At 70.0% G+C, this 54861-nt stretch carries 59 protein-coding genes (1 of these 59 only partly in view); 41 read left to right on the top strand and 18 right to left on the bottom strand.

Annotated elements, in window-relative coordinates; all coding sequences use genetic code 11:
* The 15 genes from AB0J58_RS17795 to AB0J58_RS17725 all read left to right on the top strand — a co-directional run.
* Positions 1-1602, top strand: partial view of a hypothetical protein gene (locus AB0J58_RS17795; protein ID WP_364216668.1) — the 3' portion only. 465 nt of this gene lie to the left of the window's left edge; 1602 of the gene's 2067 nt are visible here — the last part of the coding sequence; its start codon lies off the left edge, out of view; its stop codon occupies positions 1600-1602.
* A gap of 98 nt (positions 1603-1700) precedes the next feature.
* Positions 1701-2081 carry a hypothetical protein gene (locus tag AB0J58_RS17790; RefSeq protein ID WP_343975674.1) on the top strand — a complete coding sequence of 127 codons (381 nt, stop codon included), beginning with the start codon at positions 1701-1703 and terminating at the stop codon, positions 2079-2081.
* A 219-nt stretch (positions 2082-2300) separates the two neighbouring features.
* Complete coding sequence (glyA, locus tag AB0J58_RS17785) at positions 2301-3566, top strand: serine hydroxymethyltransferase (RefSeq protein ID WP_364216665.1); 1266 nt, start codon at positions 2301-2303, stop codon at positions 3564-3566.
* Between the two features lie 57 nt (positions 3567-3623).
* Positions 3624-5006, top strand: a complete 1383-nt coding sequence (locus AB0J58_RS17780; RefSeq protein ID WP_364216662.1) for an undecaprenyl/decaprenyl-phosphate alpha-N-acetylglucosaminyl 1-phosphate transferase — start codon at positions 3624-3626, stop codon at positions 5004-5006.
* Positions 5007-5158: 152 nt separating this feature from the next.
* Positions 5159-5584 carry a hypothetical protein gene (locus tag AB0J58_RS17775; RefSeq protein WP_364216659.1) on the top strand — a complete coding sequence of 142 codons (426 nt, stop codon included), beginning with the start codon at positions 5159-5161 and terminating at the stop codon, positions 5582-5584.
* Positions 5585-5655: 71 nt separating this feature from the next.
* The gene (locus AB0J58_RS17770; RefSeq protein ID WP_343975662.1) at positions 5656-5871 is read left to right on the top strand and encodes an AtpZ/AtpI family protein; all 216 of its coding nucleotides are present in this window, start codon (positions 5656-5658) and stop codon (positions 5869-5871) included.
* Between the two features lie 67 nt (positions 5872-5938).
* Positions 5939-6727, top strand: a complete 789-nt coding sequence (gene atpB, locus AB0J58_RS17765) for a F0F1 ATP synthase subunit A (RefSeq protein WP_343975659.1) — start codon at positions 5939-5941, stop codon at positions 6725-6727.
* 65 nt (positions 6728-6792) lie between these two features.
* Positions 6793-7014 carry an ATP synthase F0 subunit C gene (gene atpE / locus AB0J58_RS17760; protein ID WP_343975656.1) on the top strand — a complete coding sequence of 74 codons (222 nt, stop codon included), beginning with the start codon at positions 6793-6795 and terminating at the stop codon, positions 7012-7014.
* A gap of 30 nt (positions 7015-7044) precedes the next feature.
* On the top strand, positions 7045-7590 hold the full coding sequence (locus AB0J58_RS17755) for a F0F1 ATP synthase subunit B (protein ID WP_343975653.1): 546 nt from the start codon (positions 7045-7047) through the stop codon (positions 7588-7590).
* Positions 7590-8399 (top strand): F0F1 ATP synthase subunit delta, encoded by an 810-nt coding sequence (locus tag AB0J58_RS17750; protein ID WP_364216656.1) that lies wholly within the window; start codon positions 7590-7592, stop codon positions 8397-8399. The genes AB0J58_RS17755 and AB0J58_RS17750 overlap by 1 nt, the downstream gene beginning before the upstream one ends.
* 23 nt (positions 8400-8422) lie before the next feature.
* Complete coding sequence (atpA, locus tag AB0J58_RS17745; protein ID WP_364216653.1) at positions 8423-10072, top strand: F0F1 ATP synthase subunit alpha; 1650 nt, start codon at positions 8423-8425, stop codon at positions 10070-10072.
* A 3-nt stretch (positions 10073-10075) separates the two neighbouring features.
* Positions 10076-10978, top strand: a complete 903-nt coding sequence (locus tag AB0J58_RS17740; protein ID WP_364216650.1) for a F0F1 ATP synthase subunit gamma — start codon at positions 10076-10078, stop codon at positions 10976-10978.
* 1 nt (position 10979) lies between these two features.
* Positions 10980-12407 (top strand): F0F1 ATP synthase subunit beta, encoded by a 1428-nt coding sequence (atpD, locus tag AB0J58_RS17735; protein WP_364216647.1) that lies wholly within the window; start codon positions 10980-10982, stop codon positions 12405-12407.
* A 68-nt stretch (positions 12408-12475) separates the two neighbouring features.
* Positions 12476-12883: a F0F1 ATP synthase subunit epsilon gene (locus AB0J58_RS17730; protein ID WP_343975638.1), complete on the top strand. Its 408-nt coding sequence runs from the start codon at positions 12476-12478 to the stop codon at positions 12881-12883.
* A 44-nt stretch (positions 12884-12927) separates the two neighbouring features.
* Entirely contained in the window at positions 12928-13341 is a 414-nt protein-coding gene (locus tag AB0J58_RS17725) for a DUF2550 domain-containing protein (protein WP_343975635.1), read from the top strand.
* Between the two features lie 11 nt (positions 13342-13352).
* Here the strand turns inward: AB0J58_RS17725 and AB0J58_RS17720 are convergent, their stop codons facing one another.
* Positions 13353-13943 carry a cob(I)yrinic acid a,c-diamide adenosyltransferase gene (locus AB0J58_RS17720; protein ID WP_364216644.1) on the bottom strand — a complete coding sequence of 197 codons (591 nt, stop codon included), beginning with the start codon at positions 13941-13943 and terminating at the stop codon, positions 13353-13355.
* A gap of 67 nt (positions 13944-14010) precedes the next feature.
* On the opposite strand from AB0J58_RS17720, the gene AB0J58_RS17715 reads away from it, so the two are divergent.
* Both AB0J58_RS17715 and AB0J58_RS17710 read left to right on the top strand, forming a co-directional pair.
* A complete protein-coding gene (locus tag AB0J58_RS17715; RefSeq protein WP_364216641.1) occupies positions 14011-17163 on the top strand; it encodes a S41 family peptidase in 3153 nt (1050 codons plus the stop codon).
* Positions 17164-17420: 257 nt separating this feature from the next.
* Positions 17421-17738: an STAS domain-containing protein gene (locus AB0J58_RS17710; RefSeq protein WP_364216638.1), complete on the top strand. Its 318-nt coding sequence runs from the start codon at positions 17421-17423 to the stop codon at positions 17736-17738.
* A gap of 114 nt (positions 17739-17852) precedes the next feature.
* On the opposite strand, the gene AB0J58_RS17705 is transcribed toward AB0J58_RS17710, so the two are convergent.
* From AB0J58_RS17705 to AB0J58_RS17695, 3 genes are all read right to left on the bottom strand, one after another.
* Positions 17853-18458 (bottom strand): TetR/AcrR family transcriptional regulator, encoded by a 606-nt coding sequence (locus AB0J58_RS17705; RefSeq protein ID WP_364216635.1) that lies wholly within the window; start codon positions 18456-18458, stop codon positions 17853-17855.
* Between the two features lie 127 nt (positions 18459-18585).
* Entirely contained in the window at positions 18586-20067 is a 1482-nt protein-coding gene (locus tag AB0J58_RS17700; RefSeq protein WP_364216632.1) for an aldehyde dehydrogenase family protein, read from the bottom strand.
* 708 nt (positions 20068-20775) lie between these two features.
* Entirely contained in the window at positions 20776-21297 is a 522-nt protein-coding gene (locus AB0J58_RS17695) for a hypothetical protein (RefSeq protein WP_364216629.1), read from the bottom strand.
* A 212-nt stretch (positions 21298-21509) separates the two neighbouring features.
* Here AB0J58_RS17695 and AB0J58_RS17690 point away from each other — a divergent pair, with 212 nt between their 5' ends.
* Both AB0J58_RS17690 and AB0J58_RS17685 read left to right on the top strand, forming a co-directional pair.
* Positions 21510-22133: a TetR/AcrR family transcriptional regulator gene (locus AB0J58_RS17690; RefSeq protein WP_364216626.1), complete on the top strand. Its 624-nt coding sequence runs from the start codon at positions 21510-21512 to the stop codon at positions 22131-22133.
* A gap of 10 nt (positions 22134-22143) precedes the next feature.
* Complete coding sequence (locus AB0J58_RS17685; protein ID WP_364216624.1) at positions 22144-22365, top strand: hypothetical protein; 222 nt, start codon at positions 22144-22146, stop codon at positions 22363-22365.
* On the opposite strand, the gene nucS is transcribed toward AB0J58_RS17685, so the two are convergent.
* From nucS to AB0J58_RS17660, 5 genes are all read right to left on the bottom strand, one after another.
* A complete protein-coding gene (gene nucS / locus AB0J58_RS17680; RefSeq protein ID WP_343975596.1) occupies positions 22362-23021 on the bottom strand; it encodes an endonuclease NucS in 660 nt (219 codons plus the stop codon). The two genes, AB0J58_RS17685 and nucS, sit on opposite strands and share 4 nt — an antisense overlap.
* Before the next feature lie 174 nt (positions 23022-23195).
* Positions 23196-24350 carry an ABC transporter permease gene (locus AB0J58_RS17675; protein ID WP_364216621.1) on the bottom strand — a complete coding sequence of 385 codons (1155 nt, stop codon included), beginning with the start codon at positions 24348-24350 and terminating at the stop codon, positions 23196-23198.
* Positions 24347-25225, bottom strand: a complete 879-nt coding sequence (locus AB0J58_RS17670) for an ATP-binding cassette domain-containing protein (RefSeq protein ID WP_364216618.1) — start codon at positions 25223-25225, stop codon at positions 24347-24349. Before AB0J58_RS17670 ends, AB0J58_RS17675 begins: the two co-directional genes overlap by 4 nt.
* Entirely contained in the window at positions 25222-25545 is a 324-nt protein-coding gene (locus tag AB0J58_RS17665) for a transcriptional regulator (RefSeq protein ID WP_343975587.1), read from the bottom strand. Before AB0J58_RS17665 ends, AB0J58_RS17670 begins: the two co-directional genes overlap by 4 nt.
* The gene (locus AB0J58_RS17660; RefSeq protein WP_364216615.1) at positions 25542-26000 is read right to left on the bottom strand and encodes a hypothetical protein; all 459 of its coding nucleotides are present in this window, start codon (positions 25998-26000) and stop codon (positions 25542-25544) included. Before AB0J58_RS17660 ends, AB0J58_RS17665 begins: the two co-directional genes overlap by 4 nt.
* Before the next feature lie 168 nt (positions 26001-26168).
* Here AB0J58_RS17660 and AB0J58_RS17655 point away from each other — a divergent pair, with 168 nt between their 5' ends.
* The 4 genes from AB0J58_RS17655 to AB0J58_RS17640 all read left to right on the top strand — a co-directional run bounded on the left by AB0J58_RS17655 (position 26169) and on the right by AB0J58_RS17640 (position 29641).
* Entirely contained in the window at positions 26169-27635 is a 1467-nt protein-coding gene (locus AB0J58_RS17655; protein WP_364216612.1) for a 3-hydroxyacyl-CoA dehydrogenase NAD-binding domain-containing protein, read from the top strand.
* On the top strand, positions 27632-27952 hold the full coding sequence (locus AB0J58_RS17650; RefSeq protein ID WP_364216609.1) for an ATP/GTP-binding protein: 321 nt from the start codon (positions 27632-27634) through the stop codon (positions 27950-27952). Before AB0J58_RS17655 ends, AB0J58_RS17650 begins: the two co-directional genes overlap by 4 nt.
* A 34-nt stretch (positions 27953-27986) precedes the next feature.
* Positions 27987-28700 carry an alpha/beta hydrolase gene (locus AB0J58_RS17645; RefSeq protein ID WP_364216606.1) on the top strand — a complete coding sequence of 238 codons (714 nt, stop codon included), beginning with the start codon at positions 27987-27989 and terminating at the stop codon, positions 28698-28700.
* Between the two features lie 149 nt (positions 28701-28849).
* Complete coding sequence (locus AB0J58_RS17640) at positions 28850-29641, top strand: alpha/beta fold hydrolase (protein WP_364216604.1); 792 nt, start codon at positions 28850-28852, stop codon at positions 29639-29641.
* A gap of 142 nt (positions 29642-29783) precedes the next feature.
* Here AB0J58_RS17640 and AB0J58_RS17635 read toward each other — a convergent pair whose 3' ends face one another.
* Positions 29784-31064 carry a DivIVA domain-containing protein gene (locus AB0J58_RS17635; RefSeq protein ID WP_343975567.1) on the bottom strand — a complete coding sequence of 427 codons (1281 nt, stop codon included), beginning with the start codon at positions 31062-31064 and terminating at the stop codon, positions 29784-29786.
* A gap of 157 nt (positions 31065-31221) precedes the next feature.
* Positions 31222-31683 (bottom strand): methylmalonyl-CoA epimerase, encoded by a 462-nt coding sequence (gene mce / locus AB0J58_RS17630; RefSeq protein WP_364151959.1) that lies wholly within the window; start codon positions 31681-31683, stop codon positions 31222-31224.
* A gap of 85 nt (positions 31684-31768) precedes the next feature.
* On the opposite strand from mce, the gene AB0J58_RS17625 reads away from it, so the two are divergent.
* On the top strand, positions 31769-32956 hold the full coding sequence (locus tag AB0J58_RS17625; RefSeq protein WP_364216601.1) for an acetyl-CoA C-acetyltransferase: 1188 nt from the start codon (positions 31769-31771) through the stop codon (positions 32954-32956).
* The gene (gene meaB, locus AB0J58_RS17620) at positions 32953-33906 is read left to right on the top strand and encodes a methylmalonyl Co-A mutase-associated GTPase MeaB (RefSeq protein WP_364216598.1); all 954 of its coding nucleotides are present in this window, start codon (positions 32953-32955) and stop codon (positions 33904-33906) included. The genes AB0J58_RS17625 and meaB overlap by 4 nt, the downstream gene beginning before the upstream one ends.
* Positions 33907-34045: 139 nt before the next feature.
* On the opposite strand, the gene AB0J58_RS17615 is transcribed toward meaB, so the two are convergent.
* Positions 34046-34723 (bottom strand): DUF4230 domain-containing protein, encoded by a 678-nt coding sequence (locus AB0J58_RS17615; protein ID WP_364216595.1) that lies wholly within the window; start codon positions 34721-34723, stop codon positions 34046-34048.
* 55 nt (positions 34724-34778) lie between these two features.
* Positions 34779-36203 (bottom strand): hypothetical protein, encoded by a 1425-nt coding sequence (locus tag AB0J58_RS17610; protein WP_364216592.1) that lies wholly within the window; start codon positions 36201-36203, stop codon positions 34779-34781.
* 291 nt (positions 36204-36494) lie between these two features.
* Between AB0J58_RS17610 and AB0J58_RS17605 the strand changes: the two genes are divergently transcribed.
* The 5 genes from AB0J58_RS17605 (at position 36495) to AB0J58_RS17585 (ending at position 42080) form a co-directional block, all read left to right on the top strand.
* Positions 36495-37025 carry a MarR family transcriptional regulator gene (locus AB0J58_RS17605; RefSeq protein ID WP_364216589.1) on the top strand — a complete coding sequence of 177 codons (531 nt, stop codon included), beginning with the start codon at positions 36495-36497 and terminating at the stop codon, positions 37023-37025.
* Positions 37026-37084: 59 nt separating this feature from the next.
* Entirely contained in the window at positions 37085-38752 is a 1668-nt protein-coding gene (locus AB0J58_RS17600; RefSeq protein WP_364216586.1) for a methylmalonyl-CoA mutase family protein, read from the top strand.
* 46 nt (positions 38753-38798) lie between these two features.
* Positions 38799-39734 (top strand): tetratricopeptide repeat protein, encoded by a 936-nt coding sequence (locus AB0J58_RS17595; protein ID WP_364216583.1) that lies wholly within the window; start codon positions 38799-38801, stop codon positions 39732-39734.
* A 189-nt stretch (positions 39735-39923) separates the two neighbouring features.
* Complete coding sequence (locus AB0J58_RS17590) at positions 39924-41336, top strand: NAD-dependent malic enzyme (RefSeq protein ID WP_343975541.1); 1413 nt, start codon at positions 39924-39926, stop codon at positions 41334-41336.
* A 165-nt stretch (positions 41337-41501) separates the two neighbouring features.
* Positions 41502-42080 carry a YqgE/AlgH family protein gene (locus AB0J58_RS17585; protein WP_343975538.1) on the top strand — a complete coding sequence of 193 codons (579 nt, stop codon included), beginning with the start codon at positions 41502-41504 and terminating at the stop codon, positions 42078-42080.
* Here the strand turns inward: AB0J58_RS17585 and AB0J58_RS17580 are convergent.
* Positions 42077-42712: a TetR family transcriptional regulator gene (locus AB0J58_RS17580; protein ID WP_364216580.1), complete on the bottom strand. Its 636-nt coding sequence runs from the start codon at positions 42710-42712 to the stop codon at positions 42077-42079. The two genes, AB0J58_RS17585 and AB0J58_RS17580, sit on opposite strands and share 4 nt — an antisense overlap.
* 154 nt (positions 42713-42866) lie before the next feature.
* Between AB0J58_RS17580 and AB0J58_RS17575 the strand changes: the two genes are divergently transcribed.
* The gene (locus AB0J58_RS17575; RefSeq protein WP_364216577.1) at positions 42867-44456 is read left to right on the top strand and encodes an MFS transporter; all 1590 of its coding nucleotides are present in this window, start codon (positions 42867-42869) and stop codon (positions 44454-44456) included.
* 104 nt (positions 44457-44560) lie between these two features.
* Positions 44561-44812 carry a DUF3039 domain-containing protein gene (locus tag AB0J58_RS17570; protein WP_030906465.1) on the top strand — a complete coding sequence of 84 codons (252 nt, stop codon included), beginning with the start codon at positions 44561-44563 and terminating at the stop codon, positions 44810-44812.
* A gap of 200 nt (positions 44813-45012) precedes the next feature.
* On the opposite strand, the gene AB0J58_RS17565 is transcribed toward AB0J58_RS17570, so the two are convergent.
* Positions 45013-45159 (bottom strand): hypothetical protein, encoded by a 147-nt coding sequence (locus tag AB0J58_RS17565; protein ID WP_364216574.1) that lies wholly within the window; start codon positions 45157-45159, stop codon positions 45013-45015.
* Here AB0J58_RS17565 and AB0J58_RS17560 point away from each other — a divergent pair.
* The 4 genes from AB0J58_RS17560 to AB0J58_RS17545 all read left to right on the top strand — a co-directional run bounded on the left by AB0J58_RS17560 (position 45146) and on the right by AB0J58_RS17545 (position 50101).
* Entirely contained in the window at positions 45146-45853 is a 708-nt protein-coding gene (locus tag AB0J58_RS17560; protein ID WP_364216571.1) for a zinc metalloprotease, read from the top strand. The genes AB0J58_RS17565 and AB0J58_RS17560 overlap by 14 nt on opposite strands.
* A complete protein-coding gene (locus AB0J58_RS17555; protein ID WP_364216568.1) occupies positions 45831-47219 on the top strand; it encodes an MFS transporter in 1389 nt (462 codons plus the stop codon). Before AB0J58_RS17560 ends, AB0J58_RS17555 begins: the two co-directional genes overlap by 23 nt.
* 98 nt (positions 47220-47317) lie before the next feature.
* The gene (locus AB0J58_RS17550) at positions 47318-48190 is read left to right on the top strand and encodes a hypothetical protein (RefSeq protein WP_364216565.1); all 873 of its coding nucleotides are present in this window, start codon (positions 47318-47320) and stop codon (positions 48188-48190) included.
* 159 nt (positions 48191-48349) lie between these two features.
* Entirely contained in the window at positions 48350-50101 is a 1752-nt protein-coding gene (locus AB0J58_RS17545) for a DEAD/DEAH box helicase (protein ID WP_343975520.1), read from the top strand.
* 45 nt (positions 50102-50146) lie between these two features.
* Here the strand turns inward: AB0J58_RS17545 and AB0J58_RS17540 are convergent, their stop codons facing one another.
* From AB0J58_RS17540 to AB0J58_RS17530, 3 genes are all read right to left on the bottom strand, one after another.
* Entirely contained in the window at positions 50147-50767 is a 621-nt protein-coding gene (locus AB0J58_RS17540; RefSeq protein ID WP_364216562.1) for a hypothetical protein, read from the bottom strand.
* A gap of 187 nt (positions 50768-50954) precedes the next feature.
* Complete coding sequence (locus AB0J58_RS17535; RefSeq protein ID WP_343975514.1) at positions 50955-51530, bottom strand: nicotinamidase; 576 nt, start codon at positions 51528-51530, stop codon at positions 50955-50957.
* A gap of 4 nt (positions 51531-51534) precedes the next feature.
* Positions 51535-52824, bottom strand: coding sequence for a nicotinate phosphoribosyltransferase (locus tag AB0J58_RS17530; RefSeq protein WP_364216559.1), 1290 nt, complete (start codon positions 52822-52824; stop codon positions 51535-51537).
* Between the two features lie 40 nt (positions 52825-52864).
* On the opposite strand from AB0J58_RS17530, the gene clpS reads away from it, so the two are divergent.
* From clpS to AB0J58_RS17505, 5 genes are all read left to right on the top strand, one after another.
* Entirely contained in the window at positions 52865-53152 is a 288-nt protein-coding gene (clpS, locus tag AB0J58_RS17525; RefSeq protein ID WP_030906445.1) for an ATP-dependent Clp protease adapter ClpS, read from the top strand.
* Between the two features lie 100 nt (positions 53153-53252).
* On the top strand, positions 53253-53777 hold the full coding sequence (locus AB0J58_RS17520; RefSeq protein WP_343975509.1) for a DUF2017 domain-containing protein: 525 nt from the start codon (positions 53253-53255) through the stop codon (positions 53775-53777).
* A 9-nt stretch (positions 53778-53786) separates the two neighbouring features.
* Positions 53787-54203 (top strand): M67 family metallopeptidase, encoded by a 417-nt coding sequence (locus AB0J58_RS17515; RefSeq protein ID WP_343975506.1) that lies wholly within the window; start codon positions 53787-53789, stop codon positions 54201-54203.
* 37 nt (positions 54204-54240) lie between these two features.
* The gene (locus AB0J58_RS17510) at positions 54241-54396 is read left to right on the top strand and encodes a hypothetical protein (protein WP_343975503.1); all 156 of its coding nucleotides are present in this window, start codon (positions 54241-54243) and stop codon (positions 54394-54396) included.
* An 88-nt stretch (positions 54397-54484) separates the two neighbouring features.
* Positions 54485-54763: a MoaD/ThiS family protein gene (locus AB0J58_RS17505; protein WP_030906436.1), complete on the top strand. Its 279-nt coding sequence runs from the start codon at positions 54485-54487 to the stop codon at positions 54761-54763.
* Positions 54764-54861 lie beyond the last annotated feature (98 nt).

Genomic DNA, 54861 nt, shown 5'->3' with positions numbered 1-54861 from the left:
TCTCCCAAGCCGGAGACCCCGAAGGGGGACGAGGCCAAGCCCGAGACGGGCTCGAAGGGGGACGAGGCCAAGCCGGAGGCGGGCTCGAAGGGGGACGAGACCTCCCCGAGGGACGGTTCGAGGGAGACGCCGAAGCCGGAGGCGTCCGGGACCGATGACCGGAAGCCGGACACGGGTTCGAAGGGGGACGAGACCTCTCCGCGCGACGGAGACACCCCCAAGGAGAGCGTCAAGCCGGTTGACACCGCACCGCGTGAGGCTCCGAAGCCGGATCCCGTACCGGAGGCGCCCAGGGCCGAGGACACGCCGCGTGAGGCTCCGAAGCCGGATCCCGTACCGGAGGCGCCCAGGGCCGAGGACACGCGGCCGGAGACGCCGAAGGTCGAGGATCTGAAACCCGCGGTTCCAGGGCCCGGTGAGGGACCTCAGGACGGGGGGCGGCCGGTTGACGACGTGCCACGACAGACGCCCGTGCCCGAGGCCTCCGGCCCGGACGCCACACCCGTACCGGAGACGCCCAGAGTCGATGATGCACGGCCGGAGATCGTCAATGTGCACGACACGATGCCCGGCGGGGAGGATTCCGATGCCAAGGGTGACTCCGGTTCCAAGGGGGACGAGACGACGCCGCGTGGGGACGGCCCCGTAGATGGCGCGCCGGTGAACGATCCCGATGCCAAGGGCGATTCCGGCTCCAAGGGCGACGAGCGCTCGCCCAGGCAGGATGGCGGCACGTCCGGCGACAACATTCTCGACACTTCCCGGAAGGACCATCCAGACGACATCGACCAGAGCGGCGATCATCGGGCGAAGATCGTGGAGGTCGATGGTGTGAAGGTGCTCCAGATCCCGCTCGACTCGCCCACGGCGGCCGAGGTCGACGAGTTGCTGAAGAACATCGAGGACATCCCGCCACTGGAGATGCCCACGGTCGACAACATCTCCGCCACGGCGGGGCAGCCGGGCTGGGTCGAGCCGCACGGCCCGCTCGATTCGGCCAAACCCGACTATCCGCTCCTCGACACCGCGGGACCCACCACCGACCAGACCGTCCAGCCGCCGGGCACGGGGGGCGAGGCCACCCCCGGGCCCACCGGTACGACCTCAGCTGAGGCCGCTGTTCGGCCGCAGGCCACCACCTCCGCCGTACCCGCCGTCCAGACGGCGGGTACGGTCTCCGGCGAGGCGGCCGCGCAGCCCGCTGTGATGCCGCGAGGAGACGTCGGCGCGCCGTCCATCGGCGACGCGGTCTTCGGCGAGGCGCCAGGGGCGGAGGATGCCGCAGGGGGCGCGGGACAGCCGGCTGGGGCGGCTCCCGGGGGCCTGGCAGCCGCACCGGACGGTCCGGCCGCCCGGTGGGCCGGCGACGGCGACGTCGTCACCGCGGAGGCGGGCCCTCTCGACCTGGACGCTCTCAGGACGCTCGCCGACAACGCCCGGGAGATCGAGCCGCTGGAGATGCCCGGCGTCCGGGTACCGGAGGGGGAGACCTGGGGCGAGGGGGCCTGGGTGCCCATGGACGTCGGACCCGACGGGCCGGCGGGCGACGTGGAGCCGGGAGATCCGCTGCGGCCGATCCCGCCTCCGGGAGGCGGGCGGTGAGCGGGGGCGAACCCGGTTTCCGAGCCGGTCGGCACCACCACGGCGTCGGGCAGTGAACGGGAGGCAGGGACTGTGTCAGCGAGGGTGAGGAGCCTGTGATGTTCGTGGATCCACCCGCACCGCAGCCGCTGCAGCCGGGGGAGACCCCACCGGCCTCGGGCGGCGGTGGCCTGCCGTCCTCGGACGCCGCCACGGCGTGGGAGTTCAACCCCGAATACCAGCGGCTGGTCATGATGTGGCGGCAGGTGCTTCCCGAACTCGACACGCTGACCGCCAGCCTGGACAAGGCCTACCAGCTCGCCAGGAGCAGGGATGTCTGGGACGCCCCGGTCTCCGGCCGCTACGTCGAGGACATGACGGAGTGGCGTACCCGTCTCGGCCTCTACCGGCAGGCGATCCTGACCTCGATCAGCGACCAGGCGGCCGACACGCCGAGATGGGTGCCGGTGGGAGCCGGGGCCCCGCACGCCTTCTCCTGACGTCCTTCCCGGCCCGGCGGCGCCGGCCGGGTCCTTCGGCGCGAGGCCCGCGGGCCGGGCGGTTCTCGAAGCCTCCCGGGTGGACGCTGCCAGGGGCCTTTTGGGGCGTGCGTTTCCGCACGGAGACACGTCTTCCCGTGGCGACACCTCTCTGACCTGGGACAACCAGGGTGGCCGGGCTTACAGTGGGGGTGAGTTGTCATCTTCGGGATGTGAGCCATGGGCGCAGAGCCGTACTACGGGCCAGATTTCGACCTACTGCAGCGCGAGGATCCGGAGATCGCCTCCGTACTCCTCGACGAGCTCGACAGGCTCCGCGGCGGCGTCCAGCTGATCGCGAGTGAGAACTTCGCCTCGCCCGCCGTGCTCGCCGCGCTCGGCTCGACGCTCACCAACAAGTACGCGGAGGGCTACCCCGGCAGGCGCTACTACGCCGGATGCGAGGTCGTCGACCGGGCCGAGCGGCTCGCGATCGACCGGGCCAAGCGGCTGTTCGGTGCCGAGCACGTCAACGTGCAGCCCCACTCCGGCGCCTCGGCGAATCTGGCGGCCTACGCGGCACTGCTCCAGCCGGGCGACACGGTGCTGGCGATGGCGCTGTCGCACGGCGGCCACCTCACGCACGGCTCCAAGGTCAACTTCTCCGGCCGCTGGTTCGACGTCGTGGCCTACGGCGTGCGCAGGGACACCGAGCTGATCGACTATGACGAGGTCAGGGAGCTGGCGTTGCGGCACCAGCCCAAAATGATCATATGTGGGGCCACCGCCTATTCCCGAAAGATCGACTTCGCGGCCTTCCGGGGGATCGCCGACGAGGTGGGCGCCTGGCTGCTCGCCGACGTCGCGCACACCATCGGGCTGATGGCCGGGGACGCCCTGCCGTCCGCCGTGCCGTACGCGGACGTGGTGACCTTCACCACGCACAAGGCGCTGCGCGGCCCGAGGGGAGGCGGGATCATGTGCACCCGGGAGCTGGCCCCCAGGGTCGACCGCGCGGTCTTCCCCTTCGTACAGGGTGGCCCGCTCATGCACGCGGTGGCGGCCAAGGCCGTGGCGTTCGGCGAGGCGCTGCGCCCCGAGTTCGCACGGTACGCGCGGCAGGTGGTGGCCAACGCCCAGGTGCTGGCCGACGCCCTGGCCGCCGAGGGGATGCGGTCCGTCTCCGGGGGCACCGACAGCCATCTGGCACTGATCGACCTGCGTGACGTCGGGGTCTCCGGCGCGGTGGCCGAGCAGCGGTGTGGTGCGGCCGGGATCACGCTGAACCGCAACGCGATCCCCTACGACCCGGAGCCGCCCACGGTGACATCCGGGATCCGGGTGGGCACCCCCTGCGTCACGACCCAGGGGATGGGGGCCGAGGAGATGAAGGCGGTGGCCTCGATGGTGGCACAGGCCATCCGCAACCCCGACGCAGTGGGTGAAATACGGGAGCGCGTCGCGGCGCTGACGAGCCTCCACCAGATATATCCCAGCGAACTATGAGCTGTTCTGTGGCGTTTTCCGGTCACAGGTGGCCGGACTATCCGCGAAACTGGTTCCGTGCGCGAATACCTTCTCATGGCGCTCGTCGCGGCCGCGGTGACATACCTGCTGGTCCCACTGGTCCGCGTTTTCGCCATCCGTATCGGTGCCATGCCCGAGGTCCGCGACCGTGACGTGCACACCACGCCGACGCCCAGACTCGGCGGCCTGGCGATGTACGGCGGTCTCGTCGCCGGTCTGCTGATCGCCGGCGAGCTGCCCTACGCCGGGGGCAAGCTGGCGGCCGAGGGCCAGGGCAAGACGGTGATCGCGCTGATCGCCGCGGGAGGGCTGATCACGCTGACCGGCTTTCTGGACGACTGGCTGGGAATGGACGCCCTGGTCAAGCTCGCCGGGCAGATCGGCGCGGCGGGCGTGCTCGTCGCCTTCGGCGTCAGCCTGCCGTGGCTCCCGCTGCCCACGGCGCTGGGCGGGCAGACCATTCTCGACTCCACGCTGAGTCCGCTGATCACGATCCTGATCGTGGTCGTCATGATCAATGCCGTCAACTTCGTCGACGGGCTCGACGGGCTGGCCGCCGGAATCGTGGGCATCGCCGCGATGGCCACCTGGACGTACTCGGTGGCCCTGTCGAAGGACTACGGCAACACCAGCATCAACGTGACGGCGGTCATCGCCTCGGTGCTCATCGGGATCTGCCTGGGCTTCCTGCCGCACAACTTCCACCCGGCGAAGATCTTCATGGGGGACACCGGGGCGATGCTGATCGGCCTGGTGCTCGCCTCCACGATGATCCTGGTGACGCCGCTCGACTCCAGCAGCATCAACCGCTTCCCCGTCATCCTCCCCCTGCTCGTGCCGGTGGCGATCCTGGTGCTTCCGCTGCTCGATCTGATCATGGCGGTGGTCCGGCGCACGTCCAACGGCCTGTCGCCGTTCGCACCCGACCGAGGGCATCTCCACCACCGCCTGCTGGACATCGGACACTCCCACCGCCGCAGCGTCATGATCATGTACGCCTGGACCTTCCTGTTCGCCTTCGCGGTCGTGGCGCTGTCCATCGAGGGTGTCCCGCTCGTCCTGTTCCCGCTGACCGTGCTGCTCGCCATCGGCGTGCTGGTGATGATGGCGCTGCCCCGCTGGCGGGCCCGCCGCGACGTCGGCGGCTCCGGAGATCAGGGCCCGACCGGCACCGCCGGGCCCGCTGGGCCCGTGGCCCCCACCGGATTCAGCGGTCCCGCCGAGGGGCCGGGCCGGCAGGTGTGGCCGGCCGAGCCGCAGGCCCGGGTCCGGCCCCACCCCTATCCCTCGGAGACGCCGGGGCCCCGCCGGGCCGTCACCGGCGACGACGGCGACGGCACCGCCACGCGCTCGGCGCTGCCCGACCTGTCACTCACCGCTCCCCGCCAAGGCTTCTCAAACCCTGAGACGCGGCGTTGAGCGGTCCACCTCAGCTGATTGATCATTCACTTGAAACGGCAGGTAAAGGCGCTCTTCCATGAGCTTGTGATAGCTTTCACTAACGGATCCATGGTTCAGCTGGATCTGTGAGGTAGCAATCGCTCGCTTGATAACAGTCACTGGGAGTGCCGATGCAGGCCAATGACGTGCGCGTCCTCAAAGGGGCCGTGATACCCACCGCCGCCGCGGGTGCGGTCGTCATCCTCGCGACGGCCCTGCTCTCCGGTGCCAAGGGGGCCCTGGGGGCCGTGATCGGCCTGTCGGTGGTGGCGGTCTTCTTCACGATCAGCCTGGTCGCGGTCTCCTCCGCGAGCCGGGTCTCTCCCGTCGTGATGATGGTCACCGCGATCGCCACCTACGCGGTGAAGGTCCTGATCATCATGGCGCTCCTCAAGGTGTTCGAGAGCGCCACCGCGTTCGAGCCGCGCGCCTTCGGCTGGTCGGCGATCATCTGCACCGTCGTCTGGACGGCCGGCGAGATGCGGGGCTTCGTGAAAACGAAGATGCTCTACGTTGACCCGAGTGCCGCGGTTCCCGGACAGGGCGGCCCCCGATGAGGCGTATCATGACCGGGCGGCGGGACCCGATATGACTAGTCATCTCCCCGGCTGCTATTGTCATGCCCGCAATGAGCGAACAAGAACGCAGGCCCGAGAGCGATGGCCGCGACTTCGCCAACGCTGCCTGGTCGGTTCCCAGCTACATTCTCTCCGGGATCATCCTGTACGGCGGCGGCGGTTGGTTGCTGAGCCGTTGGACTGGCGTGGCCGTGTTCACACCGATCGGAGTGATCGTCGGTGTCGTTCTCGCCATCTACCTGGTCTACCGGAAATACGGTCGCTGACCTCGCGCGGCGGTCGCTTCGCTGAGGAAGCAGTCTTGATCCATTACCACGTTGAAGGGAACGCCGCGTGAAGGCGCTGACGGTCCTCGCCGCCGACGAGTTCAAGGCCCCGGGGCTTGAGCTGTTCGATCTCCCCCCGATCATTCCCGGCGTCACCTGGTTCACCAAGCCGGTGCTGCTCGCCCTGTTGAGCTCGATCGTGGTCATAGCCTTCTGCTGGTCGGCCTTCGCCAACCCGAAGCTGGTGCCCAGGGGCATCCAGAACATCGGTGAGTACGGCTACATGTTCGTCCGTGACCAGGTCGCCCGTCCCTTCCTGGGCAAGGACGCCGACCGCTGGATGGGCCTGCTGCTGAGCCTGTTCTTCCTGGTCTGGATCTGGAACCTGATGGGGGTCGTCCCCTTCCTGCAGTTCCCGATCGCCTCGCACATCGCCTTCCCGATCGTCCTGGCGGTAAGCGTCTACGTGCTGAAGATCTACCTGGGCATGAAGCACCAGGGGGGGCTCGGCTACTTCAAGAACATGATGTTCCCCCCCGGCCTGCCCAAGCCGATCTACGTGCTGCTCGCGCCGATCGAGTTCCTCTCCAACATGATCGTGGCGCCGTTCACCCACGCGGTGCGACTCTTCGCCAACATGTTCGCGGGCCACATCATCCTGGCCTTCTTCAGCGCCGTTGGTTTCTGGTTCCTCTTCGAGCAGCTCACGCCGCTCGGCGCTCCGGTCGGTGTCGTCGCCGTCATCATGACGATCGCGATGACCGCGTTCGAGATGTTCATCCAGTTCCTGCAGGCCTTCCTGTTCGCGCTGCTCGCCGCGATGTACATCGGCGGCTCGCTGCACGCCGAGCACTAAGACCCTTCTCCTCCAGTTCAGACCGGTGAGACCCGTTCACCGGCCATCTTGTAAAGGAAACAGCAATGAGCATCCTCGCTGAGGTCACCGGCAACATCGGCTCCATCGGTTACGGGCTCGCCACGCTCGGCCCCGGCATCGGTGTCGGTCTCATCTTCGGTAACGGTCTGCAGGCCATCGCCCGCCAGCCCGAGACCTACGGCCTGATCCGCCAGAACATGCTGCTGGGCTTCGTGCTCGTCGAGGCGCTGGCCCTGATCGGCCTTGTCGCGCCGTTCATCTACTGATCGAATACACCCTGACGGAAGGCTGCATCGATGACATCCGCAGCTACGCTCCTGGCGGCCGAGGGCTCCAGCCCGATCATGCCGCACCTCTACGAGCTGGTCGTCGGCGGTTTCGCGTTCTTCGTCGTCCTCTTCGTCGTCGGTAAGATCCTCACCCCGCGAATCCAGAAGACCCTGGCCGAGCGGACCGATGCGATCGAGGGCGGCATCAAGCGAGCCGAGGACGCCCAGGCCGAGGCCCAGGCGCTGCTCAAGCAGTACAAGGACCAGCTCGCCGAGGCTCGTCACGAGGCTTCCCGCCTGCGTGAGGAGGCTCGCGAGCAGGGTGCGCAGATCAAGGCCGAGCTCCGCGAGGAGGCGCAGGCCGAGGCCCGCCGTCTCGTCGAGGCCGCGCACCTGCAGATCGAGGCCGACCGTCAGCAGGCGTTCGCCCAGCTCCGCGCGGAGCTCGGCCGTCTGTCGATCGATCTGGCCGGCCGTATCGTCGGCGAGTCCCTTGAGGACGAGGCGCGCCAGCGCCGCACCGTGGACCGGTTCCTTGAGGAGCTCGAGTCGAGCAGCGCGGCGGTCCGCTGATGAGAGGTCTGAGCAGGGCTTCGCTGGCCGAGGTCGAAGAGCGCTTCAACGCCGTCGCGGGGAGCGCCGACCTCGGCACGCTGGCCGACGAGCTCTTCTCGGTCGCCGACCTGTTCGACCGTGAGCACGGGCTCCGCCGCAACCTCTCCGACCCCGCCCGGCCCGCGGCCCAGAAGGCGCAGGTCGTCCGGGTGCTGCTGGAGGGCAAGGTCAGTGATGCCGCGCTGGAGACGGTCGTCGCGGCCGTGTCCGCGCGGTGGGCCCGCTCCGGCGACCTGGCCGACGCGCTTGAGCGTCTCGGTGTCATCGCGGCCTCCGCGGAGGCCGAGGCGCAGGGCAGGCTCGACGACGTCGAGGACGAGCTGTTCAGGTTCGGGCGCATCGTCGCCTCGAACCTGGAACTGCACCGGACCCTGACCTCCACGGCGGCACCGGAGCAGGGCAGGCGGGAACTGCTGGGCTCCCTGCTCGCCGACAAGGTCGCCCCCACCACTCTCCGCCTGGTCACGCAGCTCGTGGTACACCCGCGAGGACGTAGCCTGGACAGTGGGCTTGAGGAGTTCGGAAAGCTGGTCGCCGCCCAGCGGCAGCGCCTCGTCGCGGTGGTGCGCAGCGCCATCGTGCTCTCAGAGGAGCAGAAGCAGCGTCTCGCCACGTGGCTGCGCACCTCGTACGGCCGCGACGTTCATCTGAACGTCGAGGTGGATCCGCGGGTGCTGGGAGGGTTCTCGGTGCACATCGGGGACGATCTCATCGACACCACCATCGCGGGACGAATCGAAGAAGTCCGCCGCCGGTTGGCCGGCTAGGCGAATAGGGAGACTGAAGAGAGATGGCGGAGCTTACGATCCGGCCGGACGAGATCCGGGACGCACTTGAGCGCTTCGTCCAGGCGTACGAGCCGGAAGGCGCCGCGCGTGAGGAGATCGGGACCGTCGTCGACTGCGGCGACGGTATCGCCCATGTCTCCGGCCTTCCCTCGGCGATGGCGAACGAGCTGCTTGAGTTCGAGGACGGCACGCGTGGCCTGGCACTGAACCTGGACGTCCGGGAGATCGGTGTCGTTGTTCTGGGCGACTTCAGCAAGATCGAGGAGGGCCAGTCGGTCCGCCGGACGGGCGAGGTCCTGTCCGTGCCGGTCGGCGACGGCTTCCTCGGCCGAGTGGTCGACCCGCTGGGCAATCCGCTGGACGGCAAGGGTGCCATCGAGTCCGAGGGTGTTCGTCCCCTCGAACTCCAGGCGCCTTCCGTCGTGCAGCGCCAGCCGGTGAAGGAGCCCCTCGCCACCGGCATCAAGGCGATCGACGCGATGACCGCGATCGGCCGCGGCCAGCGCCAGCTGATCATCGGTGACCGTGGCACCGGCAAGACCGCGATCGCCGTGGACACCATCCTCAACCAGCGGGAGAACTGGCTCTCCGGCGACCCGGACAAGCAGGTCCGCTGCGTCTACGTCGCGGTCGGCCAGAAGGGTTCCACGATCGCCCAGGTCAAGGCTCGCCTTGAGGAGGCGGGCGCGCTGGAGTACACCACCATCGTCGCCTCTCCGGCGTCCGACCCGGCCGGTTACAAGTACCTCGCCCCCTACACCGGTTCGGCCATCGGCCAGCACTGGATGTACCAGGGCAAGCACGTTCTCATCGTCTTCGACGACCTGACCAAGCAGGCCGACGCCTACCGCGCGGTCTCCCTGCTGCTCCGTCGTCCGCCGGGCCGTGAGGCCTACCCCGGCGACGTCTTCTACCTGCACTCCCGCCTGCTGGAGCGCTGCGCGAAGCTGTCGAAGGAGATGGGTTCCGGATCGATGACCGGTCTGCCGATCATCGAGACGAAGGGCAACGACGTCTCGGCGTTCATCCCGACCAACGTCATCTCCATCACCGACGGCCAGGTCTTCCTGGAGACGGACCTGTTCAACGCCGGTGTCCGTCCCGCCATCAACGTCGGTGTCTCGGTCTCCCGAGTCGGCGGCTCGGCCCAGACCAAGGCGATGAAGTCGGTCGCCGGCACGCTGCGCCTGTCGCTCTCCCAGTACCGGGACCTGGAGGCCTTCGCCTCCTTCGCCTCCGACCTGGACGCGGCCTCCAAGGCCCAGCTGGAGCGCGGTCAGCGCCTGGTCGAGCTGCTCAAGCAGCCGCAGTACAGCCCCTTCCCGGTCGAGCAGGAGGTCGTCTCCATCTGGGCCGGCACCACGGGTGAGCTCGACGAGGTCCCGGTCGAGGACATCCGCCGTTTCGAGGCGGACTTCCTGGACTACATCGGCCGGGAGAAGAAGGGCATCTTCGACAGCATCCGCGAGACCAAGGCCCTGTCCGAGGACACGGTCACCGCTCTCAAGGACGCCGTCACCGCGTTCAAGAGGACCTTCGAGACCTCCGCGGGCGAGCTGCTGGTCAACGAGGAGCCGGTCGAGGCGCTCGGCGCCGAAGAGGTCGGCCAGGAAAAGATCACCAAGCGCGTCCGTACGGCTGAGAAGAAGTAGCCGATGGGTGCCCAGCTAAGACTGCTGCGGCGGCGGATCAAGTCGGTCAAGTCAACGGCGAAGATCACGCGCGCCCAGGAGCTCATCGCTTCGTCGCGTATCGTGAAGGCGCAGTTGCGGATGCAGGCGGCGGTGCCGTACGAGCGCGAGATCACTCGCGCCGTGACGGGCGTCGTCAGCAACACCGCCAGCGTCGACCACCCGCTGACCGTGGAGAAGGAGCGGCCCGCCAGGGCCGCCGTGCTCATCGTCACCAGCGACAGCGGCTTCTGCGGCGGCTTCAACGCGAACGTGCTGCGTGAGGCCGAGGCCCTCGCCGGTCTGCTGAAGGACAAGGGCATCGAGCCCGTGCCCTTCGTGACCGGCCGCAAGGGTGTCGCCTGGCACAGCTTCCGTGGCCGCGAGATGAGCGGGCAGTGGACGGGGTTCTCCCGTAAGCCCGCCTACTCGGACGCCAAGGAGATCGCCGGAGTGCTGATCGACTCGTTCTCGGCCGAGGACGGGGTGGACGAGATCCACATCGTCTCGACCCAGTTCGTCTCGATGCTGACGCAGGAGGTCGTGATCAAGCGAATCCTGCCGCTGGAGGTCGAGGAGACCGTCGAGCCGGTGGACAGCACGCCGCTGCCGTACTTCGAGTTCGAGCCCAGCGCGGCCGATGTCCTCGACACGCTGCTGCCGCGCTATGTGGAGTCGCGTATCTTCAGCGCGCTGCTCCAGTCGGCGGCCTCGGAGGAGGCGTCACGTCGCCGGGCGATGAAGTCGGCGACCGACAACGCCAACGAGCTCATCCGAACGTTCACCCAGCAGATGAACCAAGCTCGCCAGGCCGAGATCACCCAGGAAATCAGCGAGATCGTCGGTGGCGCGAGCGCGCTGGCTGACGCCGCAGCGGGGAAAGAGTGAAATGACTGCACAGACTGTTGAGACCGGCGTGGGCCGCGTCGCGCGGGTCACCGGTCCCGTCGTCGACGTGGAGTTCCCCGTCGAGGCGATGCCCGAGATCTACAACGCGCTCACCACCGAGGTCACCCTCGGCGGGGAGACCAAGCTGCTGACCCTGGAGGTCGCCCAGCACCTGGGTGACAACCTGGTCCGGGCCGTCTCCATGCAGCCCACCGACGGTGTGACCCGTGGTGCGGCGGTGACCGACACCGGCGCGGCCATCTCCGTGCCGGTCGGCGACGTCGTCAAGGGCCACGTGTGGAACACGCTCGGCGAGGCGCTGGACGTGCCCACCGCGTCGCTCAAGATCGAGGAGCGCTGGGGCATCCACCGCCCCTCGCCCGCCTTCGACACCCTTGAGTCGCGCACCGAGATGCTGACCACCGGCATCAAGGTCATCGACCTGCTCACCCCGTACGTGCAGGGTGGCAAGATCGGCCTGTTCGGCGGCGCGGGCGTGGGCAAGACCGTGCTGATCCAGGAGATGATCCGCCGGGTCGCCCGCAACTTCGGTGGCACCTCGGTGTTCGCCGGCGTCGGCGAGCGCACCCGTGAGGGCAACGACCTCTGGCTGGAGATGGAGGAGGCGAACGTCCTCAAGGACACCGCCCTCGTCTTCGGCCAGATGGACGAGCCCCCGGGCACCCGTCTGCGCGTCGCGCTCTCCGCCCTGACCATGGCGGAGTACTTCCGTGACGTGCAGAAGCAGGACGTGCTGCTCTTCATCGACAACATCTTCCGGTTCACCCAGGCCGGTTCCGAGGTGTCCACCCTGCTCGGCCGCATGCCGTCCGCGGTGGGTTACCAGCCGACCCTGGCCGACGAGATGGGTGTTCTGCAGGAGCGCATCACCTCGACCCGCGGTCACTCGATCACCTCCATGCAGGCGATCTACGTCCCCGCGGACGACATCACCGACCCGGCCCCGCACAACGCGTTCGCGCACCTCGACGCGCAGACCGTGCTTTCGCGGCCGATCTCGGAGAAGGGCATCTACCCCGCGGTGGACCCGCTCGACTCCACCTCGCGGATCCTCGACCCGCTGATCGTGGGCGAGGAGCACTACCGGGTGGCTCAGGAGACCAAGCGGATCCTGCAGAAGTACAAGGAACTGCAGGACATCATCGCGATCCTCGGTATCGACGAGCTCTCCGAAGAGGACAAGGTCACCGTCAACCGGGCCCGTCGTATCGAGCGCTTCCTGTCCCACCCGATGTACGCCGCCGAGGCGTTCACCGGTCAGCCCGGAGAGAACGTGCCGCTGGACGAGACCATCGCCTCGTTCAAGGGCCTGTGCGCCGGCGACTACGACCACCTGCCCGAGCAGGCGTTCTTCATGGTCGGTGGCATCGACCAGGCCGTGGCCAAGGCCAAGGAACTCGCCCGCTAGTCGCCTTCGGTGCCGGTACGGTCACGCGGTCGTACCGGCACCTGGTTCGATAAGGAACTGGAGAGAAAGTGGCGAAGCTGCGAGTAGGCGTCGTCTCCCCGGAGCGGGAGATCTGGTCCGGCGAGGCCGACATGGTGATTGCCAAGACCGTCGACGGCGAGATCGGTATCATGCCTAAACACGCACCCGTGCTCGGCGTTCTCGTCGAGGGCGGGCTGCTGAAGATCAAGCGAGGTGACGGCGAAGCCGATCTCGTCGCCGCCGTCCACGGAGGGTTCCTCTCGGTGGCCGACGACGAGGTGTCGATCCTGGCCGAGATCGCCGAGCTTGGTTCCGAGATCGACATCGCCCGGGCCAGGAGCGCGCTGGAGCGGGCTCAGGCCTCGGTCGAGTCCGGCCAGGAAGACGCGGACGCGGCTGCCGAGGCCAAGCGTGCCAGGGCCCGGCTGCGCGCGGCCGGAGAAGAAGTCGGATAAATTCGGCTTCTCAGCGGTAAGGGCTTGTTGGGGGGCGGGCAGACATGGTGGTGCTGGACGTACTCATCGTGGTGGGGCTGCTCGTCGCCCTCCTGGCGCTCAGGGTGCTCATCCTGACCCGCTTCCGAGGATCGGTGCTGTGTTGCCTGCGCCCCATGTCGAGGGAGCGAGGGTGGCGGGTCGGAGTGGCCCGCTATGCCGACGGCCACCTCAACTGGATCCCGCTCATAGGTTTGCTGCCAAGGCCGCGCCACGTCATCGTGAGGCGCGGCCTTGTCGTTTCCGGCCGTCGTAAGGTCGGCCCCGGTGAGTTCTTCGGGTTCATCGAGGGGGTGACGGCGCTTGAGTGCCGCAACGGGCAGAGCGCCTTCGAACTCGCCATGGGATACCGTGCGCTGACCGGTTTCGTGGCCTGGCTGGAGTCCGCCCCGCCCAGCGCCCATCTCGACGTCGCCTGATCCTTTCCGCGTCAGCGGGTGCCGCCGGGCTTCCAGAGGATCTCGTCGCCGCCCGCGGCCACCCGGCAGAGGATGAACATCAGGTCGCTCAGCCGGTTGAGGTACTTCGCGGTCAGCGGGTTGACGTCGTCGTGGACCTCCAGCGCCGACCAGACGGTCCGCTCGGCCCGCCGGACCACGGTCCTGGCGACGTGCAGCCAGGACACGGCCGGGGTGCCGCCGGGCAGGATGAAGCTGCGCAGCGGCTTGAGGCGCTCGTTGAACTCATCACAGCGCGCCTCGAGCCATTCGATGTAGGAGGGCTCGACCCGCAGCGGCGGGAACTCGGGGTTCTCCGTGACCGGGGTGCAGAGGTCGGCTCCGACGTCGAACAGCTCGTTCTGGATCCGGGTGAGAACGGCGGCGACGTCCGCCTCCAGGGAACCCGTGGCCAGTGCCACACCGATCGCCGCGTTGGCCTCCTCGACGTCCGCGTAGGCGGCCAGGCGAGGGTCGGTCTTGCGGGTACGGCTCATGTCGCCGAGCGCGGTCGTGCCGTCGTCTCCGGTGCGGGTGTAGATCTTGGAGAGCACCACCGGGTTGTCTCTGTCAGCTCGCGTCATGCCGTCCAGCTTATCGGGGGCGAAAATTGCCCCCGATTCACCCGATAGTCGACAATATGATTTGTTAATGGTTTCTGGTTTCTACCTGCGATACCCACACCTCTCCCACGAGACACTGACCTTCGTCGCGGACGACGACGTCTGGGTGGCTCCGGCGGACGGCGGCCGGGCGTGGCGCCTCTCCGCCGACCGGGCTCCCGCGAGCCATCCCCGCCTCTCACCTGACGGCACCAAGGTCGCCTGGTCCAGCGTTCGCGACGGCGCCCCCGAGATCTACCTGGCGGATCTGGACTCCGGATCCGCCGAGCGGCTGACCTACTGGGGGAACGCGCGGACCCGCGCGCGCGGCTGGACACCGGAGGGAGAGGTCCTCGCGACCAGCGCGACCGGCCAGCCGTTCCTCTGGCAGACCTGGGCCTACACGCTCGGCGACGGAGTCGAGCGGCTGCCGTACGGTCCGGTCAACGACCTCTCGGTCACCGAAGACGCGGTGGCACTTCTCACCGCGGCGCTCTTCCGCGATCCGGCGACCTGGAAACGCTACCGGGGCGGTACGGCGGGCCGGCTGTGGGTGCGGCGGGGAGAGGGTGACTTCACCCGGATCCTGGCCGATCTGAACAGCCAGCTGGCCGATCCGATGCTCGTCGGGGGCCGGCTCGCCTTCCTCTCCGACCACGAGGGCATCGGTAACCTCTACTCCTGTGAGCTGGACGGCACCGGCCTGCGCCGCCATACCGACCACGAAGCCTTCTACGCCAGGAACGCCGCCACCGACGGGAGACGGATCGTCTACCAGAACGCCGGTGACCTCTACCTTCTGGACGATCTTGACGCCGAGGCCCGCAAGCTCGACGTCACGCTCGGCTCCCCGCTGCGGGGGCGGCAGCCCTACCAGGTCAACGCGGGCAGGCGGCTGCACGACCTGGCCGTGGACGCCACCGGGCGGGCCAGCGTGGTGGAGGTCCAGGGGACGGTGCACTGGGTGACCCATCGGGACGGCCCGGCGCGGCAGCTCAGCACCGGTCTGTCGGCCGGGCGGCCCCGCCTTCTCGGCGACGACCGGGTGGTGTGGGTCTTCGACGACGGCGAGACCCAGGGACTGGAGATCGTCCCCGCGGGGGGCGGGGAGAGCCGCAGGATCGCCGCGGGCAAGCTGGGCGAGGTCGGGGACCTGGCCGTCGCACCCGACGGGAACGCGATCGCGGTGAGCGCCAGGGACGGGCGGCTGCTCCTGGTGGACGTGGCCTCCGGCGAGGTGGTGGAGCTGACGAGGGCCCACGGTGAGATCCGGGGTCTCGCCTGGTCGCCGGATTCGGGCTGGCTGGCCTGGTCGCACCCGGACAGCGAGCATCTGCGCAGGATCAGGCTGGCCAGGGTGGCCGACCGGGTGGTGACCGATGTCACCGACGGCAGGTTCGCCGACATCTCGCCCGCGTTCGCCGGGGACCACCTGGCGTTCCTGTCGCGGCGCGGCTTCGACCCGATCTATGACGCGCACTCCTTCGACATGTCCTTCCCGCTCGGCTATCGGCCCTATCTGGTGCCGCTGGCCGCCTCCACGCCGTCCCCGTTCGCGCCCAGCTCCGCGGGGCGGCCGGTCGCCGACTCCGGTGACGACGACAAGCGGGACGAGGCCGCGATCACCGTGGACCTGGACGGCATCGCCGCCAGGGTCGTGCAGGTGCCGGTCCCCGAGGGGCGGTATTCGGACCTGCGGGCGGTCAAGGGCGGGTTCGTCTGGCTGCGCGAGCCGCTGGCCGGGGAACTCGGCGAGGACAGGGACGAGGTGGGGAGCGAGGCGCCCCGGGCGGCGCTGGACCGTTACGACCTGGACAAGCGCAAGTGGGAGGAGGTGGTCGACAAGCTCGACTGGTACCGGGTGAGCGGTGACGGCACGCAGCTCGTCGTCAGTGACAAGGGCACGCTCACGGTCCGCCCGGCCGCCGGCAAGCCGGGCACCAAGAACGGCGACGAGACGACCGTCGACCTGTCCAGGATCCGGATCACCGGAGATCCTCAGGCCCTGCGCCGGCACGCCTACGCCCAGGCGGGCCGCCGGATGCGCGCCGACTTCTGGGTCGAGGACATGGCCGACGTCGAATGGGAGGTCGTGCTGGAGGAGTACCGGCCGCTGGTGGACCGCGTCGCCACCGCCGACGACTTCGCCGACCTGCTCTGGGAGGTCGTGGGGGAACTGGGCAGCTCGCACGCCTATGTCGACGCGGCGGCCTGGGGCTACCCGGCCTCGGAGCCGGTCGGCCTGCTCGGTGCCGATCTCTCCCGGGGGGCCGACGGCCGCTGGCAGGTGGACACGGTGCTGCCCGCCGAGTCCTCCGACGTGCACGCCCGCTCGCCGCTGGCCGGGCCCGGGGCGGCGGTCATGGAGGGAGAGGCGCTGCTCGTGGTCGACGGCCGCCCGGTGCCACCGGAGGGTCCCGCCCGGCTGCTGGTCGGCGCCGCGGACAAGCCGGTCGAGCTGACCCTGGGCGGCGGCCGGAGGGTGGTCGTCACGCCGCTCGGCGACGACAGGCGCCTGCGTTACCAGCACTGGGTGGCCGGGCGCCGGGCACGGGTCAGGGAGCTCGGTGGCGGCCGCCTCGGCTACCTGCACATCCCGGACATGGTCGCCGAGGGCTGGGCGCAGTTCCACCGCGACCTGCGCAGGGAGATGACCTTCGAGGGGCTGGTGGTGGACGTACGGAACAATCGAGGCGGCCACACCTCCGAGCTGGTCATCGAGAGGCTGATCCGCCGGGTCATCGGCTGGGACCTGCCCAGGGGCATGAAGCCGATCACCTATCCCGAGGACGCGCCGCGCGGCCCGCTGGTCGCGATCACCAACCAGAACGCCGGATCCGACGGCGACATCGTCACCGCGGCCTTCAAGATCTACAAGCTCGGGCCGGTGGTGGGCACCCGCACCTGGGGTGGCGTCATCGGCATCGAGGGCAGCCACCGGCTGGTCGACGGGTCGCACATCACCGTGCCCAGGTACTCCTTCTGGTTCGAGGGGCTCGGCTGGGGCGTGGAGAACTACGGCGTCGAGCCGGACGTCGAGATCGACATCAGCCCCGACGACTGGGCGGCGGGCAGGGATCCGCAGATCGAGGAGGCGGTACGGCTCGTGCTGGCCGCGCTGGACGAGCGCCCGGCGGCGACCCCGCCCGACGCCTCCACTCGGCCGTCCCGCCGCCGCCCCGCGCTGCCGCCCCGCGCATAGGTGACAGGTGTGGCCAACCGGATCATCGCCATCCGGTTGGCCCAGCAAAAAGGTTGGCTTTGATCCGAGTTTTATCTGTTGATTCGGGCACGGGGTTCTCATGTGGGTAAGAAGAGTGAATTCGGAAGCGGGAGAGGTTCGCGGCTTCTTGCACGCTGTGCCATCATATGGATGCGGTGCGTGATCGACTGGCTGCGGTGACGCACCGCCGTTGTGCCTGGCCACGTCTCCTTCGTGGCCGGGTGTGAGGGGGAGGCATGCGCGTCTCTGGTAACTCCCGGGCCCAGGTGGTCGGCATCGGGACCCGTCTCGACGTGGGAACCGTCACCGGAGTGCGCCCGCGGCTGCACGAGGCGGTCGACTCCGGGCGCGGCGACCTGATCGTGGATCTTTCCGGGCTGGAAATGATCGACGCCACCGGGCTGGGGGTGCTGGTGGGCACGCATCGCCGCGCTGTGGGCGCGGAACGCCGCCTCATTCTCAGGGGGGTGCCACCGAGGATCATGCGGGTGCTGGCGGTGACCCGGCTCAACCGGGTCCTCGCCGTCGAGGACCCCATGGCCGCGGTGGCCTGATCCGGCCGCCCGTCGGAGTCCGGGACATCGGCGGCACCGGAACATATCGGAGGACGGGCCGGCTAAGGCCCGTCCTCGTCTCCGCCTCGTCGAGGCCGTACCGAGGTGACCCGGTCAGCCGGTGAAAGACCGGTAGAAAATGTGAACGGCAGTGCTGATCATGCTCTCGGTCGAGGGCGGATCGTCGGCCAGCACCCACTCGATGAGCAGCTCCTGGATCGCTCCGATCATGCCCAGCGCGAGCAGGTGCCGGTTGGCCTTGACCGCCTCCGGCAGATTCGTGACGTTCATTTCGATCATGGTGGTGAAGGCCGTGACGGCCAGCTGCCGTGAGCTGACGAGGCAGTCACCGGCTCTGCGCACCTCCAGATGCATGATCCTGGCCCGGCGCCTGTCTTCGGTGACGAAATTGATGTATCCCGAGATTCCCGCCTCGACCCGGGTGGCCAGGGTGTCGGGAGCCTGCTCTATGGACTTCGCCACCGATTGCAGCGTCTCGTGCACGCACCGGTCGTGCACGGCCCGCATCAGCTCGTTGCGCCCGGAGAAGCATTCGTAGAAGGCGCGGTTGGAGATGCGTGCCGCGGCGCACAACCTCTCGATCGTGGTTTCGGGGAATCCTGGATCGGAGTAGAGGTTGTACGCCGCGGAGATCAGACGTTCCCGGCGTTCCGCCAGCCGCTCCTCCGCCGACATTCCCCGATAAGACCGTCCGTTCATGTCAAGCCCCTGAACGTCGGTATGGGGTTGACAAATAATCGCTTTATCACTTCCACCTCATGGCTCTGGCCCCCAGAATCAACCATTATGGGTGCAAGATCCTTTTTGTGGAAGGGGCGCTGTGCTATTACCTGCGTCGTCCATGCAAGAAGGTGACAAGCCTGACCAGTCGGTCAAGTTCCTTCTGGCCACGGGTGAACGAGGTGAGGTTCATCCCGGGCAGCGCGAAGCGCTGGCGGGAGACGGCCTTGGGGCGGGCGAACTCCCGCAGCCCGTCCGCGCCGTGAATACGGCCGAATCCGGAGTCTCCGACCCCGCCGAACGGCAGCGCGGGGATCGACGCGAAGGAGATGATCGAATTGATCGCGGTCATCCCGCCGCGCATCCGGCGAGCGAGTTCCAGAGCCCGCCGGGTGTTTCCCGAGAAGACGGTCCCGGCCAGGCCGTACGCGGTGGCATTGGTCTTCTCCAGTGCCTCCTCCACATCGGCGACCCGCTTCACCGTCACCGTCGGGCCGAACGTCTCCTCGCGGACCGCGGAGGAGTCCTCGGGCACGTCCTCGACGATCACCGGGTCGACGAAGGGCGCCCGGACCGAGTCGGTCCCGCCCAGCACGGCCCTGCCGCCCGTGACCGCGTCGTCGATGTGCCGCCGGATGATGTCCAGCTGGGCGGGCATGGTGATTGGGCCGTAGTCGCGTCCGGCCTTCACCTGCCCGGCCCGATCGGTGAGTTCCTTCATGAAGGCGTCGTAGACCGCGTCCACCACATAGATCCGCTCCACCCCGACGCAGGTCTGGCCCGCGTTGGACAGCGCGCCCCACAACGCCGCGTCCGCGGCGGCGGGCAGGTCGGCGTCGGCGTCCACGATCAGCGCGTCCTTGCCGCCGCACTCGGCGACCAGCGGCGTCAGGTTCGTCGCGCACGCGGCCATCACCCGCTTGGCGGTGGCGGTCGAGCCGGTGAAGGCGATCTTCGCCACCCCGGGATCCCCCGCCAGGGCCGCGCCGGTCTCGCCCAGCCCGGTGACGGTCTGGAAGACCTGGTGCTCCGGTACCGCCTCGGTGAACAGCGCGGCCAGTAGCACGCCCACGCCCGGGGTCAGCTCGCTGGGCTTGAACACCACCGCGTTCCCCGCGGCCAGCGCGTAGGCGATCGACCCCATCGGGGTGAAGACCGGATAGTTCCACGGCCCGATCACCCCGACCACCCCCAGCGGCAGGTACTCCAGGGTGGCCGCGAGGTTGGCGCCGACCAGTCCGGGGGATACCCGTCGCATCCCGAGCACCTTGTGCGCGTTCCTGGCGGCCCAGTCGAGGTGGGTGATGGCCAGGACGACCTCCAGGGTGGCGTCGGCCTCGGGCTTGCCCGTCTCCTCGTGGACGAGGCGGGCGATCCTGGTCAGATCACGGGTGAGGACCGCCTTGTAGTCGAGCAGCCGACGCCTGCGCTCGGCCCGGTCCAGTCCGGCCCACCAGGCCGCGGCGATCCCGGCCTCCGCCACCGCGGCGCGCACCGCCGCGGCGTCCTGGATCGGATGGGTGCCGACGACGGCACCGGTGGCTGGGTCGAGAGAGTCGAAGGTGCGCTGTCCGGTCGCCGTGGTCAAGGTCGTCTCCTCTGTGCCGTGACGGATGCCCTGGAAGGCGAAACGCCGCTCAGGGGAGGTCGGCGCCCGCCGGAAAGGCGAGATGCGCGGCGCCCGCCGCCCCCGCAGCGGGCGGTACGGGCACGTTCCGCCCACGATAGACCGGAAGTCGTTGCACAGTAAACCATTACTTACAAGCTGGGCTGTCCACCCGCCGGGGCGTCTGCCGCCCGGGTCCGCCGGTCGTCGACGTTCTTCCGCTGTTGTCGGATCTGTAGGAGAGGTACCGTACGGACCTGCTCGCCTGCTGGCAGATCTTGGCGTTCTCCCGGGCGGCGGAGGCGGTTGCCGGATGAAAGTGAGCCCGGTCAACGTGACCATGGCCACAAGTGCGATGGCGGCCTTTTTTCAGTTGTCCATGTGCTTCTCTTCTGCTGATACGGCACGGCGGGGACGGACCGCCTGTTCTTGGTGCCGGAAATCGCGTCTCTGGATGAGGACTGGGCGCAATACCGTTTGAGGGCAGGCTGAAATGAGGCCGAAGGTGGGATTTCCGGTGGCGGGCCGGATCTTGCCTGTCAGCGCACGGTGGTTTGCCGTCCGCGCAAACCCCGAAAACACCACACTCGCGAGCTCGTTGACATCGCGCATGGCTCACAGTGACGCAGAGGGATGTTCCGCCACCGCCGAATCTGCGACAGAGCCGAAAACCGTACAGTCCCGAACCGCTCAGGGGTAGCTCACATAGAGGACCTTCCACCCGCCGCTCTCCACGCAGTGCAGCGATGGCCTGGTGCCTTCCGGGCGCTTGCCGTCGGTGCACGCCTTGACTTCGAGCCGGTGGACATTCGGGTAGGAGAACTCGAAGGTCATCGCGGTCTTGCCCTTGCAGTTCCGGTAGTACTTCATGGTGGGCAGCAGGTTTCCGTCGGCGGCGCGATAGGTGATGCGGAAGAGCCCGAAGGCGCAGCGGAAGTCGCCCGTGGTGTGGTTGGTCACATTGCCTTTCAGGTGGGCGGTGCCGACCGGCTGGAAGAGGTCGGGGTGGATGCCGGTTATCTCGTAGGTGCCCTTCGTCGAGGCCTCGAACTTGTCCGTGGCGGGGTCGTAGTCGTACCTGAGGAACGAGCCGGATTCCGGCCAGTCGGCCGCCGCGGCCGGACGCTGCACGTCCGTGTGGGCGGTGACAGGCGCGGGCGCGGTGATGGCCGCGGCCACGACGAGCCCGGCAAGGAGGGGGGTGCCGATCACGGTAGGTCCTCTTTCTGTGGCTTGGGGATGCGTCAGTGGCCGGCCCCGGCGGTGCTGCCGGAGCCCCGGAGCCGGGTGGCCGAGGGCGCGCCGATACCACTCCAGGCTCTTGTGCACGCTCGAGACGGGCGGCTTGGCGTGGTGTAACCCGCCCAGGGCGGTCGTGAACCACCTCAACTTGTAGTGCCACTTTAAAGTGTTACTCTAAATCGATGGAGGACGTCAAGAGCCCCAAGCGGCGCTCGGCACAGACCAGAAGCCGTATCGTGAACGCCGCGCAAGGGCTGTTCGTGGTGCGCGGCTATGCCGGGACGACCTTCCAGCAGATCGCCGACGCGGCCGGGGTGTCGGTGCAGACGGTCTACTTCCACTACGGAACCAAGAGCCAGCTGCTCAAGCACGTGGTCGATGTCGCCTCTGTCGGAGACGACGACCCCGTGCCGCTGCTGAAACGGCCCTGGTTCGCCGCCTTGCAGGCGGCGCAGGACCCGATGGCGGTGGTGCGGGGATGGGTGCACCAGAGCGGTGTCATTCTCGACCGGGTCGCCCTCGTCCTCGCGGTGGTTCGCGACGCGGCGGCCGGCGACCCCGACATGGCCGCCCAATGGGCCGCCAACAGCGAGCAGCGGCACACCGCTCACGGGGAGGTCGTCGCCATCCTGGCCCGCCTGCGGGCCCTGCGGCCCGGCCTGACCGAGGGCCAAGCCACCGACATCACGGTCGGGCTGCTGTCGCCGGATCTGTTTCTGGTGATGACCCGCGAATGCGGGTGGAGCACGGCACGGTGGCAGGACTGGAGTGCCGACCAGCTGTGTCACGGGCTGCTGTCACCCTGACGGCCGGGGTGTGCGACGTGCCGCACCGGACTCGCTCAGCGCACTGGGCGGCCTGACCGCTGTCCTGGCGCTGCGCCGCCTGGAGCCAACGGTGACGGTCGCGACCGGCCTTTCGCCACTCGGCGCCGTCGGTGTGGCGATGCTCGAAGAAGACGTCATCGACGACCCGCACGACGTGAGACCTTCCGCCGCCACCTGCGTGCGGGCATGGCTCGCCCGTAAGCCCTGTTAGAACAGCGTGTCGTTGCGCTCGATGCCGCGTAGTTCGTCGTAGTCGAGGGTGACACAGCGGATTCCGCGATCCTCGGCCAGCGTCTTGGCCTGCGGGGCGATGCTCTGGGCGGCCAGGATGCCGGTCACGGGGGTGAGCAGGGGGTCGCGGTTCATCAACTCCAGGTAGCGGGTGAGCTGCTCCACGGCGTCGATGCCGGCGCGGCGCTTGAGCTCCACGGCCACGGAGGCGCCCGTGTGGTCGCGGCAGAGGATGTCCACCGGGCCGATGGCCGTCATGTACTCGCGGCGGACGAGCGTCCAGCCCGCGCCCAGGGTGGTGATGTGCTCGGCGAGCAACTCCTGCAGGTGGGCCTCGACCCCGTCCTTGATGAGCCCCGGGTCCACGCCCAGCTCGTGGCTGGTGTCGTGGATGATCTCCTCCATGGTGAGGACGAGCTTCTCACCGGTCTTGCCGTGGGTCACCGTCCAGGTGCCCTCCTCCTCGCGGAGCTTGCACGGCGGGTTCATCCAGTTCAGCGGCTTGAAGGCCCGATCGTCCGCGTGAATGGAGACGCTGCTGTCGGCCTTGATGAGGATGAGCCGAGGCGCCATCGGAAGATGGGCGGTGAGCTTCCCGACGTAATCCACGCTGCACCGCGCGATGACCAGACGCATGACCGAACCCTATCGGCCCGGCGGAGCCCGGATCCCCGCGATCCGTCAGGCCAGGCGGGGCGGTGTGCGGGCTCGGCGTTCGAACCGGCACGCCGTCGACCCGCGGGTCCGCGCCGGTCCCGTCCGTACGGGCGGCCCACGTGCCGGGGCGCCGGTACGGACGGGGTACGGACCTCAGCGGACCGCCTCGGAGAGTTTGACGCGGGCACCGGTGCGCAGGACGGCGCGCTGGTAGATGCGCGCGCCGAGCAGGAGCGTGCCCACCGTCGCCAGGAGCATCAGGACCGCGCCCGTCGCGATCTCCCAGGCGAGCACCTCGCCCCCGGCCATCCGGACCGGCATGACCATCGAGGAGAACGGCGGCACCAGCGACAGGATCCTGGCCACCGCGCTGCCGGGCTGGACCGCCGAGAAGTAGGCCACCAGGTAGGTGATCGTCATGAGCATCGTCATCGGCGTCAGGACACTGTTCGCGTCCTCCTGCCTGGACACCAGCGACCCGAGCGCCGCCGCCAGCGCGGCGAAGAACGCGTAACCGAGGATGAACCAGAACAGGGTGCTGATCACGATGCCCGTCATGCCCGGGGGCAGGTCGGCGGTGAGGCCGGTCGCCACCGCCGCGCCGAGACCGGCCACGATGATCACGACGAGGTTGGCCAGCGCGAGCGCGCCCAGCCCCACGATCTTGCCGCCGAGTAGCTGCCAGGGGCGGAGCGAGCTCAGCAGGATCTCCACGATCCGGCTGCCCTTCTCCTCGATCACGCCCATGGCGACGTACATGGAGGAGTAGATGAGCAGGAAGAACAGGACCATGACCAGCAGGGAGGCGAGGCCCGTCCGGATGCCCGCGTAGCGGGTGTCGGCGCCGACCGAGACCTGTTCCAGGGGGGTGACCCGCATCGCCTGGGCCACCTTGGCCGCGTCCAGCCCCGCCTCGGCCAGCCGGCTCTGGGTCTGGACGGTCTGGTGCGCGCTCTCCAGCAGCAGGCCCAGCTCGCGGTCGACCTCGCCGTCGGCGAGCACCCTGCGGCCGTCCACCACCGCGGCGTCCACGTCGCCGGTGCCGACCGCGTCGCTCGCGGCGGTCTCGTCGGGGAACTCCCTGACGGTGACCGACACGTCCTTGGCCGTGCCGGTCAGGGCCGGCCGCAGCGCCTGCGACTGCGGCCCGACGAGCGCCACGGTGTAGGTGTCGGGCCCGGAGAAGAGCCTGGGCAGGAACGCGAGCGCGCCGACCAGCACCGCGCTCACCACCAGCCCGATGACGAACGCCTTCGTACGGCCGCGCGTGACGATCTCCCGCCGCGCGACCAGCCACAAACCGTTCATGCGACGGCCTCCCTGAAGATCTCGGTGAGCGTGGGGCGCTGCCAGCCGAAGTGCTCGACACTTCCGGCCCTGACCGCGAGGCGCAGGATCTCCTGGCCGTCGTCCTCCACGCCCGTGACGAGGACCTCGTCGCCCTTCTCGACGACCTCCCCCGGCAGCGAGGCGGCCCAGCCGGGGGCGGCGCCCCTGACGACCACCCTGAGGGTGCCGCGTCCCTCCCGGTCGCGCAGCTCCTCGACCGCGCCGGTGGCCGTCATACGACCGGCGGAGATGATGCCGACCGAGTGGCAGAGCCGCTCGACGAGGTCCAGCTGGTGGCTGGAGAAGAGCACGGGCACGCCCGCTTCGCACCGTGCGGCGAGCACCCCGGCCAGCGCGTCGACGGCGAGTGGGTCGAGCCCGGAGAAGGGCTCGTCCAGCACGAGCACCTCGGGGGTGTGCACCAGCGCCACCGCGAGCTGCACGCGCTGCTGGTTGCCCAGGGAGAGCGCGTCCACCGTGTCGTTCGCGCGTTCGGTGAGCGAGAGCTGTTCGAGCAGGTCGCCGGTGGCCCTCCTCGCCCCGCCTGCGGTCAGGCCGCTGAGCCTGCCGAAGTACTCGACCTGTTCGGCGACCCGCATCTTCTGGTAGAGGCCACGCTCTTCGGGCATGTAACCGAACCGGCGCCGGTCTTCGAACGTCAGGGGCCGGCCGTCGCGGAGCACCGAGCCCGAGTCGGCGGTCAGCACGCCCATCAGGATGCGCATCGTGGTGGTCTTGCCCGCGCCGTTGGCTCCGACGAAGCCGAACATCTCGCCCGGCCTCACGGAGAACGTCACCCCGGCCAGGGCGGTCTTGTCGCCGTATCGTTTGTGCAGGTCGTTTATCTCGATCATGGGGGAGGTCCCTCGGTAAGGCGTCTCAGCACGGAGACGTAGTCATGGAACGCCCGGCGGCCCTCGTCGGTGAGGGCCAGCCAGGTGCGCGGGCGTTTACCCACGAAGGCCTTCTCCACGCGCACGTAGCCGGCCTCCTCCAGGGTGATGACATGCTTGGAGAGCAGGGAGTCGCTGACCTCGATGGTGTCGCGGAGGAAGCGGAACTCGGCCCTGTCGGTGGCCGCCAGCGCGGCCATGATCGACAGTCGGACGGGCGCGTGGATGACGTCGTCGAGGTCGTGCCGGGGGTGCGAGCCCGTACCGCTCCTGCCGCTCACCGCTCCGCCCGCAGCACGCGCCACGCCGCGTAGAGGGGCGGGACGCTCGCGCAGGCCGCCAACGTGACCAGCGCCGCGATCCAGCCGCCGCCCGGGTCGTCGGGGCGGAAGAAGACCCCGAACACGAACAGGGCCAGGACGGCGACGAGGTAGGTGACCGTCACCGGCCCGGTGAATCTGTTGGCCCAGGTGACCTCGCGGTCCTCGATTCCCATCCGGCCGAGGTGCCGGGCGAACATGACGGTCAGCGCCACCCACGCCACCCCGGCCGCGGCCTGGGACCAGGAGGGGCCGAGATACATGATCGGCCAGTACGCGATCGTGGCCAGGCCGAGGACCGCGTAGAGCAGGCCCGCGACGCGTGCCGGTCGCCGGGTGCGCCGGTCGACCTCGCCGATCCGCCGCAGAGCCTCTTCCGGGGTCAGGTCGTCTCCCACGACTCCTCCAGACTTCATGTACTCGAATACTAATTACTACTCAACTCCTATTCAAGTACTTTCTTTCCGCTCCCGGATGTTCGACCGGCTTTTGGGTAGCCGATCCCTCTCTGGGAGACTGTTGCGGTTCAAGGAGCGGGCGGTTTGTCGCGCGGAGCGGGATCCGCGAACAGGGTGGGGAGAACGATGGCGGGCAGTTTCGAGACGGTCGGCGTGGTCGGCCTTGGCACGATGGGCGCCGGGATCGCCGAGTGCTTCGCCCGTGCCGGCATCGCCGTGATCGGCGTGGAGGCCGGCCCGGAGGCGTTGGCCCGAGGCCGGGGCCATCTGGAGGACTCCACGGGCCGCGCGGTCGCCAAGGGCAGGCTGAGCGAGGCCGAGAGGTCGGAGATCCTCGGCCGGGTGACCCTCACCGTCTCGCTGGAGGATCTCGCGGACGCCGACCTGGTGATCGAGGCAGTACCGGAGGTCATGGACTTCAAGCGGGCGCTCTTCACCGACCTGGATCGGATCTGCAAGCCGTCCGCGGTGCTCGCCACCAACACCTCCTCGCTCTCGGTCACCGAGATCGCGGCCACCACCGGCCGCGCCGGCCGGGTGATCGGCATGCACTTCTTCAACCCGGCCCCGGTCATGAGGCTGGTCGAGGTGATCCACACGCTGATCACCGACGACGGCCTGGCAGGCGAGGTCGCCGATCTCGCGCGCCGGCTCGGCAAGACCCCGGTGACCGTCGGCGACCGCGCCGGGTTCGTGGTCAACCGGCTGCTCCTGCCCTACCTCAACCACGCCGCGGTCCTGCTGGAGAACGGCGTGGCCACCCGCGACGGCATCGACACCGCGATGCGGCTCGGCGCCGGGCTGCCGATGGGACCCTTCGCCCTGCTCGACCTGATCGGCCTGGACACCTCATACGAGGTGCTGAGCGTGCTGTTCAGGGAGAGCCACGACCGCCGTCACGCCGCCGCGCCGATCCTGCGCGAGCGGGTCGCGGCCGGCCTGCTCGGCCGCAAGTCGGGTGGCGGCTTCCACCGGGCTTCCGAACCCGTGGCGCCGGCGGCGGACGAGCCCTCGGCCGGCCTGGTCGCGGTGCTGGGCGAGGGAGGCGACGCCTTCGCCGCCAGGCTCTCCGCCGCGGGCCTCAAGTCGGTGCCGGTGGAGGACGCGGAGGTGGTCGTCGCGCTGTCCAGCGTTCCCGTCGTCGAGCTGGCACCCGGGCTCCCGCACCCCGAACGCCTGGTCGGCCTGCACCTGGTGGGCGGCCAGGTCGCCGAGGTCGCCTCCACCGCGCTCACCGGGCCCGAGGTCGCGCGCGCCGCGGAGGGACTGGTCCGGCTCGTCGGCCTGGTCCCGGTGCCGTGCCGGGACAGGGCCGAGTTCGTGGTCGACGCGCTCCTGTACCCGTACCTCAACGACGCCGTCCGGATGTACGACTCCGGCTACGCGACCCGCGACGACATCGACACCGCGATGCGGCTCGGCTGCGGCTACCAGGCGGGACCGTTCGAGAAGCTCGACGAGCTGGGCCTGGAGACCGTCCGCGACGGCCTGCGCGCCCTGTACGCGGAGTACCGCGAACCGTTCCTCGCCCCCGCGCCACTGCTGGAACAGCTTGTCGCGGCGGGGGTCCGGAGCTTCCGAGACCTGCCGTGAGCCCCCGCAGGGCCCGTCGGGCCGACCCGTTCGACCGCGGCGGCAACCGGGGGGCGGCCCGTCCTCTCGGCGGCTTTGTGCCCGGTGTCGACCGGACGGAGGAGTGGCCCGACGGTGACTGGCAGGTGCGCCGGGTCACCGGCGGCGCGGCGGACAAGGTCTACCGTTGCCCGGGCTGCGACCAGGAGATCAGGCCGGGCCTGCCGCACCTGGTCAGCTGGCCCGCCTGGCAGGGTGGCGAGGAGGAACGCAGGCACTGGCACACCGCGTGCTGGCGCAACCGGGTCAGGCGCGGTCCTGGCAGAAGCAGATACTGACCGGCGTGGATCGCCGGTCGCGATGAGGAGAGACATGGAGATCCGGGCCTCTACGGTGCTGCCCGCGCGCAGGGAGCCGATCGAGCTGCACACCGGTGACGGGCTGACGCTCGTCGGTGAGCTGGCCCTTCCCGCGGAGCAGCCTCCGGTGGCCACACTGGTCTGCCTGCACCCGCTGCCCACCCACGGCGGCATGATGGACAGCCACGTCTACAAGAAGGCGGCCAACCGGCTGCCCGCCCTCGCCGACCTGGCGGTGCTGCGGTTCAACACGCGCGGCACCACCTCCGAGCGGGGAACGTCCCAGGGGGTCTTCGGCAAGGGCGAGGACGAGCGCCTGGACGTCGTCGCGGCCCTGGAGTACGCCGAATTCCACGACCTGCCCCGGGTCTGGCTGCTCGGCTGGTCATTCGGTACCGAGCTGGCGCTCAAGTGGGGCCGCGACCCGCTGGTGGAGGGGGCGATCCTGCTCTCCCCGCCGCTGCACAGGGCAGGAGACGCCGACCTCGACGGGTGGGCGGAGTTCGGGCGGCCGCTGATCGCGCTGGTTCCGGAGTTCGACGACTATCTCCGCCCCGAGCAGGCCCGCGAGCGCTTCGCCAGGGTGCCCCAGGCCGAGGTCGTCGGGGTGGACGACGCCAAGCACCTGTGGGTCGGCGAGCCGTACGTGCGGATCGTCCTCAACGAGATCGTCCTGCGGGTCAATCCGGCCGCCCATCCTCTCCCCACCGAGGTCGCCGGCTCGTAGCTGCCCTGCCCGGTTCGGGCCCGTCCCGGACTCCTCGTCGCCGTATCGCCTGCCGGGTCCCATTCGTTGACCGCGGAGTTACCACAACGTCATAAACGGTTGTGGAACCGGGGGTGCCAGATGGGGGCTCCGGGAATACGGTGGACGGCGTGCGGCTGTACACGCGATCGGCTGGAGAGGGGCTTCCGGTCGTCCTCCTTCACGCGTTCCCCCTGTCATCGGCCATGTGGCTGGCCCAGCGTGAGGGCCTGGCCGAGGTCTGCAAGGTCATCACCCCCGATCTGCGCGGCTTCGGCGGCTCGGTGCTGGGCGGGGACGACCCCTCCCTCGACGTGATGGCCGACGATGTCGTGCGCCTGCTGGACAGCGAGGGCGTCGACCGCGCGGTCGTCGGCGGCCTGTCCATGGGCGGCTACGTGACGATGGCCCTGTGCCGCCGCCACCCCGACCGGCTGCTGGGAGTGATCCTCGCCGACACGAAGGCGGGCGCCGATCCGGAGGCCGCGAGATCCAACCGCGAGCGGATCGCCGCCGCGGTGCTCCAGGAGGGCGCCTCCGTCCTGCTGAAGGAGTTGCTGCCGGGGCTGGTCGGGCAGACCACGGTGCGGAGCAGGGCGATGGTGTTCGGCCGGGTGCGCGGGCTGGTCCAGTCGGCTCCGCCGACGGCCGCGGCCTGGGCGCAACGGGCCATGGCCGGCCGTCCCGACTCCTTTGACACGCTGCGGGCGATCAAGACGCCGGTCCTGGTGATCGTGGGCGAGGAGGACGAGATCACCCCGCCCGCGGAAGCGGACGCGATGGTCGAGGCGGTGCCCGACGGGCGGCTGACCGTCATCGAGAAGGCCGGCCATCTCAGCGCGATCGAGCAGCCCGAGGCGTTCAACCGGGCGGTGGCGGACTTCGTCGCCGAGCTCGCCGGGGGATCAGCACCTCGCGGATGAGCGGGGCGATCGCCGCGGCCACCGGAACGGCGGGCGGCGCACCCGTAGGTAAGCGGAACCGGTAGACGAGAGAGCCTGGTGACCGTGCAGGTCACCAGGCTCTCTCGTCAGCCGTCGTCAACGCCCCGGAGTCAGCGGCCCCCTATTCCTGCCACCACTCCGCGTCGTCGTCCTTCTCCGCCCTGGCGGGAGTCGGAACCGGCTTCTCGGCACCGTTGGTGGCGGCGGGGATGGCCGGCTTCGGCGGGGCCGCGGCGATCGCGGGCTCCGGGTCGGCGGCCGGGAGCGGCGCGCCACCGAGCAGCTGGCGCAGCTGCGCGAGGTGGCTGGTGATGCTGTCGCGCTGGCGGGTCAGTTCGTCGACCTGGCGCTGGGCGACGGAGCGGCTCCGCTCGGACTCCGCCTTGGCCTCGGAGACGATGGACTCGGCGCTCGACTTGGCCTCGGACACGACCTGGTCGGCGTTCTTGCGAGCGTTGGCCAGCAGCTGCTTGGCGTGCGTGTCGGCCTCGCGGCGGGTCTGCTCGGCCTGCTGGGTGGCCTTGGTGGCGCGCTGCTCGGCGGTGGCCGCGCGCTGCTCGGCCTCGGCGACCAGCTTCTGGGTGGCGGCCTGCGCGGTGGCGTGGCGCTCGGCCTCCTGGCGCTCGGCCTCCTCGCGCCGGGCGGCGAGCTGGATCTCGAACTCCGCCTCGTCCTGGGCCCGCTTGGCCTCGGACTCCTCGAGCACCCGCTGGGCCTGGGCGCGCATCTCGTCGGCCTGGCGCTTGGCGGTGGTGAGGACCTCGTCACGCTCGCGTTTGGTCGAGGCGCGCAGCTGGGCCACCTCGCGCTCGGTGGTGGTGCGCAGCTTGGCGATCTCGCGCTCGGCGTCGGCGCGCTTCTCGGCCACCTCGTGGTCGGCGGTGGCCCGCAGCTTGGAGACCTCGCGCTCGGTGGTGGCGGTCAGCTCGTCGGCCTCGCGGCGGGCGGTCGAGCGGATCTCCTCGGCCTCGCGCTCCGCGGTGGTGCGCATCTCGTCGACCTCGCGGGTGGCGAGGGCACGCTTCTCCGCGGCCTCGTTCTCCGCGGCGGCGCGCAGGTCGGCGGCCTCGACCTTGGAGGCCGCCTTGATCTCGTTCGCCTCGGACCTGGCCGCCTGGACCAGCTCGGTCGCCTGTTCCTCCGCCAGGCGGAGCAGTTGCTCGATCCGGGCGCCGAGGCCGGAGTAGGTCGGGCGCTCCTGCTCCTGAAGTTGGCGCTGGGAGTCGGACAGATCCCGCTGCAGGTTCTGCACCTGCTCCCGGGACTGCCGGAGCTCGCCGTCGAGTTGCTTCAGGTGGTCGTGGACCTGGTGCCGGTCATAGCCCCGGAGCACCACGTCGAATTCCCGAGCGGGGGCGTCTTCAAAGAAATTGTTGAGCTGGGCGTCGATGTCGGACTGCATGGAGGCTCGATCCTGGGTTGTCGAGACGGCTACACGGGCCGGACGGGGGTTTCAGGCATCCGAAGCGGGAGCCGGGGCGGGACCCACGTCCGGTGGTACGCCAGCGTACTCCGCCGTTGCCGAGTTGGCGGTCTCGTCCGACTTTATGCGCGACTTGTTACGTATCGGCGTTTCTTGCATTCGACATGGTCTCGGCTTGCCTTTCCGGAGCCTGTACGAGTTCGGTAAGCATTCCCCCCACGTCTTTGGGGTGAAGAAAGGCGATGGACGAACCCATGGAGCCGTGGCGCGGCCGTTCGTCGAGCAGCCGGACGCCTCTGCCGCCGATCGTGTCCAGGGCCTGCACGACATCCGGAACACCGAAGGCGACATGATGCACACCTTCCCCGCGCTTCGTGAGGAATTTACCGACCGGCGTGTCGGGGCTGAGCGGTTCGAGGAGCTGGATATAGGATCCACCGCCCTCGCCGTCGGCGATGTGCAGCATCGCCTCCTTCACCCCCTGCTCGGTGTTCACCTCGCGGGCCACCACCGTGAGCTCGAAGGTTCGCTCGAAAAAAGCGATCTTCTCCTCAAGGTCGTGGCAGGCGATCCCCACGTGGTCGATGCGCATGAACATAGAGCCATCCTCCTTCAAGGTCGCCGATGTGCCCATGGGTATGGTGGCAAAGTCGCTCCAAGCCCTGTCAGGGAGGCCCCCTGTTATGTCCGTTTCCGTCATCGTCTCCGGGGCTCGAACCCCCATCGGCCGACTGCTCGGCTCGCTGTCCGGCCTGTCGGCCGTCGAACTCGGCGGCATCGCGATCAAAGCCGCACTGGAGCGTTCCGGCGTCGCTCCAGAGGCAGTGCAGTACGTGATCATGGGGCAGGTGCTCCAGGCGGGTGTGGGTCAGATGCCCTCCCGCCAGGCCGCCGTCGCCGCGGGCATCCCGATGTCCGTGCCGTCCCTGACGATCAACAAGGTCTGCCTCTCCGGCCTGGACTCCATCGCCCTGGCCGACCAGCTCATCCGGGCCGGTGAGTTCGACATCGCGGTCGCGGGCGGCATGGAGTCCATGTCCAACGCCCCGCACCTGCTGCCCGGCCTGCGCAAGGGCGTGAAGTACGGCGCCGCCGGCATCATCGACTCGATGGCCTTCGACGGCCTCACCGACGTCTACGACCAGGTGGCGATGGGCGAGTCCACCGAGCGGCACAACGCGCGCTTCGGTGTGACCCGCCAGGAGCAGGACGAGTTCTCCGCCCGCTCCCACGCGCTCGCCGCCGCCGCGATCAAGAACGGGGCCTTCGACGACGAGATCGTGCCGGTGACGATTCCGCAGCGCAAGGGCGAGCCGACGGTCTTCTCCGCCGACGAGGGCGTGCGCGGGGACACCACGGTCGAGGTCCTGTCGCGGCTGCGACCGGCGTTCGCCAAGGACGGCACGATCACCGCGGGGTCCGCCTCGCAGATCTCCGACGGCGCCTGCGCCGTCGTCGTGATGTCCAAGGCCAAGGCCGAGGAGCTCGGCCTTGACTGGCTGGCCGAGATCGGCGCCCACGGCAACGTCGCGGGGCCCGACAACTCGCTCCAGTCCCAGCCGGCCAACGCGATCAAGCACGCCCTCGGCAAGCAGGGGCTCGTCGCCGGTGACCTCGACCTGCTGGAGATCAACGAGGCCTTCGCCCAGGTGGTCCTCCAGTCGGTCAAGGAGCTCGACGTCCCCCTCGACAAGGTCAACGTCAACGGTGGCGGCATCGCGGTCGGCCACCCGATCGGCGCCTCCGGCGCCCGCATCGTCCTCGCCCTCGCCTACGAGCTCAAGCGCAGGGGCGGCGGCCTCGGCGCGGCCGGCCTCTGCGGCGGCGGGGGGCAGGGTGACGCTCTGATCATCCGCGTTCCTCAGGCATGACCTCGGAGGTCTCCGACCTGGTCGCGACGGCCAGGGAGGGCCGACCCCGGGCCGTGGCCCGGTTGATCTCCATGGTCGAGAACGGTTCCCCCGGACTCAGGGAGATCACCGCGCTGCTCTGCGCCGACCGGCCACACCGGGCCCGGATCATCGGCCTGACCGGCCCGCCCGGTGTCGGCAAGTCGACCTCCACAGGGATGCTGGTCCACGCGTTCCGCAGGCGTGGCGTGAGGGTCGGCGTGCTCGCCGTCGACCCTTCCTCGCCGTTCACCGGCGGGGCGCTGCTGGGCGACCGGGTCCGGATGCAGGACCACGCCACCGATCCGGACGTGTTCATCAGGTCGATGGCGAGCAGGGGCCACCTGGGCGGGCTGGCATGGGCCACGCCCCAGGCGCTGCGCGTCCTGGAGGCGGCCGGCTGCGAGGTCGTCCTCGTCGAGACCGTCGGTGTCGGCCAGGCGGAGGTCGACGTCGCCTCGCTGGCCGACACCACGGTCGTGCTGCTCGCCCCGGGGATGGGCGACGGCGTCCAGGTGGCCAAGGCGGGCATCCTGGAGGTCGCCGACGTGTTCGTGGTGAACAAGGCCGACCGAGAGGGCACCCAGGCCGTGATCCGCGAGCTCCGCAACATGATCGCCCTGGTCGACCGGCCCTGGAGACCGCCGGTCGTGCCGACCGTGGCCCTGCGGGGGGAGGGCGCCGAGGAGGTGGTCGCGGCCCTCGACGGCCACCTGGCCTATCTGGAGGGGGCGGGCGAGCTCGTCCGCCGCCGCCAGGCCAGGGCCCGGGACGAGATCGAGGCGATCGCCCTCACCACCCTGCGCTCCCGCTTCGCCGACCTGCACGGAGACCGGCGCCTCGACGCCCTCGCCGCCCGTGTCCTGGACGCGGAGCTCGACCCCTACACCGCGGCCGACGAGCTTCTGGCGGCGGCGGGGCGGCCGGGGTGATTCCCCGCACCGCGCCTCCCAGGTCTCCGAGGTGTCCCGAGGAGGGCGGCGCGCCGCCGAACCCGGTGAGCGTGGGCGGGCCCCGTACCGGCCGGAGCCGGCAGGCGCCCCGGCCGCCGAGGGCCGGGACGCGGGGGCGTCAGGTCTCGTCGGCGAACTTGACGATGACCTTCTCGAAGCCGAGACCCTTCAGCATGCCCTCAAGCATGACCTTGGTGTTCTGGTCGGCGCGGTTGCGCAGATCGCTGGCCAGAGCGGCTTCGGCGATCTTCTTCTCGGCCAGCACGTAGAGTTCCTGCTGGTCCGAGGGGGAGGAGGACAGGAAGTCCTCGACCCGGTCCAGCAGGCCGCGCTGCTGGGCGTAGACATAGGAGCGCTTGTTGTCGAGGTTCGGCTTCTCCAGTTGGGCGCGGGGCAGCCTGACCGTGACCTCGGTGCGGTCGGGGGAGACCGTCAGCCCGCCGCTGCCGATGCCGCCGAAGTCGACGTAGGCGTCGACACCCCCGGCGCCGACGAAGAGCGTCCGGCTGCCCTTGACCGCGTCGGGCAGGAAGGCGGCGTCCTTCTCCAGGTCGACCACGACCTGGAAGTTTCCGGTGGCGGCCTCGAAACGGCTGAGGTTGTGAATGGACTCCAGCAGCACGGGCTGGCTGCGGTCGATCGCGGTCTCGCCGAACGGGTTCAGCCACGACCAGGTCAGGCGAGCACCCACGACGAGCAGAACCGTGACGACGAGCAGCCCGGCGAGGAAACGCCAGCGGCGCCTGCGCGGCGCCGCCTGGGGGGGCTCGGGCGGAGCTCCTTGGGAGGCTTTCACGAAGCTCTTCTTCCCCTGGGACCGACCTTCTCACGCCGAGCCTATGCCGATCTTGTCAACCTCGTGGCGACGGCGGCGTGCCGCCTTCGGCGAAGGGGGCACGCCACGGGGCGGACGGGACGCCCGTCCCGGGCGGCGGTGGCCCGCCGGGTGCCTGGTGGCCGGGTCCTGACCTGGGCTCAGGCCCGGTCGAGGTGCCTCCCGCGCCCTGCCCGGGCTGGCCGTACTGTCCTGTCTGGGCGGTCTGCCCGGACTGGCCGCCAAAGTGAGTGCTTTGTAACCGGCAGCCGGTGAAGTCCGTGTAGTAGAGCCGGAGCCAGTCGCGCCGCTGGACGTCCGTGAGCCCCGAGAACCACGCCGCCGCGTACCGGTGTTCCGCGAGCGGCCCGCCGGGAAGCGGCTCACCCCGCAGCCACGCGGCCACGATGTCGCGGTAGCCCGCCGCGGGAGTGGCGTCACACCGCGCGGCCAGACCGTCGACGAACTCGTCGGCCGCCTTCTCGGCGAACCCCGCGGCCAGATCGTCCACGTGGATCGCGATCACGCCCGCCGAGAGGGCGGAACCGTCACGCCTGGGGTGCTGCTCCACCCGGGAGAACTCCCCGGGCGTCCCGGCCAGCCGGGAGGCGATCTTGATGAACTCCGAGCCCAGTTCGGGCAGTCCGGCGCGCATCCCCGGGTGCACGCAGACCATGATCGGCCACTCCTGGCAGCTGTAGACGATCTGCTGGGCCGAGACCGGCTGCTCCTCGGTGAACAGGCGGGCCATGCCGGTCCCCGCCGCCAGCACCGCGATCAGCGCGGCGGCCAGCACCAGGGCCTGGCGCGTCACGACCGCGGCCCAGCCGAGCAGGAGCGCCGCGCTGACCCCCACCAGCCAGAGCGTCTGGTCGGTGAACGCCGCCGCGTTCAGCCCCTGGAACGGGTCGTACGGCTCCCGCGTGGCGGGGGCCAGCCGGTCGGCCCAGGTCGGCCCGTGACACAGCCAGGTGAACAGGCTGTAGCAACCGAGTCCGGCCAGCACCGGCGTGATCGTCCACGGCAGCAGCCAGCCGACGACCCAGCCGATGACGACGTACAGCGCCAGCCCGGCCACGCCCATCACCAGGCCGCTGGGCAGCAGTCGCCCGGCCTGCTCGGTGATCATGGTCCTGACCGCCAGGACCATGACGGTGGCGGTGAACGCGCCACCCGTCACCACCAGGATCGCCAGCGGCGCCCGCACCGCCTGCCACGGGGTCAGCGATCGGCCCCCCGTCCCGCGCCGCCTGCGCACCGCCACCCACGCGGCGAACGCGGCCGCCACCGGACCGGTCAGCCGGAGCGAGCCGATCACCGCGACGACGATGTTCTCCCACGCGCTGACACCGGGAACCAGGACGCTCCACGCCGCGACCACCCCGAGCACGAGCAGGATGGCGACCGCCATCAACCCGCTCTGCTGGAGTTCCTCGCGTGAAACGCCCCTGTGCTCACGCACCGGCGGGCGTGGTGAGAACCCACGCCGAGCCGGTGTAGCCGAAGTGCGTCCGGCGTTCGAACGCCGTCAAGTTGTCGTTCATCAAGCACCCCCCGTGCCGTGAATGTGCGGATGCCGGTCCCCTCGGCACCGGTCCGGCTCGCTTCCCCCGCAGGCCGGACTGAGTCAGCGTGGCCACTTGGCCACGGCCTCACCATTCGATGTGGGAACCATAACGGAGCGTGACGTTTGGCGTCCGGGTTCTTGGTGAAGCCATCAGGCCGGTGACTCTACGTATATGGGCGAATCGGGATGAGGCCGCGCTACCGTAGCCCTGTGGTTACCGGTCAGCTGAATCTCCCGTTTGACCCCATCGAACGTGCAGCGGAGACGTGGCGCGTTCACTTCGGGCCCTCCTCGGCCATGGCCGCCGTCACATCGATCATGAGAGCGCAGCAGATCCTGCTGTCGCAACTGGACACGCTGCTCAAACCGCATGACTTGACCTTCGCCAGGTACGAGGCCCTGGTGCTGCTGACCTTCAGCAGGACCGGGGCGCTGCCGCTCTCCAGGCTCGGTGAGCGGCTGATGGTCCATCCCACGAGCGTGACCAACACCGTGAGCCGTCTGGAAGGCGCCGGTCTGGTACGTCGCACGCCCAACCCTCGCGACGGCCGGGGGGTGCTCGCCGAGATCACCGACCGGGGGCGGGAGGTCGCCCGCGCGGCGACCGCCGACCTGATGGGGGCGGACTTCGCCATGCCCATGTACGGCGAGGACGAGCTGGACCAGATGTTCGACCTCCTCAGAACCCTCCGCGTCGCCGTCGGGGATTTCGAGTAAGGACTAGTAGGACGTCCTAGTATTTGAGGTAGGCCGCATGCCACGCGAGGGGGTTGGCCATGGACGCTGAGCGGGTCGAGGCGGGGCGTGCGCGCTGGCAGGCGCGGTTCGACGGGGCTCGCAGGCGTGCGGCCGAGTTCCGCACCCTGTCCGGGCTCGACGTCGAGCCGGTCTACGGTCCGGACGGCGGTGACCCGCGGATGGAGCGCATCGGCTGGCCGGGGGAGTTCCCCTTCACCCGCGGTCTGCATCCCACCGGTTACCGGGGCAAGCCATGGACCATCCGGCAGTTCGCCGGGTTCGGCAACGCGCGGCAGACCAACGAGCGCTACAAGATGATCCTCGCCGCGGGCGGTGACGGGTTGAGCGTGGCCTTCGACATGCCGACGCTGATGGGCCGCGACTCCGACGACCCGCGATCGCTCGGCGAGGTGGGCCACTGCGGCGTGGCGATCGACTCCGTGCTGGACATGGACCTGCTCTTCGAGGGCATCCCGCTCGGCGACATCACCACCTCGATGACGATCAGTGGTCCGGCCGTCCCGATCTTCTGCATGTACGCCGTCGCCGCCGAGCGGCAGGGGGTGCCGGTCGCCGGGCTCAACGGCACCCTGCAGACCGACATCTTCAAGGAGTACATGGCCCAGAAGGAGTGGCTGTTCGCCCCCGAGCCGCATCTGCGGCTGATCGGCGACCTGATGGAGTTCTGCGCGGCGGAGGTCCCCGCGTACAAGCCGCTCAGCGTCTCGGGCTACCACATCCGCGAGGCCGGGGCCACGGCCGCCCAGGAACTGGCCTTCACCCTGGCCGACGGGTTCGGCTACGTGGAGCTCGGCCTGTCGCGCGGCCTGGACATCGACGTCTTCGCCCCCGGCCTGTCCTTCTTCTTCGACGCGCACATCGACTTCTTCGAGGAGATCGCCAAGTTCAGGGCCGCCCGGCGGATCTGGGCGCGGTGGCTGCGCGACGTCTACGGGGCCGGCACCGAGAAGGCCCAGTGGCTGCGCTTCCACACCCAGACGGCGGGTGTGTCACTGACCGCGCAGCAACCGTACAACAACGTGGTGCGTACCGCGGTCGAGGCGCTGGCGGCGGTGCTCGGCGGCACCAACTCGCTGCACACCAACGCGCTGGACGAGGTCCTCGCGCTGCCCTCCACGAGGGCGGCGGAGATCGCGCTCCGCACCCAGCAGGTGCTCATGGAGGAGACCGAGGTCGTCAACGTCGCCGACCCGCTCGGCGGATCCTGGTACGTGGAGGCGCTGACCGACCGGCTGGAGGCCGAGGCCGAGGCGATCTTCACGAGGATCCGGGAGATGGGCGTCGACGGCACGATGACCTCGGGCATCCTGCGCGGCATCGAGGACGGCTGGTTCGTGTCCGAGATCGCCGAGGCCGCCTTCGACTACCAGCGCAAGCTGGAGAAGGGCGAGAAGAGGATCGTCGGGGTGAACTGCCACACGGCGTCCGTCGACGAGCCGCTGGAGACCCTCCGGGTGGGGCACGAGGTCGAGCGCGAGCAGAACCGCGTCCTCGCCGAGCGCCGCGCCGCCCGTGACCAGGCGGCCGTGGACGACGCGCTGGCCGCGATGAGGCGGGTGGCCGGGGGGAAGGGCAACATGATCCCCGCCATGCTCGACGCGGCCAGGGCCGAGGCCACGCTGGGTGAGATCTGCGACGTGTTGCGCGGTGAGTGGGGCGTCCACATCGAACCGGCGCGTTTCTAGCGAGGCCGCGTCGGGGCACCGGCCGGGATACGGCAGGATTGGAACCATGAGCCCAGCGGACTTCACTCGACCCGGATCGCTCTACGGCGCCGTCGATCTCGGCGCTCGCAAGCAGGCACTGGAGGCACAGGCGCGGCGGGAGAGCGCCGCGCAGGAAAGCGGCGGTGTTCCGGCACCGGTCATCGACGTCGACGACGCCAACTTCGCGACCGAGGTCGTAGAACGCTCCATGAACGGCCTCGTGCTGCTGGAGCTCACCGTCACCCGCGCCGAGCAGGCCAAACAGTACAGCCTGCTGCTGGAGAAACTGGCCGCCGAGAACGCCGGCCGGTGGATCCTGGCCAGGGTCGACGTTGAGATCAACCAGCAGATCGCGCAGGCGCTCCGGGTGCAGAACGTGCCCGCCCTGTACGCCATCTTCCAGGGACAGCCGGTGGCCGTGGTTCCGGGCATCGCCACCGAGCCGCAGCTCCGTGACTGGCTGTCGCAGCTCATGGAGGCGCTGGCGCAGTATCTCCCGCCCCCCACCGAGGAGGACCAGGGCAGGCAGGAGCAGCCGCAGGAGCCCTCGGTCGACCCGGACGTGCTCGCCGCCGAGCAGGCCGTCGACGCCGGCGACCTCGACGGCGCGGTGGCCGCGTACGAGCGGCTGCTGGCCCGTTCGCCGAACAACCAGGACGCGAAGCTGGGCCTGGCCGGGCTCGGCCTGATCCGCAGGACGCAGGACGTCGACCCGGCCGACCTGCAGAGCAGGCTGGCCGACCCCGCCGACATCGAGGCCCAGCTTCTGGCGGCCGACTTCGAGATGCTCTCCGGCGAGGTGGACAGGGCCTTCGACCGGCTCGTCGACGTGGTGCGCCGCACCTCGGGGGCCGAACGGGACAGGGCCAGGGTGCACCTGCTCGGCCTGTTCGACACGCTCCCCGGAGACGACCCGTCCATCGCCAGGGCACGCAGGAACCTGGCCAGCGCCCTGTTCTGAGCATCCCGCCTCCGAGCACCCCGGCCCGGCGGCCCGCCCTCGGTGACAAGCGTCACGATGGGCCGGGGCGAGGTGTTCCGTGACCGCATCTACACGTGCGGGTCCGCCACCTCCGGTGCGTACACGCCCCTGGTGATGGCACGATGGAGGCATCCCAACTTAAGTTAGTCGCAAAGGAGCGGATCGGCTGTGGCCACCGTGCCGAGTGTGTCGTACTCCATCACCGTGCGCCTGGAGGTGCCCGCCGGCGGCAAGGCCGTCAGCCAGCTCACCCACGCGGTAGAGTCCGCCGGAGGTGTGGTCACCGCGCTCGACGTGACCACAGCCGGGCATGAGACGCTGCGCATCGACGTCACCTGCGCCGCGCGTGACACCGATCACGCGCAGGCGATCGTCGACAAGCTTGAGGGCGTCGAGGGCGTCGTCATCCACAAGGTCTCAGACCGGACCTTCCTCATGCACCTCGGTGGAAAGATCGAGATGCGGTCGAAGGTGCCGCTGCGCAACCGTGACGAGCTCTCCATGGCGTACACGCCCGGCGTGGCCCGGGTCTCGATGGCCATCGCCCGCAATCCCGAGGACGCCCGCCGCCTGACCATCAAGCGCAACACCGTGGCCGTCGTCACCGACGGCTCGGCGGTGCTCGGCCTGGGCAACATCGGCCCGGCCGCCGGACTCCCCGTCATGGAGGGCAAGGCCGCGCTGTTCAAGCGGTTCGCCGACATCGACGCCTGGCCGATCTGCCTGGACACCCAGGACGTCGACGAGATCGTGCGGACCGTGCAGATCATCGCTCCCGGTTTCGGCGGCATCAACCTGGAGGACATCTCGGCGCCGCGCTGCTTCGAGGTGGAGCGGCGGCTGCGCGAGCTGCTGGACATCCCGGTCTTCCACGACGACCAGCACGGCACCGCGATCTGCGTGCTGGCCGCGCTCACCAACGCGCTGCGCGTGGTCGGCAAGGACCTGGGCGAGGTCCGCATCACCCTCGCGGGCGCGGGCGCGGCCGGTACGGCGGTGCTGCGACTGCTGCTCGCGGCGGGCGCCCGCAACGTGGTCGTCTGCGACTACCTGGGCGCGGTGCACCGCGGGCGCCAGGACCTGGACGACTCGCTGCGGTGGATCGCCGACCACACCAACGCCGACGGCTACGCGGGCGACCTGCGCGGCGCGGTCAAGGGCGCCGACGTGTTCATCGGCGTGTCCGCGCCCGGCATCCTCAACGGCGACGACATCGCCACGATGGCCAAGGACGCCGTGGTCTTCGCGCTCGCCAACCCCGAGCCCGAGGTCTCGCCCGACATCGCCCGCGAGCACGCCGCCGTGGTCGCCACCGGCCGCTCCGACTATCCGAACCAGATCAACAACGTGCTGGCCTTCCCCGGCGTCTTCCGCGGCCTGCTCGACGCGCAGGCCACCGTGGTCAGCCAGGAGATGCTGCTGGCCGCGGCCAAGGCGCTGGCCGACGTGGTGACCACCGAGGAGCTCGGCCCCAACTACATCGTCCCCAGCGTGTTCCACCCGGACGTGTCGGGCGCCGTCGCGGCGGCCGTGCGCGAGTCGGCCGGCGGCCGCGCGCGTACGGGCATGACGGAGGCCTGAGGCCCCGTCAGGCCGCCCGTCAGGCCGCCGTCACCGTTCCGTTCCGCGGTCTTCGCTCCGGGGAGTTCCCTCATGTGCGCGTCGCGTGACGAGCACATGAGGTCCGGGTCATCAGAAGGGCGGGGGGAGCAGCGCGAAGGGGCGTTCACCCCTCATGATGGAGGTATGGCGGAGGCGATCTACGTCGGTGGGCTTCTGGTGGCCACCCCGCAGCTGGAGGATCCCAACTTCCGGCGCAGCGTGGTCCTGGTGCTGGAGCACGACCTCGACGGCGGCACCCTGGGCGTGGTGCTCAACAGGCCGAGTGACATCTCGGTGACCCAGGTGCTCCCGACCTGGGACACCATGGTCACCGGCCCGTCCGTGCTGTTCCAGGGAGGCCCCGTGCAGACAGACAGCGCCCTGGCGCTGGCCGCGGTGCCGAGCGGGCAGGAGCCGCTCGGCTGGCGGCGGCTGCACGCGGGCACCGCGGCGGTCTCCAGGCTCGGCACCGTCGACCTCGACGCGCCGCCGGAGATCCTCGCCGGGGAGATCGCCCAGATGCGCATCTTCGCGGGGTACGCCGGTTGGTCGGCCGGGCAGCTGGAGAGCGAGATCGGCGAGGGCGCCTGGTACGTCGTGGACTCGGAGCCCGGCGACACCTTCCACCACGATCCCGAGTCGCTCTGGCGGGCCGTGCTCCGCCGCCAGCGGGGCGAGCTGGCCTATGTGGCCACCTGCCCCGACGACCCGTCGATGAACTAGACCGGGTGCCCGGGGCGGTCCCAGCCGGGGCGCAGGGAGCTTTCGGCCAGGGTGAGGGTCGACTCCAGGCGGGCGGCGAGGGCATTGACGTCGTCGAGGTCGGCGGGCTCGCAGAGTTCGAAGCCGACCCGGGCGACGGCGGTGAAGAGCGCCACCACGAAGTGGGGCAGGAGGTCGTCGGGGCCGGTGCCCTGGCGCCTGCTGATCTCGGCGATCAGCCGCCGTTCGTTCTCCATCAGCCGGCGCACGCTCCCCGCGAAGAGAGCCGGGGTGGCGTCGATCACTTCGCGGGCTCTGAGGAACCTGGCGGTGTCGTCGAGATCCCCCTCCTGGAGCATGGTGACCACCGCCCGCGCGGCGTGTGAGAGCGCGGTGAACGGCGCCTCGTCGGCCGGGCGGGTGGCCAGCTCGGCGAGCATGGTCTCCTGTCCGTCGGCGGCCAGGGACAGGGCGACGTCCTCCTTGGTGGCGAAGTAGCGGAAGAACGTGCGCGGCGAGACGTCCACGGCCGCGGCGATCTGGTCGACGGTCGTTGCCTCGTACCCCTGCTCAAGGAAGAGGGAGAGGGCGGCGTCGATCAGCGCCAGCCGGGTCTTCTGCTTCTTGCGCTCGCGTAGGCCAGGCCGACGCATACTCGTCACCACCTCGAAACGTATAGTTCACAGTCTGCCACAAGTCATCCGCTGTCTCTTAAAAGAATTTGTCACTTGTCAGTGACTGTCATAAATTACCCCCGGTTGACGCCCCACGCGGGGGCGGAAGAAAGATCACAGGGGGGACCCTTCCATGGCACAGGCCAAGACGGTGGCCACGTCACCACCACCGCCGGATTCGGGCAGATCGTCCAGGCAGGGGCACCCGTGGCTGACGCTGCTGGCGGTCTCCCTCGGTGTGATGATGGTGATGCTCGACGGCACCGTCGTCGCCATCGCCAACCCGGTGATCGGCAAGGAGCTCAACGCCTCCCTCGCCGACCTGCAGTGGGTGACCAGCGGTTACCTGCTCGCGCTCGCCGTGTTCCTGATCACCGCGGGCAAGCTCGGTGACCTGTTCGGGCACAAGCGGATCTTCGTGATCGGCATCGCGGGCTTCGCGCTCACCTCCCTGGCCATCGGCCTGTCCGACTCCATCGCCTGGCTGATCGCCTTCCGCGTCCTGCAGGGGCTCTTCGGCGCCCTGCTGCAGCCCGCGGCCCTGGCCCTGCTCCGTGCGGCCTTCCCCGCCGAGAAGCTGAACATGGCGATCGGCGTCTGGGGCGCGGTGATCGGCCTGTCCAGCGCCGCCGGTCCCATCGTCGGCGGCCTGCTGGTGGAGCACGTCAACTGGCAGTCGGTCTTCTTCATCAACGTCCCGGTCGGCATCGTCGCCCTGGCCGTCGGATTCCTGGTGATCAGGGAGAGCAAGGCGGCCTCACTGTCCAGGATCGACTGGCTCGGCGTGGTCCTGCTCTCCGGCGCCATGTTCTGCATGGTCTGGGCGATCATCAAGGCCCCCGAGTACGGCTGGGGCGACACCAGGACGCTCGGCTTCCTGGCCGGTGCCGTGGTGCTCGGCGCCGCGTTCGTCTACTGGCAGACCAAGGCCGCCGAGCCGCTCATTCCGCTCAGCCTGTTCGGCAATGCCTCGGTCGCGATCGGCACCGTGCTGATGGTGCTGGTGGCGTTCTCGATGTTCGGCGCGATGTTCTTCCTCACCTTCTACTTCCAGGGCGTGCACGGCCTGTCACCGCTCGACTCGGGTATGCGGATGCTCCCGATGAGCGCGGGCATGATCGTCGCCTCACCGCTGGCGGGTCTGGCGATCGGCAGACTCGGCCCGAAGATCACGATCTCGGCGGGCATGCTGATCACGGCCGTGGCCATGTTCCTCCTCTCCCGCCTGGGCATGGACGCGGGTTACCTGGACAGCGCGATCCCGTTCGTGCTGCTCGCCTTCGGTCTCTCCCCGGTGATGGTCGGCGCCACCGAGATCATCGTGGGCAACGCCCCGGAGGAGCTCAGCGGGGTGGCCGGCGGCGTGCAGCAGTCGGCGATGCAGGTCGGCGGCTCGATGGGCACCGCGGTGCTCGGCGCGATCGTCGCGGCCAAGGTGGCCGACGTGCTTCCCGGCTACTGGGCGGCCGCCAAGCTTCCGGAACTCCCCGCCGAGCAGCTGGAGCTGGTCAAGCAGGGCGCCTCCTACGCCCAGGCCGGCGCGGCCCCCGGCACGCCCGAGCCGATCGTGCAGGCCATCACCGGTGTCGTGCACTCGTCCTTCCTGGACGGCATGCACCTCGGCTTCACGGTCAGCACCGGGGTGGCCATCCTCGCGGCGCTGCTCGCGCTCTTCGTCAGGGCGGGCCGCAAGAGCGAGGGCGCCGTGATCCACATGGGCTGAAGGCCCTCGAACACGCCTCATCCCCAGGCCCGGCGATCGATCGCCGGGCCTGGGACGTCGCGCCGGTGACCGGGGCGCGACGCCGCGGGCATAAAATCATCAGGGTGAGTACGAAGATTCTCCCTGAGAGCGACGTCCGGCCGGACCTGTCGCACGGCGACGGCGACCACGAGCGCTTCGCCCACTACGTCGAGAAGAACAAGATCATGGAGAGCGCGCTGAGCGGGACACCGGTCCGCGCGCTCTGCGGGAAGGTCTGGGTGCCCAACCGCGACCCCCAGAAGTTCCCGGTCTGCCCGGAGTGCAAGGAGATCTACTCGGGTCTGCCGAAGGGTGAAGACGGCAACAAGGAGTGAGTGTTGCTCATGGGTGATCGCCACCGATGAGGCTACGGTCGGGATGTCGCCGGGGGGCGGCGAGCGACCAGTGGCCGGTATTCGTCGGGGGAGTCCATGTTTCGGCGTGCGATCGCCGTTGTCTCCGCATGCCTGTTGACGATGCCCATCCCCGGCAGGGAACCCGCCGCGCCCGGGTGCGTCCTCGCCCCCGGAGCGGCTCACGTCATGGTGCGGGGGGCGGTCCGCCCCGTGCCGCCCGTGCCGTCCCCGGTGTCGTCCCCCGCGCCGTCCGTCGCGTCGCCCGCCCGCCCGCCCGCCGACGGACGGTCCCGGTCGAGACGGCTTCCGCTCGTGCTTCCCGTCACCGTGCCCACCTGGGTGCACGTCATCACCGACGGCCGCCTCGGCGCCCCCGACTTCGCCGTACGCGACCAGATCACCACGCTCAACATCGCCTACTCCGGGCAACTCGGCGGGGCGGACACCGGTATCCGGTTCAGGCTGGAGGGCATCACCCGCACCGTCAACCCGGCATGGTTCCGCGACCCCGTCACCCACGAGCGGGCGATCAAACAGATGCGCAGGGGCGGCCCCGAGACGCTCAACCTCTACATCGCCCAGCTCAGCGAGCTGGTGCTCGGCTACTCCACCTACCCCTACGGATACCGGAAGGAGCCGGCCCTCGACGGCGTGGTCGTCGACTGGCGCAGCCTGCCCGGCGGGGCGATGCGCAGCTTCGACCGGGGGTACACCGGGGTCCATGAGATCGGTCACTGGCTAGGGCTGCTGCACACCTTCGAGAAGGGCTGCGAGTCCGTGGGCGACGGCGTCGCGGACACCGCGCCCGAGGGACAGCCCACCGAGGGCTGCCCGCAGGTCAAGGACACCTGCGCGGGAGGCGGGCCCGACCCGATCCACAACTTCATGGACTACTCCGACGACCGCTGCATGTCCGGGTTCACCTCCGGCCAGGCCCTCAGGATGCAGGAGATGTGGGTCGCCCATCGGGAGCCGGGGCGGACACTACCCTTGACAGGTGACAGTACCGAAGACACTTGACGCTCCGTACGAATCCCCCCGGCTCTTCGGCCCCGAGTACCGCACCGCCTCCCTCGGCATCCTGCTCGTCATCACGCTGATCGGTTTCGAGGGCATGTCCGTGGGCACGGTCATGCCCGCGGTCTCGGCGGATCTCGACGCCCTGGGCCTGTACGGGATGAGCTTCTCGGCCTTCCTCATCTCCGGTCTGCTCGCCAACGTGGTCGCCGGCCTCTGGTCCGACCGGCGGGGACACGCCTGGCCGTTCCTGCTCGGCGTGGGACTGTTCACCGCCGGTATGGCCCTGGCCGGTGCCGCCGGGACCAAGGAACTGTTCATCGTGGCGCGGGCGGTGCAGGGCCTCGGCGGCGGCGCCGTCATCGTGGCGATCTACGTGATGATCGCGCGGGTCTACGTCCCCGAGACCAGGCCCCGGGTGTTCGCCGCGCTGTCGGCCGCCTGGGTGCTTCCCGCGCTGCTCGGGCCGGCCCTCAGCGGGATCATCGCCGAGACGGTCGGCTGGCGCTGGGTCTTCTACGGCATCGTGCCGCTCGTCGTCCCCGCCCTCGTGATGCTCCTGCCCGCGCTGCGCGCCCGGCGGGACCAGGCGCCCGAGCCCTCCACCGGGCCCCGGTCCAGGCCGCTGGCGATGACCCTGGCCGCCATCGCCACGGCGGCCGGTGGCGGGGTGCTGCTGTACGGCGTGGACCGCCTGCAGAGCACCCCGGTGCCCGGCGGGGTGGCCGTCGTGGCCGGGCTGCTGTTCCTCGCCGTGGGGCTGCCCAGGCTGCTGCCACCCGGGGCGCTCAGGTTCGGCCGCGGCCTGCCCACCACGATCATGATGCGCGGGGTGCTCGCCTCGGCCTTCTTCGCGGTCAACTCCTTCATCCCGCTGCTCCTGACCGAGGTGCGGGGCTTCTCCGTCGCCGAGGCGGGGGTCGCGCTCACCACCGGTGCCCTGGGCTGGACCACCGGCTCCTACCTGCAGAGCCGCCGCTCGTACGATCGGCCCCTGCTGGTCGGGATCGGTTCCGCGGCGATCACCGCGGGCATCCTGCTGACCCTGCTCGCGCTCGTACCCGGTATCACCGGCTGGGTCACCGTGCCCGCCTGGGTCGTCGCCGGGTTCGGCATGGGCATCGGCACCACCAGTGTCAACATCACCGCGATGCGCCAGTCACCCGACGCGGAGCAGGGCGCCAACTCCGCCGCGCTCCAGGTCGTCGACACCCTGGGCGGTGCTCTCACCATCGGTCTGGCCGGTGTCCTGATCAACCTGATCGGCCACGACGACATCGCCACCGGCTACACCATGATCGTCGCCCTGATGGCCTCCCTGGGGCTCTTCGGGGTGATCGTGGCCCGGCGTATGCGGGACATCTCATGACTCATTGGTCACTCCCGTAACAACGATCACCCATAGCCGGACCACGCCGCGGGATGCATGGTAGGACGGTAGGACCGTGACCGCCGGGAGGAGGCCCCGTGCACGAACGACCTCGCCGGTCGGACCCGTTGGACGAGCCCGGTCGTGACGGGGGGCGCCGGTCCCGGCGGGCCGGAAAAGCCGCCCAAAAGGCGGCGCGGAAGGCAGCGCGGAAGGCCGCGCGGAAGGCGGGAGACCGGGAATGGGCGTCCGGCGACCCGGACCTCGGCGACGAGCGCCGTCCCTGGCCGCCGCCGGAGGAGTCCGAGCCGTCCGACAGCCGCTCCCACCTCACCTGGCCCCCCCGGATACCCGAGCCCGGCGACGACCTGCCACCCTCGGCCCGCTGGTACGGCACGCCCATCGCCCCGCCCCAGCCCCGTCCCGGGCGCCTGCGCGGCCTGCTGCTCGTACTGCTCACCCTGGTCGTCGTCGGCGGCGTCATCGCCGGCGCGGTCGTGCTGGTGCTGCGGTCGGCGCCGGACCCGCCGCCGGGGCGGGTGACCGATCCGGTCGCGGGGGTCAGCTACCGGCTGCCGGAGGGCTGGCTCGCGGGCGCGGTGCCGCCTGTCACGGGGTTCACCTCGATCGCGGGCGACGGTGTCAACACGACGGTGATGGTCATGCCGGCGGAGCCCGCGGCCGACGTGCGCGCCACCGCGGCCGAGCTCGGCGACCTGTACGGGCGGCTTCTGCTCCACGGCGACAAGGTGAAGGTGGTGGACGACACGGAGATCGCGGTGGGCGCGCGCACCGGGCACGCCCGCTCGCTGCGCGCCGAGTACCTGGACATCGTGAACCGGCCGGCCTACCTTCGCGTGGTCTTCCTCACCGGTGGCGGCAGGCGCCCGGTGGTCGTGGTCGGGATGGCCCAGCCGGACGATCCCGTGTCGCGGGCCGAGATCGATACGGTGATCGCGGGTCTGAGCTGACGCTCGGCCTCCGTGAGCCGCGCCGTGCCCGTCGATCGGCGGCGACGCGGCGGGCGAAGGATCCGGGGGACGGAACACCTAGCACGTGGAGGCGACCTTGGCGAGGATCCCGGCCGATCGGCACGTCTTGTCGGCGACGCAGATTACCCTGGTGACACTGTGAGCACTTTCGCCGCATCCCACCTCTCGCCTTCATATCCGGACCGTGCCGCCTGGGGCACCGCGCCGAAGCTTCGCGCGTGGCAGCAGGAGGCCTTTGACCTGTACTCCAGCCGTGAACCGCGCGACTTCCTCGCGGTCGCCACGCCGGGTGCGGGCAAGACGACCTTCGCGCTCCGCATCGCCAGCGACCTGCTGTCCAGGGGGGTGATCCGGGCTGTGACCATCGTCACACCGACGGAGCATCTCAAGCAGCAGTGGGCGGACGCCGCGGGCAGGGTCGGCATCGCGATCGACCCCGAGTTCAAGAACAGCCAGGGCGCGACCTCCCGTGACTACGTCGGGGTGGCCATCACCTACGCCCAGGTGTCGATGCATCCGGCACTGCACCGCGCACGCACCGAGGCGCGCAAGACGCTCGTGATCTTCGATGAGATCCACCACGCGGGCGACGCGAAGTCCTGGGGCGACGGCGTGCGGGAGGCGTTCGAGCCCGCCGCCCGGCGCCTCGCCCTGACCGGCACCCCCTTCAGGTCCGACATCAACCCGATCCCCTTCGTCACCTACGCCGAAGACGGCGACGGGGTCAGGCGCAGTGTCTCCGACTACTCCTACGGTTACGGTCCCGCGCTCGCCGACGGTGTCGTCCGCCCGGTCATCTTCCTGGCCTACGCCGGTGAGATGCGCTGGCGGACCCGCGCCGGCGACGAGATCGCGGCGACCCTCGGCACCCCGCTCACCAAGGACCAGCTCGGCCAGGCGTGGCGGGCCGCGCTCGACCCGAAGGGCGAGTGGATTCGCCAGGTCCTCCGGGCGGCCGACCGGCGGCTGACCGAGGTGCGCAGGGGCGTGCCCGACGCCGGGGCCCTGGTCATCGCCACCGACCACGAGACCGCCCGCGCCTACGCCCGCCACATCAGGACGATCACCGGCGAGGGCGCCACGGTCGTGCTCTCCGACGACCCGGCGGCCTCCAAGAAGATCAAGGACTTCTCCGCGTCCGAGCAGCGCTGGCTGGTCGCGGTCCGGATGGTCTCCGAGGGCGTCGACATCCCGCGTCTGGCCGTCGGCGTCTACGCCACGAGCATCTCGACCCCGCTCTTCTTCGCGCAGGCGGTCGGCCGTTTCGTCCGTGCCCGCAAGAGAGGCGAGACCGCGTCCGTCTTCGTGCCCTCGGTGCCGACCCTGATGGGACTGGCCGCGGAGCTGGAGGCCGAGCGCGACCACGTGCTCGACCGCAAGCCCCCGGAGGAGGGGCTGGACGACTTCCTGATGGAGGACGCCCAGCGCAAGAAGGACAACCCCGACGTCCTTGGTGATGAGCTGCCGTTCGAGACCCTGGAGGCGGTCGCCACCTTCGACCGGGTGCTCTTCGACGGCGGCGAGTTCGGCAGCGCCGCGGAGACCGGTTCCCCCGAGGAGGAGGACTTTCTCGGCCTGCCGGGTCTGCTGGAGCCCGACCAGGTCCGCACCCTGCTGAGCAAGCGCCAGTCCGATCAGCTGAAGGCCAGGCGGAACAGGCCCGAGCCCAAGGAGCCGCAACTCGCCCCGCACGAGCTGATCGCCAACCTTCGCAAGGAGCTCAACGGCCTCGTCGGCGCCTGGAACCACCGCACCGGCCAGCCGCACGGCGTCATACACGCCGAGCTCCGCAGGTCCTGCGGCGGCCCCGCCATCGCGCAGGCCTCCGCGGAGCAGATCCAGGAGCGGATCGACAAGATCCGCCACTGGGCCACCCAGCGCTCCCACTGACCCGGCCACCGGGTCGCACCGGCGTTCGCGCCGGGCGCGACCCGGTCAGCCGAGGGCGATCGGCCTGCCGGTCCGGCCGTCGACCGCCCGGAACCCTCCCTCGCCGCGCACCGGTTGCGCGAGCGGCACCTGCAGGGAGGCCACGCCGCCGGTGACGCTCACCGGCCGCGTCGTGGCCTCCGAGGCGCGACTCTCCTGACCATCCGTCTCGCCGTCGCGCACCCAGACCCTGATCGTGCGGTTCCGGTGGCGCAGGACCACAGTCGCGGTGTCGCACTCGTCGGCCCTGGCCGTCCAGAAGAGCGTCACACCCCGCAGCGCGCCCTGGCGGCGGGCCAGCCGCACCCGCTCGGGGGCGGGCATCCTGCCGGGGCAGGAGGCGCTCTGCCCGTCCCGAGCGCCCTGCTGAGCCGCCTGCGGGGCCGGGACCGGGGCCGGCTCCGAGGCCGGCGTCGGCCCCGGAGCCGGTATCCGGGCCGCCGAGGGCGAGGGCGCGGCGATGAGGGTCCGCGGCGGGATCCGGACCGTGCTGGTGGTCCAGATCGTGGCCACCTCCAGTGAGACCAGCGCCAGCACGCTCGTCAGCCGCACCAGCGTCCCGCCGCGAAAAAGGTTCCACAGGCACAGCGGGGTCAGGACCAGCCAGGAGACACCGAGCACGAACATATGAGGTCACCACCGGTAGTAAGAGGTCTCAGCTCTCCGTGATACTCCTGTCGCGGCGGGTGGTGGTTGTGTTTACCCACCCATGCCGATCCGGTAGTCGTTCGAATGCCCGGAGTGGGCGCTCCTGATGGCCTTCCCTCGCCGGGCTGACGGACAGGGCGGGAAACCGTGCCGAAGGGGGTGGCCGTCAGGCCGGGCGGACCACCGGGGTGCCGGTGAGACGGGCTCCGGCGGAGCCGAGCTCGGCGAGGGCGGCCTCGGTGGTCGGGGCGGCCACCCCCGCGGTGAGATCCAGCAGCACCCGGACGGAGAGGCCGTGCGCGAGCGCGTCCAGGGCGGTGGCCCGCACACAGTGGTCGGTGGCGATGCCGACGACGTCCACCGTGTCCACGCCGCGCTCGCCGAGCCAGTCGGCCAGGCCCGTACCGTCGGGGGTGACGCCCTCGAAGCCGCTGTAGGCGGCGGCGTGCGCCCCCTTGCTGAACACCTCCTCCACCCGTCCGGTGTCGAAGGCGGGATGGAAGTCCGAGCCGGTCGTCCCGGCGACGCAGTGGACGGGCCAGGAGTTCACGTAGTCGGGTTCGGCGGCGAAGTGGGAGCCGGGGTCCACGTGGTGGTCGCGGGTGGCCACGACGTGGTCGTAGCCATGAGAGGCGGTGTACCGGGAGATGGCGGCGGCCACCTCGGCGCCGCCACCGACCGGAAGGCTGCCGCCCTCGCAGAAGTCGTTCTGGACATCGACGATGATCAGTGCGGTTGGCATGCGGTCAGTCAAACACGGTGGGCAGCGCGGCGTAGCCCCGGGAGAGCTGGTGGGCGTTGGCCGGCAGCTCGGCGAGGGCCTCCCGGTGTCGCGCGCGGGCCGCGTCCAGCTTCTCGCGGCCGACGATCTCGCCCTTCCTGACCAGCGGGACCTGCAGCGGACGGGCGTCCGCGGGAAGGTCGCCGGAGGTGGTGACCAGCTCGGTGACCGCCGTGCCCGCCGGGTCGAGCCTGCGGGAGGCGTTCTTGCGGCCGCCCCTGCTGGGCTTGCCCACCGACCTCTTGGCCACCGGCCGCATGCTCCCGTCGGCGCCGGCGCGGGCGACGAGCTTGTAGACCAGGGCGGCGGTGGGCGAGCCCGAGCCGGTGACCAGCGACGTGCCGACGCCGTAGCCGTCCACGGGAGCGGCCGACAGCGCCGCGATGGCGTACTCGTCGAGGTCGCTGGTGACGATGATCCGGGTCTGGTTCGCGCCGAGCGCGTCGAGCTGCTCGCGGACCTCGTGGGCCACCTGGACGAGGTCGCCGGAATCGAGGCGGACGGCGCCGAGGGAGGGGCCGGCCAGCTCCACCGCGGTCCGTACGGCCTGGGCCACGTCGTAGGTGTCGACCAGCAGCGTGGTGCCGGCGCCGAGGGAGGTGATCTGGGCCTGGAAGGCCTGCTCCTCGGAGTCGTGGAGCAGGGTGAACGCGTGGGCCGCGGTGCCGGCCGTCGGCACCCCGTACGCGCGGCCCGCCATGAGGTTGGAGGTGGAGGAGAACCCGCAGAGGTAGGCGGCTCGCGCGGCGGCCACGGCCGCCGCCTCGTGGGTGCGTCGCGAGCCCATCTCGATGATCGGCCTGGTCCCGGCGGCGCCGACCATGCGAGCGGCGGCGGCGGCGATCGCGCAGTCGTGGTTGAGCACCGACAGGATCACGGTCTCCAGCAGCACCGCCTCGGCGAACGTGCCCTCCACCGTCATGATCGGGGAACCGGGGAAGTAGCACTCGCCCTCGGCGTAGCCGTCCACGTCGCCCGAGAACCGGTATCCGGCGAGGAAGGCCAGGGTCGGCTCGTCGACGATCCGGTTGTCTTCGAGGAACGCCAGCGACTCCTCGTCGAAGCGGAAGGACTCCAGCGCCTCCAGCACCCGGCCGGTACCCGCGACGACCCCGTAGCGCCGTCCACCGGGCAACTGCCGCGCGAACACCTCGAAGACCGCCCGCCTGGAGGCGGCGCCGCTTCTCAGCGCCGCCTCCAGCATCGTCAGCTCATAGTGATCGGTAAGCAACGCGGTGCTCATGCTCTCTGTCACGAGTCGAAGACTAATCCCGGGGTAGGGCAGACTGGTGAATGTGGGTAGCACCGCTCCAACAGAGGTCGAGCGTCCGTCAATCGACGTAAGACCCGATCTGCCATGGTTGACGATCGTCTGGAATGACCCCGTCAACCTGATGTCCTATGTGACGTACGTCTTCCGGACCGTCTTCGGATACTCCAAGGAGAAGGCGGAGAAGTTGATGCTCGACGTGCATCACAAGGGCAAGGCGGTGGTCTCCAGCGGCACCCGTGAGGAGATGGAGCGCGACGCGCAGATCATGCACTCCTACGGGCTGTGGGCCACGGTCCAGCGGGATTCGTGAGCGGGCGGCCGGTGCCGTCCGTCGCCGGGCGGACGACGGGTCGATCCCAGACGACGGGCGGGTCCCGGGTGGAGGGCCCGCGAGGAATGGTGGGCGAGAGATGAGTTCGGGATTCAAGCCGGGGCGTGAGGGCGGTGTGGTCACGGGTTTCGACGCCGCCGAGGTGTCGATCCTGCGCTCGCTGGTCACCCAGACCCTGGGCCTGATAGAGCCGGGGGAGACCGGAGACGATCCGCTGGAGAGGGCGCTCGGCATCGGCGCGTCCGAGCAGTCCAACGATCCGGTGCTGGCCAGGCTGTTCCCCTCGGCGTACGAGGACGGCGAGGCGGCCGCGGAGTTTCGCCGGTACACCGAGGCGACGCTGCGCGAGGGCAAGCGGGCCGACGCCAAGGCGATGCTCGACAGCGCCGAGCCCGGCCGGGTCGAGCTGACCAGGGAGCAGGCGGAGGCGTGGATGCGCGCGCTGAACGACGTGCGGCTCACGCTCGGCACCCGGCTGGAGGTGACCGAGGAGGTGCACGACGAGATCGCCGACATGCCGGAGCACGACCCCCGTTACCCGGTGTACGTCATCTACGACTGGCTGACCTACCTCCAGGACACCCTGGTCCGAGCCCTTTGGTAGCTTTCAGGCATGCTCACGATCTCCCGGGAACTGGTTGACAAGATCATCGCGCACGCTCGGGCGGACCACCCCGACGAGGCCTGCGGTGTGATCGCCGGGCCCGTCGGTTCCGACTCCCCCGAACGGTTCATCGCCATGGAGAACGCCGAGCGGTCGCCGACGTTTTACCGGTTCGACTCGCTGGAGCAGCTGCGCGTCTGGCGGGAGATGGACGACCGCGACGAGGAACCGGTGGTGATCTACCACTCCCACACCGCCACCGAGGCGTACCCCTCCCGCACCGACATCTCCTACGCCGCCGAACCAGGGGCCCACTACGTGCTGGTCTCCACCCGGGAGGAGCTGGGTGCGGAGGCCGAGTTCCGCTCGTACCGGATCGTCGACGGCGTCGTGAGCGAGGAGAAGGTGACGATCACCTCCGGGTGACCGTCCCGGGTGTACGGCCGTGTGGTGGATTGTCCCTTTGGGTAAGCTGGTGGGCATGCTGACCGCCGCCCCGAGCCAGGAGGACGTCGTGTGCTCGCGTCCCGGCCCACGGGCACGGCACGCGGGCGTCGCGCCCGTGCAGAACTTCCTGTTCGCGCACACGCCTTTCGTTGTCGTCTACGACTGTCGCTGACCGGCTTTTCTGGAATCCCCCGGCGCTCGCCGGTGTTTCGAACCGGTGGGCTATTACTCCCATGACGACACAAGGAGATTGACCCGCGATGGCCATTGAGGTTCGCATCCCGACCATCCTGCGCACCTACACCGACGGTGCCAAGGCCGTCGACGCCAAGGGCGCCACGCTTGAGGAGCTGATCGGCGACCTGGAGGCCCGGCACCCCGGGCTGAAGGAGCGCCTGGTCGACAAGGGCGCGCTGCGCCGCTTCGTGAACGTCTACCTGAACGACGAGGACGTCCGGTTCCTGGGCGGGCTGGAGACCCCGGTCGCCGACGGCGACACGGTCACCGTCCTGCCCGCCGTGGCCGGCGGCTCCCGCTAGTCGCGGCGCCGCCCGCCTCGCGAGATCTCGCGAGGCGGGGGGGGGGCCCCGCCGGGGGGGGTGGGGGTGGGTGTGGGGGGGGCGCAGCCCCACAGCCG

The organism is Streptosporangium sp. NPDC049644 (assembly GCF_040675205.1).
GTDB classification, from domain to species: Bacteria; Actinomycetota; Actinomycetes; order Streptosporangiales; family Streptosporangiaceae; genus Streptosporangium; species Streptosporangium fukuiense.
The sequence above is the reverse complement of the archived record's forward strand: the minus strand, read 5'-3'. Positions and strand labels throughout refer to the sequence as shown.

What these genes read in the sequence shown, in the direction of transcription:
- AB0J58_RS17720 (WP_364216644.1), bottom strand. Translation starts at nt 13,943, where the DNA reads ATGACGCGAGCTGACAGAGACAACCCGGTGGTGCTCTCCAAGATCTAC.
- AB0J58_RS17675 (WP_364216621.1), bottom strand. Translation starts at nt 24,350, where the DNA reads ATGAACGGTTTGTGGCTGGTCGCGCGGCGGGAGATCGTCACGCGCGGC.
- AB0J58_RS17600 (WP_364216586.1), top strand. Translation starts at nt 37,085, where the DNA reads ATGGACGCTGAGCGGGTCGAGGCGGGGCGTGCGCGCTGGCAGGCGCGG.
- nucS (WP_343975596.1), bottom strand. Translation starts at nt 23,021, where the DNA reads ATGCGTCTGGTCATCGCGCGGTGCAGCGTGGATTACGTCGGGAAGCTC.
- AB0J58_RS17635 (WP_343975567.1), bottom strand. Translation starts at nt 31,064, where the DNA reads ATGCAGTCCGACATCGACGCCCAGCTCAACAATTTCTTTGAAGACGCC.
- AB0J58_RS17520 (WP_343975509.1), top strand. Translation starts at nt 53,253, where the DNA reads ATGAGTTCGGGATTCAAGCCGGGGCGTGAGGGCGGTGTGGTCACGGGT.
- atpD (WP_364216647.1), top strand. Translation starts at nt 10,980, where the DNA reads ATGACTGCACAGACTGTTGAGACCGGCGTGGGCCGCGTCGCGCGGGTC.
- AB0J58_RS17575 (WP_364216577.1), top strand. Translation starts at nt 42,867, where the DNA reads ATGGCACAGGCCAAGACGGTGGCCACGTCACCACCACCGCCGGATTCG.
- AB0J58_RS17595 (WP_364216583.1), top strand. Translation starts at nt 38,799, where the DNA reads ATGAGCCCAGCGGACTTCACTCGACCCGGATCGCTCTACGGCGCCGTC.
- AB0J58_RS17585 (WP_343975538.1), top strand. Translation starts at nt 41,502, where the DNA reads ATGGCGGAGGCGATCTACGTCGGTGGGCTTCTGGTGGCCACCCCGCAG.
- AB0J58_RS17715 (WP_364216641.1), top strand. Translation starts at nt 14,011, where the DNA reads ATGGTTTCTGGTTTCTACCTGCGATACCCACACCTCTCCCACGAGACA.
- meaB (WP_364216598.1), top strand. Translation starts at nt 32,953, where the DNA reads ATGACCTCGGAGGTCTCCGACCTGGTCGCGACGGCCAGGGAGGGCCGA.
- AB0J58_RS17625 (WP_364216601.1), top strand. Translation starts at nt 31,769, where the DNA reads ATGTCCGTTTCCGTCATCGTCTCCGGGGCTCGAACCCCCATCGGCCGA.
- AB0J58_RS17655 (WP_364216612.1), top strand. Translation starts at nt 26,169, where the DNA reads ATGGCGGGCAGTTTCGAGACGGTCGGCGTGGTCGGCCTTGGCACGATG.
- AB0J58_RS17775 (WP_364216659.1), top strand. Translation starts at nt 5,159, where the DNA reads ATGCAGGCCAATGACGTGCGCGTCCTCAAAGGGGCCGTGATACCCACC.
- AB0J58_RS17790 (WP_343975674.1), top strand. Translation starts at nt 1,701, where the DNA reads ATGTTCGTGGATCCACCCGCACCGCAGCCGCTGCAGCCGGGGGAGACC.
- AB0J58_RS17740 (WP_364216650.1), top strand. Translation starts at nt 10,076, where the DNA reads ATGGGTGCCCAGCTAAGACTGCTGCGGCGGCGGATCAAGTCGGTCAAG.
- AB0J58_RS17645 (WP_364216606.1), top strand. Translation starts at nt 27,987, where the DNA reads ATGGAGATCCGGGCCTCTACGGTGCTGCCCGCGCGCAGGGAGCCGATC.
- atpE (WP_343975656.1), top strand. Translation starts at nt 6,793, where the DNA reads ATGAGCATCCTCGCTGAGGTCACCGGCAACATCGGCTCCATCGGTTAC.
- AB0J58_RS17605 (WP_364216589.1), top strand. Translation starts at nt 36,495, where the DNA reads ATGAGGCCGCGCTACCGTAGCCCTGTGGTTACCGGTCAGCTGAATCTC.
- AB0J58_RS17660 (WP_364216615.1), bottom strand. Translation starts at nt 26,000, where the DNA reads ATGAAGTCTGGAGGAGTCGTGGGAGACGACCTGACCCCGGAAGAGGCT.
- atpA (WP_364216653.1), top strand. Translation starts at nt 8,423, where the DNA reads ATGGCGGAGCTTACGATCCGGCCGGACGAGATCCGGGACGCACTTGAG.
- AB0J58_RS17670 (WP_364216618.1), bottom strand. Translation starts at nt 25,225, where the DNA reads ATGATCGAGATAAACGACCTGCACAAACGATACGGCGACAAGACCGCC.
- AB0J58_RS17705 (WP_364216635.1), bottom strand. Translation starts at nt 18,458, where the DNA reads ATGAACGGACGGTCTTATCGGGGAATGTCGGCGGAGGAGCGGCTGGCG.
- AB0J58_RS17515 (WP_343975506.1), top strand. Translation starts at nt 53,787, where the DNA reads ATGCTCACGATCTCCCGGGAACTGGTTGACAAGATCATCGCGCACGCT.
- mce (WP_364151959.1), bottom strand. Translation starts at nt 31,683, where the DNA reads ATGTTCATGCGCATCGACCACGTGGGGATCGCCTGCCACGACCTTGAG.
- AB0J58_RS17725 (WP_343975635.1), top strand. Translation starts at nt 12,928, where the DNA reads ATGGTGGTGCTGGACGTACTCATCGTGGTGGGGCTGCTCGTCGCCCTC.
- AB0J58_RS17535 (WP_343975514.1), bottom strand. Translation starts at nt 51,530, where the DNA reads ATGCCAACCGCACTGATCATCGTCGATGTCCAGAACGACTTCTGCGAG.
- AB0J58_RS17540 (WP_364216562.1), bottom strand. Translation starts at nt 50,767, where the DNA reads ATGTTCGTGCTCGGTGTCTCCTGGCTGGTCCTGACCCCGCTGTGCCTG.
- glyA (WP_364216665.1), top strand. Translation starts at nt 2,301, where the DNA reads ATGGGCGCAGAGCCGTACTACGGGCCAGATTTCGACCTACTGCAGCGC.
- AB0J58_RS17750 (WP_364216656.1), top strand. Translation starts at nt 7,590, where the DNA reads ATGAGAGGTCTGAGCAGGGCTTCGCTGGCCGAGGTCGAAGAGCGCTTC.
- AB0J58_RS17690 (WP_364216626.1), top strand. Translation starts at nt 21,510, where the DNA reads ATGGAGGACGTCAAGAGCCCCAAGCGGCGCTCGGCACAGACCAGAAGC.
- AB0J58_RS17770 (WP_343975662.1), top strand. Translation starts at nt 5,656, where the DNA reads ATGAGCGAACAAGAACGCAGGCCCGAGAGCGATGGCCGCGACTTCGCC.
- AB0J58_RS17580 (WP_364216580.1), bottom strand. Translation starts at nt 42,712, where the DNA reads ATGCGTCGGCCTGGCCTACGCGAGCGCAAGAAGCAGAAGACCCGGCTG.
- AB0J58_RS17710 (WP_364216638.1), top strand. Translation starts at nt 17,421, where the DNA reads ATGCGCGTCTCTGGTAACTCCCGGGCCCAGGTGGTCGGCATCGGGACC.
- AB0J58_RS17505 (WP_030906436.1), top strand. Translation starts at nt 54,485, where the DNA reads ATGGCCATTGAGGTTCGCATCCCGACCATCCTGCGCACCTACACCGAC.
- AB0J58_RS17755 (WP_343975653.1), top strand. Translation starts at nt 7,045, where the DNA reads ATGACATCCGCAGCTACGCTCCTGGCGGCCGAGGGCTCCAGCCCGATC.